This is a genomic window from Arthrobacter sp. NPDC056691 (assembly GCF_042791415.1).
GTDB lineage: Bacteria > Actinomycetota > Actinomycetes > Actinomycetales > Micrococcaceae > Arthrobacter.
In genome coordinates this window covers 170,068-210,726 of sequence record NZ_JBHTXX010000004.1, presented here as the reverse complement: position 1 = coordinate 210,726, position 40,659 = coordinate 170,068, and the positions used below count along the sequence as shown (strand labels likewise).

Here is a 40,659-nt window from a genome sequence, read left to right as displayed (position 1 = left end):
GAGACAGACCTTGCTGGTAGCGGGGGCATCGCGTTTAAGCTTCGGTTCAAGCCGTGGCTTAGGTGTTGGGGCGCTTCCCGTGGTTCGCGCCGCCACGCTTACGGTCACGACGCTTACGTGCACGCTTGCTCATAGCTGGCCTCCTTAATTTCGTTACCCAAAAGAGTTGCCCTCCAGTCTCCCATATCAGCGGACAGGCCGCGAACCGGGGACGATGCGGGGCGCAGGGAGACGCCGCGGTGCCCCCGGTCCGGCCCTACAGTGAGTTGCGGATCGAGACCCGGGCCTGCTCCAGGACCGTCCGCACCGTTTCCAGGGCCACGGGCGTCATGGGCCGGGCGCTGGTGTGAAGGCGCAGTTCGGTGCGCATGTCGTCGCGGAACGCCTGCAGCAGCATCTCAGCTTCCTTGAGCATCCGCTGCCCCTCGGCGGTGAAGCGGCCCTGGCCGGCCAGGTCCGCCGATCTGGCGGCGGAGCGTGCCGCTTCGGCCGTGGCCGCCAGGTCCGCCCGCAGCCCGCGCATGTTGCTGCGGATATCGGCACGTAGGTCATCGGCCAGCCGCCGGACGGACGCTGCAATGTCGTTCTCGACGGTCTCCAGCTCCTCGCGCCGGCTGTCCAGTTCAGCCAGGCCCGCAGCGGTGATGCGGTAGTTGGTGCGGCGACCCTGCGATTCCGTGGCCACCAGGCCTTCCTCCTCCAGCTTGCCCAGGCGAGGATAGATGGTTCCGGCACTGGGGGAATAGGTGCCGCCGAACCGGTCGCTGAGCGCCTTGATGAGTTCATACCCGTGCTTGGGCCCATTCTCCAGGAGCGCCAGCAGGTAGAGCCGGAGCGCGCCGTGGGCAAAGACGGGAGGCATCAGAGCGCCTGTTCCGCGGTGGCCGGTGCCTGGCCGTGGAAGATGGACGTCTTCCCGGATACCGAGTTGGTCCGGACCAGCATGAGCTTGGCGTCCGGGCCTGAGATGGTCTGCACCTTGCCGCCGGGATGGCCGTACTTCCGGTCGTCGATGACCACCGGCCCGCTGGCCGACTGGGCCACGATGTCCACGCCGACGTCGTGCGGCACGCGGACGGTCAGGTCCCCGGACACCGAGTTCGCACCGAAGTCATGGGTGAAGCCGTGCAGGTCAAAGCTCATGTCCCCACTGACCGTGTTGGCCCGGATATTGCTGAACTGGCCGGACGCCGTGACCTCGCCGGACACACTCTTTGCGGTGAGGACGCCGCTGTGGTTCCGGGCGATCACCTCGCCGCTGACGGTGTTGACGTGCAGTTCACCGGAAGTCCCGTCGGCCAGCAGGGAGCCGGTCACGGTGCTGAGCCGGGTCCGTCCGTGGACACCCGAAACCAGGCCGTCCCCGCTGACGGTGCCCGCCTCAACCTCGACGCCCGCCGGGACGGCGATGCTGATGACCACGGAGTTGTTGCTGCTGTTGTTGACCGAGTCCATCAGGTTCTTGAACCAGCCCTGTGGACCGTGCAACTGGTGGCGGATTTCGAGGCGCCCGCCCGTCACTGAGATCGCCAGCGGATCCCCGACAACCTCCGACACCCCAAGCCGCACCACGGCCTCGTCGTGCGTGACGATGTCCAGCCTGCCGCGGACAATGCCCACCTTAAGGTGGGAGACGCCGTCGACATCCATGGTCTGCGGGCCGGTGACGGTCCAGGAGTTCTCTTCCATGATCCCCTCCACTTGCGATATATCGTGACTGTGCAAGCCACGCTAGTCCCTTAGTGCCGGAAGATCAAGATATATCGCGAGTGGGTTTCCTACTCGGGCGAATCCATCCCGAGCCACTGGAACCAGCCACGGTGCAGCACCAGCCAGGCCATCAGCCCGTAGCCCGCCTGTCCCGGGGTGCCCCCGTTGGCCGCGAGGTCCTGGCGCCATTGTTCGTGGTTTAGCAGCGGCGAAAACGTGTCGACGTAGAGGTGCTTGCGCCGGGTGGTGACGTCGGCGAAGGCGGTGTTGAGCTCGCCGAGGCGGCGGTTCTGGACCGGATCCAGGGTGGGAGGCGGCCCCACGACGAAGACCTCCAGCCGCTTCTGGGTGGCTGAATCCAGGATGTTGGCGAGGTTCAGCCGGCTCCGGGCAGTGGACAGCCCGAACTCGATGTCCCGGCCGGACAGCCCGATGACCAGCCGGTTCTCGTGGTTGTCGCTGAACCTCCGGCCGGCCTCCTCGAGCCAGCGGGCAGACAGGCCCTCGGTGCCCTCCTGGGGACACGGAAGGGAAAAGCTCTCCACCGTCACGCCGTCCTGGGGAGTGCGGGCGAGCACCCTGCCCAGCCACCCCAGTGCCCGGGGGTCGCCGAGCCCGGCCAGCAGTTCATCTCCAACAGCTGCAATCCGCAGCTTCCTGTCTTCCACTACTACCTCTTCACTTGTTGGGAGGGCGTGTCCCGGATACGGACCGTTTGCATGCCAACACTAAAGGTCCATTAACTCACGCCGATTAAACAGAACTGCCCGGCTGGAACGGTATGTCACCGTCCGGCCGGGCAGCTGTTCTGCTACTTGCGTGCGAATGCCTGCTTCAGCAGTGCATCCTGCTCCGCAGCGTGGCGCTTCATGGAGCCGGCCGCGGTGGACGCCGAAGCCGGGCGTGACACCAGGCGCAACTTCCGGTCCAGGGCGGTAGGCAGGTGCAGCCCCATGAACGGCCACGGACCCTGGTTGGCGGGCTCGTCCTGCGCCCACACAACTTCTGCGTTCGGGTACTTGGCCAGCTCGGCCTCGATCTCCGCCTGCGGCAGCGGGTAGAGCTGCTCCACGCGGACGATCGCCGTCGTCTTGTCGCCGGTCTTCTGCCGGGTGGACAGAAGATCGTAGTACAGGCGTCCGGAGACGAGGAGAACGCGTTCGACGGCGTCCGCCGGCAGCTGCTCATGGTCACCGATCACCGGGCGGAAACCGCCGGTGGTGAAGTCCTCCACGGACGAGGCAGCGGCCTTGAGGCGCAGCAGCTGCTTCGGCGTGAAGATGATGAGCGGCTTGCGTGGCCGGCTGTAGGCCTGGCGGCGCAGCAGGTGGAAGTGCGAGGCCGCCGTCGTCGGGTTGGCGACGACGATGTTTTCCTCGGCGCACAGCTGCAGGAAGCGTTCGATGCGGGCCGAGGAGTGGTCCGGGCCCTGTCCTTCGTAGCCGTGCGGAAGCATCAGCACGAGCGACGAGCGCTGGCCCCACTTCTGTTCGGCGGACGAGATGAACTCATCGATGATGGTCTGCGCGCCGTTGACGAAATCGCCGAACTGTGCTTCCCACAGGACCAGGGCGTCGGGGCGCTCCACGGAGTAGCCGTATTCGAAGCCCATGGCCGCGTATTCGGACAGCAGGGAGTCGTAGATCCAGAGCTTGGCCTGGTTGTCCGACAGGTTGCCCAGCGGCAGCCACTCGTTGCCGTTGGCCCGGTCGTGGAACACGGCGTGGCGCTGGACGAAGGTTCCGCGGCGCGAGTCCTGGCCGGCGAGCCGGACGGGCACGCCTTCCATGATCAGGGAGCCGAACGCGGCGATCTCGCCGAAGCCCCAGTCGATGCCGCCTTCGCGGGACATCTGTTCACGCTTCTCCAGCAGCTGCTTGAGCTTGGCGTGCACGGTGAAGCCTTCGGGGATCTCCACGTGCGCCTTGCCGATGCGGGCAAGCGTATCGGCCGAGATGGCCGTCGACGCCGGGGCGTTCGTTCCGATGTCCGACTGCTGTGCCTGGGGACGCTCGATGTCCGATACCGCTGCCGAGTCGGCCGTGATGATCGGAATGGGCGAAGTCTGGGCGGCGTGGGTCTCGGCGAACACGCGCTCGAGGCGTTCCTGGTAGTCGCGGAGCAGCTGCTCGGCCTCTTCCTCGGTGATGTCGCCGCGGCCAATGAGCGACTCGGTGTAGAGCTTGCGTACCGAGCGCTTGGCTTCGATGAGGTTATACATCAGCGGCTGCGTCATCGAGGGGTCATCGCCCTCGTTGTGTCCACGGCGGCGGTAGCAGACCATGTCGATGACAACGTCCTTGTGGAACCGCTGGCGGAACTCGTAGGCGAGCTGGCCGATGCGGACGACTGCCTCGGGGTCATCGCCGTTCACGTGGAACACCGGAGCCTGGATCATCTTGGCGACGTCCGTGGAGTACGTGGACGAGCGCGACGAGGACGGTGCGGTGGTGAAGCCGACCTGGTTGTTGACCACGATGTGGATGGTTCCGCCGGTGCGGTAGCCGCGCAGCTGGGACAGGTTGAGCGTTTCCGCCACAACACCCTGGCCGGCGAAGGCTGCGTCACCGTGAACCATGATGGGCAGCACAGGGAACGACTGTCCCTGGTCCAGGCGGTCCTGCTTGGCGCGGACGATGCCTTCCAGGACCGAGTCAACGGCCTCAAGGTGGGACGGGTTGGCGGCGAGGTAGACCTTCGTCTCCTTGCCGTTGTCCGACGTGAACGTGCCCTCGGTGCCGAGGTGGTACTTGACGTCGCCGGAACCCTGGACGGAGCGCGGATCCTGGGTGCCTTCGAACTCGCGGAACACCTGGGCGTAGGTCTTTCCGGCGATGTTGGTCAGCACGTTCAGGCGGCCGCGGTGGGCCATGCCGATGGCAACCTCGTCCAGTGCGTCGTCGGCAGCGTCCGAGATGATGGCATCCAGCAGCGGAATCAGCGATTCGCCGCCCTCAAGCGAGAACCGCTTCTGGCCCACGAACTTGGTCTGCAGGAAGGTCTCGAAAGCCTCTGCGGCGTTCAGCTTGGAGACGATCCGCAGCTGTTCGTCGCGGCTCGGCTTGGAGTACGGGTGCTCCAGCTGGTCCTGGAACCACTTGCGCTCGGCCGGGTCCTGGATGTGCATGTACTCGATGCCGGTGGTGCGGCAGTAGGCGTCCCGGAGCACGCCAAGGATGTCGCGGAACTTGAGCATCGGCTTGCCGCCGAAGCCGCCCGTGGGCCACTCGCGGTCCAGGTCCCAGAGGGTCAGGCCGTAGGTGAGGACGTCGAGGTCGGGGTGCTTGCGCTGGACGTACTCGAGGGGATCGGTGTCCGCCATGAGGTGGCCGCGAACGCGGTAGGAGTGGATCAGTTGCTGGATCCGGGCGACCTTGTTGATCTGGTCGGACGGGTCCACCTGCAGGTCCGGGCTCCAGCGAACAGGCTCGTAAGGGATGCGCAGGGCTTCGAAGATCTCGTCGTAGAAGTCCTGCGCGCCGAGGAGCAGCGAGTGGACGAGCTTGAGGAATTCGCCGCTGCCTGCACCCTGGATGACGCGGTGGTCATAGGTGGAGGTCAGGGTGAGGATCTTGCTGATGGCGTTCTGCGCGATGATCTTCTCGCTCGCGCCCTGCCATTCGGCCGGGTAGTCGAGGGCGCCGACGCCGATGATGGCCGCCTGGCCCTTCGACAGACGGGGCACCGAGTGCACGGTGCCGATGCCGCCCGGGTTGGTCAGCGAGACGGTGGTTCCCGCGTGGTCGTCCGCCGTCAGCTTGCCGTTGCGGGCACGCTTGATGAGGTCTTCATAGGTGTGCCAGAACTCCGCAAAGTTCATCGTTTCGGCCTTCTTGATGTTGGGAACCATCAGAAGGCGGGTGCCGTCGGGCTTAGGCATGTCAATGGCGATGCCGAAGTTCACGTGTGCCGGCTGGACCGCAACGGGCTTGCCGTCGACCTCGTCGTAGTACACGTTCATGGACGGGAACTGGGACAGCGCCCGGACAACGGCGTAGCCGATGAGGTGGGTGAAGGAGACCTTGCCGCCGCGTGCGCGGGCCAGGTTGGAGTTGATGACAACGCGGTTGTCGATCAGGAGCTTGGCCGGAACCGCCCTCACGCTGGTGGCAGTGGGCACCTCGAGGCTCGTGACCATGTTCGACGCAATGGCCTTGGCCGGCCCGCGAAGGATGGACACGACGTCTTCCTCGGGGGCGGTGGGAGCTTTGACGTTCTTCGGCAGCTGCGCCGGGATGGGCTGGGCGCCGGTGCCCGCCTCGGTCTTCTTGGCGCCGTCGCGGGCCACCGTTGCCGGGGCCTTCTTGGCGGGTGCAGGCTGGGCGGGGGCTGCTGCCGGCGCCGGTGCCGGAGCTGCCGCAGGCGCCTGGGCCGCGGGAGTAGCGGATGCCGGTGCCGTCGCGGGCGCCGGGGGAGTGACAACGGGTATTTCGCGGGTAGCCGGATTGGCCGCCGGGGCCGTCACCGACGGCACGCCGTTGGAAGATGGACCGTTGCCGCTGTCGAATGATTCGAACAGGGGCCACCATTTGGCATCGACCGTGTTCTTGTCCTGCTGGTAACGCTCGTACAGTTCGTCAACGAGCCACTCGTTTCCACCAAATTCCTCTGGCAGACGGTGGCTAGGCTGCTCTGGCACTTGAAATACGCCTCTTCCATGAGTTTGATTTCCCTCTGGTCGCCTAAGGTGCCACGGCACAACAATCGAACCAGTTTCTGTGTCCTATGAACCCAGACCTTTGCCAGTCTAGTGACCGTTCCGGCTTAACTGCCAATAAGGGTGACCCAAATCATGTACCGTCCGATTTATGGCGAAATGGCCATCCAAACGGGCCCCGGACAGCGTCCTTTCCACCGCCCGCGGACACCGCGTCCGGACCGCGGGATGAGCCGCTCCTGTCCTCTCTGGGGGCTCATTGCTCCTGTAGACTGCAATCCTTATGGACAGTAAATACAGGTGCCATGGACGGTAGATCCGGGTGCCGGCCAGGGGGCTTACTCCCATGACGGAGTGGCTCCTTGTTGCTGCCGGCCTGATGCTCATCCTCGGAACCGGCTTCTTCGTTGCCGTCGAATTTTCCCTTATTGCGCTGGACCAGCCCACAGTGCAGCGTGCCGTTGACGACGGCGACGCAGCTGCGGTACCGCTGCTCAAGTGCCTGAAATCCCTGTCCACGCAGCTTTCCAGCTGCCAGCTCGGCATCACCATGACCACGCTTTTGACGGGTTACGTCATGGAGCCGTCCGTGGGGGCGCTGCTCGAGGTGCCCATTGCCGTCGTCGGCATCCCGGAGCCGGTGGCCGGTTCCGTTTCCCTCGTGGTCGCCATGGTGGTCGCGACCGGGCTGTCCATGCTCCTGGGCGAGCTCGTTCCCAAAAACATGGCCATTGCCCTCGCGTTCCGCATGGGCCGCACCCTGGCACGGCCCCAGCTGGTCTTTACCGCGATTTTCAAGCCTGCCATCGTGGTCCTGAACGGTTTTTCCAACAAGGTGCTGAATGTCTTCGGGCTGGAGGCCAAGGAGGAGATTTCCGGCGCCCGCACGCCCGCAGAGCTTGCATCCCTGGTACGCAGGTCCGCGGCCATGGGCACGCTCGATCCGGGGACCGCGAACTTTATTGCCCGCACGCTGAACTTCTCCGGCCGCAGCGCAGCTGATGTGATGACTCCGCGCATCCGCGTCGAAACCATCGACGCCGACCAGCCGGTGTCGGACATCATCGATGCGGCCCGCCGCAGCGGATATTCGCGCTTCCCCGTCATCGGTGAATCAGCGGACGACATCCGCGGGCTGGTGCACGTCAAGAAGGCGATTGCGGTCCCGCCGAACCGCCGGCGAAAGCTTGAGGCGGGTGCCATCATGACGGACGTCCTCAGGGTGCCCGAAACCATCCACCTCGATGCCCTGCTCGCCGAACTGCGGGAGGGCAACCTGCAGCTTGCTGTGGTGCTGGACGAGTACGGCGGAACTGCCGGCATAGCCACGCTGGAGGACCTGGTCGAGGAAATCGTGGGCGAAGTGGCCGACGAGCACGACAAAGTCCGGCCCGGGCTGCTGCAAAGCGCCTCCGGTGACTGGTATTTTCCGGGTCTGATGCGGCCGGACGAACTCTCGGAACAGATTCCGGGCCTCACCGTTCCCGACGAGGCCGCGTACGAGACGGTGGGCGGGTACGTCATGAGCGAGCTCGGGCGGATACCCCAGGTGGGGGACATTGTGGAAGCCGGCGGCGGAACGCTCAGCGTCACCAGGATGGACGGCCGGCGCATCGACCGGATCTGCTTCAGGCCGCACCGTGAACCGCAGGACCCGCCCGCCGCTGACCAGGCCGGCAGGAGCACAGTGGTCAAACATGGGCCGGCCAATCACGGCAAGCCGGGGAACGGGAAATCAGGGAACGGCAAGCCGGGGAACGGCGGCCGGCCATGAGCGACTGGGCGGGACTGCTCTGGCTGGTGCTGCTGCTCCTGGGCAATGCCTTTTTCGTGGCCGCGGAATTCGCCGTCATGTCAGCACGCCGGAGCCAGATCGAGCCCCTCGCGGACCAGGGTGTACTGCGCGCACAGACCACCCTTCGGGCCATGGAGAACGTCTCGCTGATGCTGGCGTGCGCGCAACTGGGCATCACAGTGTGCTCGCTGCTGATCCTTCTGGTCGCGGAGCCGGCCATCCACCACCTGTTGGCCGTACCCCTGGCCGGGCTGGGCGTGCCCGCCGAAATTGCCGACGTCTCGGCGTTTGCCGTGGCCCTGATGCTGGTGACGTTCCTGCATGTGACGTTTGGCGAGATGGTGCCCAAGAACATTTCCGTGTCCGTTGCCGACAAGGCGGCGCTGCTCCTGGCTCCGCCGCTGATGTTCATTGCAAGGATCGTGAACCCGGTCATCGCGGCACTGAACTGGTCCGCGAACCACATCCTGCGGCTGATGCGCATCGAGCCCAAGGACGAGGTCAGCTCTACGTTCACGCTGGAGGAGGTGCAATCCATCGTGCAGGAGTCCACGCGGCACGGCCTGGTGGACGACGACGCCGGCCTGATCACCGGCGCCCTCGAATTCTCGGAGTACACCGCCGGCAGTGTCATGGTTCCACTGGAGCGGCTGGTCATGCTGAGGTCGTCAACCTCCCCGCTGGAGTTTGAAAAGGCTGTCAGCCGGACCGGTTTCTCCCGCTTCCCGATGCTGGACGATGACAACCTGCTGGCTGGCTACCTCCACATCAAGGATGTGCTTGCCATCCCGGAATCCGGTTATGAGCTGCCCATCGCGGAGAGCCGCATCCGGTCACTGGCCAATCTCTCGCGCGACGACGAGATAGAAAAGGCGATGTCCGTGATGCAGCGCTCCGGCTCCCACCTGGCGCGCGTCATCGGGCCGGGCGGCCAGACCGAGGGCGTGCTGTTCCTGGAGGATGTGATCGAGCAGCTTGTGGGGGAAATCCGGGATGCCACCCAGGCCAAGGGCATCCGGCGGCTGGGCAGGCCCGACGGCGAATAGCCGCCCCGGGTGTACCGGCGGCGCACCGCCGTCGTGAATTCTAAATAGGAATCATTCCTATTTAGCGATACACTCGACTAGGGGTTGCCCCTCCCCGCAACCCGATCTGTCCAGAACCGAGGTATTTTCCGTGCCCAGCAACGCCCGCACCGTCCTGACCGCCGCCCTGGCCGGATTCGGCCTGCTCCTGACCGGCTGCGGATCGCCGGCGTCTGAGTCGGCAGGCACAGCAGCTGATGGCCGCATCGCCGTTGTCACATCCACGAACGTCTACGGGGACATCGTTGAGGTCGTCGGCGGGGACAAGGTCAACGTCGCGGCCATCATCTCCCGTCCCAGCCAGGATCCGCACTCCTACGAAGCCAACGCCCAGGACCGGCTGAAGGTGTCCAAGGCCAAGCTGGTGGTGGAAAACGGTGGCGGCTATGACGACTTCATCCACACCCTGGCGGACGACAGCAACGTGCCGCACGAGAACATCATCAGTGCCGTGGAGGTGTCGGGATTGGCGCCGGAATCGGCAGCCACCGCCTCCGCCCACGCCCAGGACGGGCACTCCCATGACCACGGCGACTTCAACGAACACGTCTGGTACAGCTTTGACGCCATGACACACCTTGCGGATGCCGTGGCAGCCCGGCTTGGCGCGCTCGACGCCGCCTCGGCCGACCAGTTCAAGGCCAACGCCGCCGGGTTCAAGTCCGGTCTCGCGAAACTGGAGAGTAAGATTTCCGCAATGAAGACCTCGCACGGCGGTGCCGGCGTCGCCGTGACCGAACCGGTGCCCCTCTACCTGCTCGAAGCTGCAGGACTGGTGAACCGCACCCCTGCCGAGTACACGGCCGCCGTCGAGGAAGGCGCCGACGTTCCGCCTGCCGTCCTGAGGGCAGCCACCTCGACGGCCGCCGCCAAGGACACACGCTTCCTCGCCTACAACGAGCAGACGGAAGGCCCGCAGACCCAGGCTGTCAAAAACGCCGCCAGCGCTTCGGGAACGCCGGTGGTGAACTTCACTGAAACGCTTCCGGACGGCAAGACCTACCTGGAATGGATGGCGGACAACGTGGACAACATCAGCAACGCACTGAAGAGCCAGCGTTGAACCCAGTCATCAGCCTGAAGCAGGCATCGCTGAAGTTCGGCCGGCGCGCGCTCTGGGAAGGCCTGGACCTGGACATCAATCCGGGGGAGTTCTTCGCGGTGCTGGGTCCCAACGGCAGCGGCAAGACCAGCTTCCTCAAGGTCCTTCTGGGGCTTCAGGAGCTGCACTCCGGCCAGGCCAACCTCGGCGGACACCCGGTGGAGCGGGGCAGCCACATGATCGGCTATGTCCCGCAGCAGAAGCCCTTCCTGCCGGACACCCCCATGCGCGCCCGTGACCTGGTGGGACTGGGCGTCGACGGGCATCGCTGGGGAATCCGGCTCGGCACCGCCAAAGCCAACCGCAGGATTGACGAACTGCTGGAGCTCGTCGGGGCAAGCGACTATGCGAAAGTGCCCGTCGGGCAATTATCCGGCGGTGAGCAGCAGCGCCTGCGTGTGGCGCAGGCCCTGGCCACTGACCCGAAGGTGCTGCTGTGCGACGAACCGCTCCTGTCCTTGGACCTGCACCACCAGCAGGCCGTTAGCGCGCTCATCAACAAGCAATGCCATGACCGGAAGAGCGCCGTGGTGTTCGTGACCCATGAGATCAACCCCATCATCGACTACGTGGACCGGATCCTGTACCTGGCCGGCGGCAGGTTCAGCGTGGGAACGCCGCACGAGGTGATGACCACCGAAGTCCTTTCCGATCTTTACGACAGCAACGTGGAAGTGATCCATGCCAACGGCCGGATCGTCGTCGTCGGTCTGCCCGACGCCACCACCCACCATCATGACGACGCGCACGCCGCTGCCGGGGAGGGTTCCTGATGGATCTCGCATCTTTCCTGCAAACGGTGTTCAACTTCGAGAACTATGGCGAGCTGCTGGTGCTGGTGCAGAACTCGCTGTGGGCCGGCGCGGTGCTGGGACTCCTCGGCGGCCTGGTGGGGACCTTTGTCATGAAGCGCGACCTGGCGTTCGCGGTCCACGGAATTTCCGAACTGTCGTTCGCCGGCGCCGCCTTCGCGCTCCTCATTGGCACCGACGTGGTGTTCGGCTCCCTGGTGGGGTCCGTGGCGGCTGCGCTGCTGCTCGGGCTCATGGGTGTTAGGGCGCGGGACAAGAACTCCATCATCGGCGTCATCATGCCCTTCGGCTTGGGCCTTGGGATTCTTTTCCTGTCGCTCTATGAGGGCAGGGCCGCCAACAAGTTCGGACTCCTGACCGGGCAGATTGTGTCGGTGGACACTGTTCAGCTGCAGGTCCTGGCCGGGACCGCGGTGGCCGTGATGGCGGCGCTGTGCTTCATCTGGCGCCCGCTGAGTTTCGCCAGCGTTGATCCGGAGCTGGCCGAGGCCCGCGGCGTTCCCGTGCGGTCGCTGGCCCTGGTGTTCATGGTGCTCCTGGGTGTCAGCGTGGCGCTTTCCATCCAGATTGTGGGCGCGCTGCTGGTTCTTGCCCTGCTGATCACGCCGGCGGCTGCGGCCCTGCGGGTGACGTCCTCGCCGCGACTCGTGGTGCTGCTGAGCGTGGTGTTCGCCGTTTCGGCGACCGTGGGGGGAATACTGCTGGCCCTCGGCGGGCGCATCCCCATCAGCCCCTACGTCACCACGCTGTCGTTCCTGATTTACGTCGTGTGCCGGGTCATCGGCAGCGTCCGCGCCAAGCGCGGCCTCAACGGCAGGGTCATGCGGACCGTCTAACTACCTGTATCCGTGGCGTTACTGCGCGGCGGCCTTGCGTGCGGAGCAGTCAGGGCAGAGCCCATAGATCTCAACGGTGTGGGCCACTTCCGTGAAGCCGTGCTCCTGCGCGGTCCGCGCGGCCCAGCTTTCGACGGCGGGCGCCTCCACTTCCACAGCCTTGCCGCAGTTGCGGCACAGGAGATGGTGGTGGTGCACCGTCACGGCGCAGCGGCGGTAGACGGCCTCGCCGTCGCCGTTGCGGAGCACGTCCACGAGTTCCTCGTCGGCCAGCGACTGCAGGATCCGGTAGGCGGTGGCCAGGGAGACCGACACGCCTTTGTTCTGGAGGATCCGGTACAGCTCCTGGGTACTCACGAAGTCATTGAGCTCGTCCAAGGCGGCGCTGACAGCGATCCGCTGCTTGGTGACGCGCTGCTCTTTCCCTCCAACCGCCGTCAAAGGTGCCTGTGGTCTGCCGTCAGCGCTGGCGCGTTGTGGCATGGATGAACTCGCTTTTCTTTCGGGTAATGACAAGCTTTAACGTTACCAGCCGGAGCCGCGTGGACACTGATCGGGCCCGTCCCTAGGCTGGCTTCATGAAGCTGACAAAATTCACGCATGCCTGTGTCCGGCTCGAAAAGGACGGCCGGGTGCTGGTCCTGGATCCGGGGACATTCTCCGAAACCGCCGAGGCGCTGGACGGCGCACACGCCGTCCTCATCACGCACGAGCACGCCGACCACATCGATGTTCCCGCCGTGGCTGCTGCGCTCGGGGACAACGGAGGGCTGGAGCTCTTCGCGCCGGAGGGCGTGGCGCAGAACGTGCGCAAGGAAGCGCCGGACGCCGCGGACCGGGTGCATGCCGTGGAGCCCGGGACGGCTTTTGACGCTGCAGGGTTTGCGGTCCGCAGCTTCGGCGGCCAGCACGCGCTGATTCACCCCCAGATTCCGGTGGTCGCCAACATCGGCTACCTCGTGGACGAGAACGTGTACCACCCGGGCGACTCGTTCATCATCCCGGACGGCATCAGCGTGCGCACGCTCCTGGTCCCGGTCCACGCCCCGTGGAACAAGGTCGGCGAGGTGGTGGACTTTGTGATCGGCGTCCGCGCCGAGCGGGCCTTCAACATCCATGACGGGTTGCTGAACGACACCGGTCTGGGGCTGGTGGAGGGCCACGTCAAACGGATCGGGGCAAAGTACGGCACCGAGTACGCTCACCTCTCCAGCCGGGAATCGGTGGACCTTTAGGGCTGCCAGACGCCCGTCTCGAAGAACGCTTTCAGCGTGTCCTCGTGTGGCTGCGGATCCAGTCCCTGGGCCGCCAGCCACGCAGGGCTGTAGTGGCTGCCGGCGTACCGGTCACCGCCGTCGCACATCAGGGACACCACGCTGCCGCGTTCCCCGTTCGACACCATCTGGGCCACGAGCTGCCAGACGCCCCAGAGGTTAGTGCCCGTGGACGGCCCGGCGTGCAGCCCCGCCAGCGTGTGCAGGTGCCGCATGGCTGCGACCGACGCGGCGTCGGGTACCTGGATCATGTGATCGATGACCGAGGGGACGAAGCTTGGCTCCATGCGGGGCCGCCCGATCCCTTCGATCCGGGAAGGCATGCCGGTGCTGAAATCCGCAATGCCGCTCCGCCAGCCGGGGTAGAAGGCGGAGTTCTCCGGGTCTACAACCGCCAGGGACGTGGCGTGGCGGTTGTAGCGGAGGTAGCGGCCGATCGTGGCGCTGGTTCCGCCGGTGCCGGCTCCCACCACGATCCAGCGGGGGACCGGATGCTCCTCCAGCGCCAGTTGCTCAAAGATGGACTCGGCAATGTTGTTGTTGCCACGCCAGTCCGTGGCGCGCTCGGCGTAGGTGAACTGGTCCATGTAGTGGCCGCCGCTCGTGGCGGCAACCTCGGCGGCGGCCGCGTACACCTCTGAGGCATGGTCCACCAGGAGGCAGGCGCCGCCGAACTGTTCGATCAGGGCAATCTTTTCCGGGCTGGTGGTGCGGGTCATCACGGCGATGAACGGCACGCCCAGGAGTTGTGCGAAGTAGGCCTCTGAAACCGCGGTGCTGCCGCTGGAGGCCTCCACGATGGTGGTGCCCTCGCGGATCCAGCCGTTCACCAGCCCGAACAGGAAGAGGGAACGGGCCAGCCGGTGTTTCAGGCTGCCGGAGCGGTGCGTGGATTCGTCCTTGAGGTACAGCTGGACGCCCCAGTGTTCCGGCAGCGGCACCGAATAAAGGTGGGTGTCTGCCGACCGGTTGTTTTCCGCGTTGATCTTGCGGACAGCTTCGTCCGCCCATGCCCGGTCCCGGGTCGCTCCTCGGTTCACCTAATCCACCTGTTCACCGAATCAGCCTACCGGCGAGCGTGGCCGGGCGGGGCTAAAGTGGGTGACGTCCCGCCGTCGGCGGCTTTCCGGCAACCCCAAGGAGACAGATGGACACCCTCATTGACGTGGCCGGGCTGAACGCCCGGAAGGCCTCCGGTCAGCGGACTGTGGTGCTGGATGTCCGCTGGGCGCTCGGGGATCCGGAGGGCCGCAGCCATTACCTCCAAGAGCACATCCCCGGTGCCGTGTACGTCGACCTGCCCACGCAGCTGGCGGACTCCGCCGACCCTGTCCGCGGACGCCACCCGTTGCCGTCACAGGCCCGCTTCCAGGATGCCGCTCGGTCGTGGGGCATTTGCGACGGCGACGTCGTGGTTGCCTATGACGATGCCGGCAACACCTCCGCCGCCCGGCTGTGGTGGATGCTCCGGGACGCCGGCGTCCGCACCGTTTACCTGCTCGACGGCGGCCTGGCCGCCTGGCGTGCGGCAGGGTTGCCGTTGGAGGGTGGCCCGGTGGAGCCGGACACGGGAGACGTGACGCTTGCCAGCGGTGGCATGGCAGTGACCGACGCCGACGGGGCCGCGGACTGGGCCGCCCGTGGCGTGCTGCTGGATGCGCGCGCCGGAGAACGGTACCGCGGGGACGTTGAACCGGTGGATCCCCGGGCCGGCCACATTCCCGGCGCCGTCAGCGCTCCCACCACCGGGAACCTCGACGACGACGGCCGATTCCTGCCGCCGGCGGAGCTGCGGCGCCGCTTTGCACGCCTGGGGGTGGACGCAACGACGCCCACCGCTGTCTACTGCGGCAGCGGCGTGACAGCCTCGCATGAGATAGCCGCCCTGGAAATCGCCGGTTTCAGCGCCGCGCTGTTCCCCGGCTCCTTCTCCCAATGGTGCAACGACGCCTCCCGTCACGTGATTACGGGTGCCGATCCCGGAGCGTGATCGCGGGAGGCGCTGCGGGCTGGCCCGTGAAACGCTGCGGCAATTGGAAGTCACCCGGGAGCCGCGGTAGCGTCGCCATATGACTCCTGGACGACCCGTACCCCCGCCGCTGAACCTGCGGATCCCGCTGGAAGAGACCGCCGTCGAAGCGCTGGAAGGACGTCTCGCCGCTGCCCGTGGCGCATCATCGGCGACGAGCGGACTGGTTGCGCTGACCGTTGCCCGCCGGGCACCCAAGGCCGACGACGTCGAGATTGCCATCGAGTTCTGCGGGCTATGCCACTCGGACGTTCACGCCACCCGGGGGGAGTGGGGCAACCAGAACTATCCCCTCGTACCTGGCCACGAGATCGTGGGCAGGGTCAGCCGCGTTGGCTCGGACGTGAAGGACCTTCAGCCGGGAGACCGGGTGGGTGTGGGCTGCATGGTGGACTCCTGCCGCGAATGCGGGAGCTGCCTCGAAGGGCTGGAGCAGTACTGTGAACGCGGCATGACCGGGACATACGGTGCCAAGGACGCCAGGAACGGGGACGCTGTCACCCAGGGCGGTTACGCATCCTCCGTGGTGGTGGACCGGCGATACGTCCTGCGGGTGCCGGAAAACCTCGACCCGGCGGCGGCTGCCCCGCTGCTCTGTGCGGGGATCACCACGTTCTCGCCGCTGCGCCACTTCGGTGTGCGGGAAGGCCACGTGGTCGGCGTCGTGGGCCTGGGCGGCCTCGGCCACATGGCCGTCAAACTGGCCAAGGCGATGGGCGCCGAGGTCAAGGTCTTCACTACTTCTGAGTCCAAGGTTTCGGCTGCGCTTGAGTTGGGTGCCGACGCAGTAGTACTTTCCCGGGACGAGACAGCGATGGCCGCTGAGAACCGGAGCGTCGACGTCATTATCGATACGGTGGCAGCACCGCACGACCTCAACCCGTTTTTGCGGACCCTGCGCCGGGACGGCGCCCTTTTCCAGCTGGGGCTGCCCTCCGATGCCATGCCGCCGGTTAACCCCGGGGCACTGATCAGGAGGCGGATTTCGTACGCCGGGTCCCTGATTGGTGGTATCGCTGAGACGCAGGAGATGCTCGACTTCTGCGCCGAGCACGGGGTCGTCTCGGACATCGAACTTGTTGGCGCTGAGCAACTTAACGCGGCCTATGACCGGATGGTCGCAGGTGATGTGAAGTACCGTTTTGTCCTGGATACATCCACGCTGCAGGAACCGTCGGAAAGGGCTGACGCATGAGCACGCTGTTCACCAAGATTCTCAACGGGGAGATCCCTGGCCGGTTTGTCTGGCGCGAGCAGGACGTCGCGGCGTTCCTGACCATGGGACCGCTTGCTGACGGGCACACGCTGGTGGTTCCGACCGAGGAAGTGGACCGCTGGACGGACGCCTCGCCCGAGACGCTGGCCAGGGTCATGGAAGTGGCGCGGCGCATCGGCGCGGTGCAGGTGGACACTTTCGGGGCAGCCCGGGCAGGACTCATCGTGGCTGGTTACGAGATCAACCACATGCACGTGCACGTGTGGCCTTCCAACAGCATGGCGGAATTCAATTTCGCCACAGCCGAGCACAACCCGGACCCGGCCAGGCTGGACGCCAACGCAGAGAAGCTGCGGGCAGGCCTTCGCGATGCCGGCTACGGGGAGTTCGTGCCGGAGGCCTAGGCAGAATCTGGTCCGGCCCTCCGGAAAACCCCTAACTGGCCCACTCTCCATCGGGCCCAGGCGACAAGGTATGCCCCGGCCCTGCCCCGCCAGTTACGGCCCTGCCCCGCCAGTGACGGCCCTGCCCCGCCAGTTACGGCGCCGGGCCGGACTCTTCGTGCCGGTGAGTTTCGCTGTCGCGGGGTCCGGGCAAGTCTGGTTCACTCAGTCCCGACCGTGGCAATCCGGTTCCGGACAACCTGGTCCCCGGGAGTGGCGGTGCGGTGGAGCGGTAGCTGTGGCCGGTTGGGGTGGTGATTTCGAAGGTATGCCGGGGGCCCGGTCTGGGGTTTGCTTTCCAGCCGGGGAGTTCTTTGGTGTGGTTGCAGGCTTCGCAGAGTCCGGCGCCGTTGGCGAGGGATGTTGGGCCGTTGTTGTGCCAGGGGATGATGTGGTCGTGGTGGCGGATGGGTGCGTCGCAGTAGGGTGTGCGGCAGGTGTTGTCGCGGATTTGGATGAAGCGGCGCAGTGGTGCCGGGAAGAGCCGGCGCCGGGAGTCCATCGCCACCAGATCGCCGGTCTCCGGGGCAGTGTAGAGCCGGCGGAGCCAGATCAAGAGCTCCTTCGCGGCGTCCTGCTGGCCCGCGTCTTCCTGGGCGATAGTTGAGCCGGAAGCGGGGCGCCGGGCCTCGTGCCCGGGTCCTTGGGCCGCCGTTTGTCCCTCTCCCTGTTCTTTATGCTGTGCGTGTTCTTCTTGTCCCGGGTTGATGAGGTCCCGTGCCCAGGGGGCGGGCACTACACCGTAGCCAGCAAGCCCTGCGGGTTCGCTGTCGCCCTGGAGGAGGGTGCGGTCGGTCATGACGAGGCTGATGTCGATGCCGGTGATGCCGCCGGGGGTGCCGGTGGTCCATTCGACGAGGGTGTCGGCCTTGATCTGCCCGAGGCTGCGGGGGTCGCCGGCGGATTTAAGGGTGTCGGCGTGCCGGGTCAGGGCCGCATACACGGCGACGCCCTGGTGGGCGGGCAGCAGGGCTGTCAGGTAGGTCATGCAGTTCGGGGCGGGGCGCAGGCTCACGCCCCGTTCCGAGGCGGCGTGGCTGGCGCGTTGGGTGACCGAGCGGGAGTCCCGCCGGGTGGCGGCGGCCCGGGTTGCGGCGACAACGGCCCGGGTCCCGGCGCCGTTGAAGGTCCCGGTATCGGCGGCGAGCTCCTCGTCCACGGCGGCCCGGTCTTCCACGGTGAGGCAGGCTGTTTCCTTCACGACATACATGGCGCGTTCTTCGTTCAGCTGCCCGGTGTCCAGGGCGGCCAGGCTGTGCGGCATCTCGGTGACCAGGGCCTTGGCCATGCCAAGCAGCCGGCCGCCGCGGTGCGGGGACTCGCAGCGGGCAAGTGCGATCTGTTCGGCCGCGCCCATGGTCTGTTCTTTGGGGCGTGGCTTGCCCAGGTCCCCGGCCGAGAGTGGGCTGTGGCTGGCCTGCCCCGGATCGGCCAGCGCGGCGTTGCCGGCAATGGCCAGCGCCCCGGGTGCGGCTTGTTCCTCGCGGTGCCTGACCTCGAAAGTGACGGCAAGCCGGGCCTGCTGACCAGTAGCCCAGCATTTGAATTTTTCCAGCGCCTTGGTCTGGTCGATCAGGCCGGGACCGTCGGCGGTGAGGTCGGCCTTCAGAAGGGCAGTTGCCGCCGCGAGCCTGGCGTCGAGACTCAGCCGGGGCGCATCAGCGACGGAGGGCGCACCGCCGGCGAACACCGCGTTGTAAAACAGTGCCTCGGGAAACGGGTCCTCCGGAAAAGACTCCGGATACACGGCGTCGAGGCCATCGTCGTAGGGAGCCCCGTCCTCCAGGAACCCGTCAGCCCGGAATCCGTCGTCCGCGAACTCATCGAACGGAAAAGCCTCGTCACTGAACCAACCGTCTGGAATCGCGACGAGGGGGAGGGCCGTGTCTGTAAAAAGGGTCCCGGGAACCGCGGCAGCACGCAGGTCGTCGCCGTGCGGCGCCACTGCTGTCAGTGCCCAATTCCCGGTGCCTTCCATGAACACAGTCTGCCAACAGGCACTGACATTAAAGGGCTCATCGGACGCCCGGGGAGGGTGGATCCAAAAAAGTTTTTTGGATCCACCCGAGGACGAAAAACTGCGTAACAGATCAGGGCGTTCCCAGCGGTGGGAACGCCCTGATCTGGTACCCAGTTGGGCGCCCGAAGCCAACCCAACATTCGGCTGGAAGCAAGCCCGCCGACTAGAAAGCCCGAGCCGCGGCAGCGCCGCCGTCGTACGGGGTCATCTCGTATGACCGAAGGCAATCCAGGTAGCAGCTCAGGGCGTTCCCAACGGTGAGAACGCCCTGATCTGGTACCCAGTTGGGCACCCAGCCCCGGGGGACCTAGTGGCCGACGCCAGTGCTCACTCCCGGGCGCTGACCGGTGCAGTGATGTCCGCTGCCGGGAGGCTCCGTGGATCCGTGCCGGTCGGGGCCAGCCCGAAGACGCAACCGGGCCGGTTAAGGACCAGGAACCAACGAACGACGCTACGCCGCGAGCACCTTGTTAAGCGCCGTGCGGATCCGCTTCTCGGACACGGAATAGGCCGTGCCGAGTTCGACGGCGAACAGGCTCACCCGAAGCTCCTCGATCATCCACCGCACCTGCGTCAGTTCGGCGCCCGCGCGGCGGCCGGGCAGCAGGGCCGACACGGCGTCGTCGTAATCATCCTCCAGCTGCTGGACGGCGGACATGTGGAGCCCATCGCGCTGGACGTTGCCGGGCAGCTTCTCCAGACGCTTTTCAATAGCGTTGAGGTAGCGGGGGAGCTGGATCAGCTGGGCATAACCGGTCTTGGCCACGAAGCCCGGGAACACCAGCTGTTCCAGCTGGCTGCGGACATCGTTGAGGGCGCTGATGAGCGCCAGGCTCGTGGTGCCCTTGAGCTGCTTTTGGATCCGCCGAGTGCTGGCAAGGATGCGCTCCACGACGGCGGTAACACTGAAGACCGTGTCTATCAGCTCTGCCCGGACATGCTCGTACAGGGCGTCGAAGGCTGCCTGGTCCCACGGGAGTTCTGCCGGGGTCAGCTTGTCCACGGCAGCCAGGACGCAGTCTGCGATCAGAGCCGAGACGGACCCGTGCGGGTTTTGGCTGAACGTCAGCTTCTCGGTGTTGTTCAGGTGTTCCAGGACGTAGCGGTCCGGGGCCGGCACCCGCAGTGCGAGGAGCCGGATGACACCGCCCCGCATCGCCTCCTGCTGCTCCGAGGCTGTCTGGAAAACACGCAGGCCAACGGACTTCCCTTCGTCCACCAGCGCGGGGAAACCGGTGACGGTGTGACCCTTGACGGTGACGCTGGCCTGGCGCTGAAGGGTGCCGAACCGCCACTCGGTCATGCCGGACTGTTCCGTGAACCCGGCCTGCGCCTGCGGCCGACCATCCTGAGCGGCAGCCTGCTGCTGGCTCTTCTTCGGCGCCCGCGGGCCGGCTGTGGCGGGAGTGGCGCCCAGCGACTCAGCGATGGCCCGGCGGGTTGCCGGGGCCAGACGCTCCTGCAGCGCTTCCAGGTCCTTGCCCTCGTCCAGGACCTTGCCCCGGCTGTCCACCACCGTGAAACTCACGCGCAGGTGCGGCGGAACCGCATCCCAGTTCCAGGACCCGGCCGGAACGATCTGGCCTTTCAGTCGGCGCAGGACCAGCTCCAGCGAGCTCTCCAGTTCGTCCTCAGCGGGATCGAAATCGGCTTCCAGTGCCGCCACCGCCTGCCGGGCGACGTCCGGGGCCGGGACGAAGCTCTTGCGGACCTGCTTCGGGAGCGACTTGATCAGCGCGGTGACAAGTTCCACACGCTGGCCGGGGATCAGCCAGCGGAAGGGTGCGTCGTCGAGCTGGTTCAGGAACAGGACAGGAACTTCCGCCGTGACGCCGTCGGACGGGTTGGGCGTCGAGCCGGGTGCCACCGGATGGAATTCATAGCTCAGGGGCAGTTCGAAGCCCTTGTGCAGCCATGTCTTCGGGTAGGCGGACTCGTCCAGCGCGTTGGCGTCCTCGCTCAGAAGCAGGGCCTGATCGAAGTCCAGAAGCGCCGGATCCTGCTGCCGGGCGTCCTTCCACCACTTGTCGAAGTGCCGTTCCGAGACAACATCCTTGCCGACGCGAGCGTCGTAGAACTCGAAGAGAGTCTCGTCGTCCACCAGCAGGTCGCGGCGGCGCATCCGGGCTTCGAGTTCCTCCACTTCCTGCAGCAGGGCCCGGTTGCGGTGGAAGAACTTGTGGTGCGTCTTCCATTCGCCCTGGACGAGCGCATGCCTGATGAACAGCTCACGGGCCAGGACGTGATCGACCTTGCCGAAGTTGATCCGGCGCTGCGCGATGATGGGCACTCCGTAGAGCGTGACCTTTTCGTAGGCCATCACGGCGCCCATCTTGGTGGACCAGTGGGGTTCGCTGTAACTGCGTTTGATCAGGTGCGGCGCCACCTGCTCCGCCCACGCCGGCTCGAACTTGGAAGCGACGCGGGCCCACAGCCGGCTGGTCTCCACGAGCTCGGCAGCCATGACAAACGTGGGCGACTTCTTGAACAGCGCCGAGCCCGGGAAGATGGCAAAGCGTGTGCCCCGGGCGCCCGCGTATTCCCGCTTGCGCTCGTCGAGGATGCCGATGTGGCTGAGCAGGCCGGAGAGCAGGCTGATGTGGATGCCCTCGTGGTTGCCCACGGCGTCGGCCTGGCGCCTGTTGTCCAGGCTGATGCCCAGCGGCCGGGCCAGCTGCCGGAGCTGCGTGAACAGGTCCTGCCACTCACGGACGCGCAGGTAGTTGATGAATTCGTTGCGGCACAGCCGGCGGAACTGGGTGGACGACAGCTCCTGCTGCTTCTCGTGGATGTAGTTCCAGAGGTTCAGGTAGCCGGTGAAGTCGGAATTGTCATCGCGGAAGCGGGCGTGCTTCTCCGCCGCGAGCTGCTGCTTGTCCGTTGGACGTTCGCGGGGATCCTGAATGGTGAGAGCCGCCGCCAGGATCATGACTTCGCGGACACAGCCGCGCTGGCCGGCCTCCACGATCATGCGGCCCAGCCGCGGATCCACCGGAAGCTGGGCAAGCTTCTGTCCGACGGCGGTCAGGCCGCCGCCGTTGCGCCCGGCTGTCCGGCCGTTTTCGGCATTGGCCGACTGGGGACTGGCTGCCTGCGGCGCACCCGTGGCCGCCTGCGGCGCGCTCAGGGCGCCGAGCTCCCGAAGGAGGGTCACGCCGTCGTTAATGGCCCGCGAGTCCGGCGGCTCCACGAACGGAAAGTTTTCGATGTCCTTGGGCCCCCGTGCGACTCCCATGGCGGTCATCTGCAGGATGACCGCCGCCAGGTTGGTCCGCAGGATTTCCGGATCGGTGTAGAGCGGCCGGGACTCGAAGTCCTCCTCGGAATACAGCCGGATGGCGATGCCGTCCGACACGCGGCCACAGCGTCCGGAACGCTGGTTGGCAGATGCCTGGGACACCCGCTCGATGGGCAGCCGCTGCACCTTGGTGCGGTGCGAATAGCGCGAGATGCGCGCGGTGCCAGTGTCGACGACGTACTTGATGCCCGGCACGGTCAGGGAGGTCTCGGCCACGTTGGTGGCCAGCACGATCCTTCGCTTGCTGCCCGGATTGAAGACCCGGTGCTGTTCCTGCAGGCTCAGCCGTGCGAACAGTGGCAGGACCTCGGTGCCGGAGAGCCTCCGGTTGGACTGGATCCTTGCCTGGAGGGCGTCCGCGGCGTCCCGGATCTCGCGTTCGCCGGAGAAGAAGATGAGGATGTCGCCCGGCGCTTCAAGGGCGAGCTCGTCGACGGCGTCGCACACCGCGTCCAGGGGGTCCCGGTCCTCCTCGAGTTCGTCGTCGGAGGAACTGTCCTCGTCATCTCCGGTGGACGGGCCGCCGGCTGGCTGGGAGAGCGGGCGGTAGCGGATCTCCACCGGGAAGGTGCGCCCGGATACCTCAACGATCGGCGCAGGTTCCTGGTCCGAGCCGAAATGCTTTGCGAAGCGCTCGGGATCGATGGTGGCGGAGGTGATGATCACCTTCAGGTCGGGCCGCTGCGGCAGGATCCGCTTGAGGTAGCCGAGGATGAAGTCGATGTTCAGGCTGCGTTCGTGGGCCTCATCGATGATGATCGCGTTGTATTTGCGGAGCAGCTTGTCCCGCTGGATTTCGGCCAGCAGGATGCCGTCGGTCATCAGTTTGACCTTGGTGGACTTACTCACCTCGCCGGTGAAGCGGACCTGGAAGCCCACTTCCTGCCCGATGTCGACCCCGAGCTCGGAGGCGATGCGCTCGGCCACCGTACGGGCTGCGAGGCGCCTCGGCTGGGTGTGGCCGATCAGGCCGTTGTCACCCAGGCCCAGCTCCAGGCACATCTTCGGGATCTGCGTGGTCTTACCGGAACCGGTCTCGCCGGCAATGATCGTCACCTGGTTGGCGGCAATCGCGGCCATCAGGTCCTCGCGGCGCTCGGAAACCGGCAGCTCGGCGGGGTAGGAGATGTGAAAAGTCATGGCTCCCACAAGTCTACTGCCGCGTAAAAGGACCCGGCGTGCGCCGGGTCCTTGGTATGGATGGACGGTGATTCTCGGTGGGTGGTGAGTGAGCTAGAAGATGCGCATCGTGTAGTTGCTGCTGGGAAGGTCCAGTGCGGACCAATCCCGGACAGAGTATTCGGGAGGAGTGTGGCCGCGGCCATCCCGGAGGATGGCGCCGACAGTGGCTGCAGCTGCAATGAGGACCAGGACAAGGAGGGCGATTCCGAAGATTTCCATGTCTCCATGGTTCTCCCGCGGGCCCGAAGAAAAAAGTGGCAGAAATGCCTAAAAAGTACAAATTTCTGCCATACTGGAAACATGCTCAAAACAGTGGCAATCATCGCGGTTCCCAACTTCTCGATCTTCGAGTTCGGTACCGCTTTTGAGGTGTTTGGCATCGACCGTTCGGACCGGGGAACAGGCGTGCCGCGGTTCGACTTCCGTGTGTGCACTCCGGTGCCCGGCGAAGTTCCGCTCAAGTCCGGACTCACCATGAACGTCAGCCTTGGCCTGGAAGCTGCCGCCGATGCTGACCTGGTGATCATGGCGCCCTACGGCCGGGAAGAAGACGTTCCGGAATCCGTCCTCAATGCCCTTCGGGCAGCCCACGCCCGCGGTGCCTGGGTGATGTCGATCTGCTCCGGCGCATTTGCGCTGGCGCGGGCCGGGCTCCTGGATGGACGCCGGTGCACCACGCACTGGCACTATTCGGGAGAGTTGGCAGCCCAGTACCCCAAAGTCCTGGTTGACGAGAACGTCCTTTATGTCGAGGACAGCAGGATCATCACCAGCGCCGGAACGGCCGCGGGCATTGACGCCTGCCTGCATCTGGTAAGGACCGAATTCGGGGCCGCCGTGGCGGCCGCCATCGCCAGGGACATGGTGGTCCCGCCGCACCGCGACGGCGGCCAGGCGCAGTTCATCGACCGGCCCATGGCCGAGTGCGGCTCCCAGCCGATGGAGGAGCTCCTCCGGTGGATGGTGGCGAACCTGGACGAGGAACATCCTGTCCAGGAGCTTGCCGCCCGGGTGCACATGTCGCCGCGCACCTTTGCCCGGCGGTTCCGTGCTGAAACAGGCGCCACCCCGGCTGCGTGGCTCAATTCCCAGCGGGTCCTGCGCGCCCAGGAGCTGCTGGAGTCTACGGAGCTGAATATCGACGAGGTGGCGCGGCAGTCAGGGTTCGGGCACCCCGTGCTGCTCCGGCACCACTTTGCCAAGGTGCTGGACACGAGCCCGCAGTCCTACCGCCGGGCCTTCCGCGGCCAGATGGCCCCGGCCGGTTAGGAGCAGCCCGGTTAGGAGCCAGCCGGGATCAGAACCGGCTAGGACCGGAAGCCGGCCGTACCGCTGCCGGGCGGCGATTCCTCAGCGGCGGCCCGGGCCGACTCCACGAGCACCCGCCAGGGGCCGGTGACTGCCGTCTCCGGCAGGGTGGCGCGGCGCTGGCCGGCGCGGATGGAGTACATGAACCGGTCCGGCTGCCCGTCCGCCGCCTGCCGGGGGTCATCGACGGCGTCCCACGGGCAGGCTTCGACCAGGGGCTGCCAGCGGCTTTTGTCACTCGTCGTGACGGCGAGCACCGTCCAGACGCGCGTGACTGCGGCTATCCCGCCGCTGCGCTCGACTGTGATCTTCATGGCGAGGTTCCCGGGTTTCCGCGGCTGCCGGGAAGCGGAGTGTCACAGTCCCGGCGTCGGTTAGAGCTTTACCTTCACAGTCTCCCACGCCCCGTGCACGGCGTCATGCTCTGCGGACTCCTCGCCGAACAGTTCCTTTGCCGTCGCCGCGGTGGCTTTGGCGAAGGCTGTGAAGGTGGTGGTCGGGCTCAGCGAGCCGCCTGTCAGGGTCCCGTACCAGATCTGGCCCGGCGCATCCCAGGCGTTCCCGCCGAGAGCCTGGGCGACGAGGCAGAACGCCCGGTTCGGAATGCCGGAATTGATGTGGACACCGCCGTTGTCTGCCCGCGTGCGGACGTAGGAATCCATGGAGTCCGGCTGCGGGTCTTTGCCGAGGACGTCGTCGTCGTACGCTGTTCCCGGTGCCTTCATGGAGCGCAGGGCGGACCCTTGAACCTGCGGCGTGAACAGGCCCTCGCCTATCAGCCAGGAGGCTTCGGCGGTGGTCTGCTTGCGGAAGTACTGCTCCACGAGCGCGCCGAAGACGTCGGAGACGGACTCGTTGATGGCTCCCGCCTGGTTTCGGTAGGCCAGTCCGGCAGAAAACTGCGTCACGCCATGGGCCAGTTCGTGGCCGATCACACTGAGCGAGCGCGTAAAGCGCTCGAAGACCTCGCCGTCGCCGTCGCCAAACACCATCTGCTGGCCGTCCCAAAACGCGTTGTCGTACATCCTGCCGAAGTGGACGCTGGCCTTCAGCGGCATGCCGAGACCGTCGATGGAGTTCCGTTCGAAGGCGTCCGCGTACAGGCTGTGCGTGTGGCCCAGTCCGTCATAGGCCTCGTCGACGGCGGGATCGCCGGTGGGGGCATCGCCCTCCTTCCGGACAACCTGCCCGGGCAGCGACTCGCCGGACTTCGCGTCGAAGACGGACCTGTTGACCGGAGAGGGCTGCAGCTGCCTGATGCCGGCAGGAGCCGACGGCGCTGCGGTCCGGGCGGCGTGCACGGCGCCCACGTGGAGCAGGGCTTCCCTGGCGGCGCGGGCGACTGCCGAGAACCGGGGGGACCTCTGGGCGGCCAGGCGGCGAAGGATGTACGGCGGGACTATTGAACAGACCATGCAGCTCACACTACGAACGGGCTCTGACATTCTGCGTCAGGCGCACTGGAGATGCAGAAAACCCCCGCCGCTTTGAATAAGCGGCGGGGGTTTCTTCTGTGCCCTCGATAGGATTCGAACCTACGGCCTTCTGCTCCGGAGGCAGACGCTCTATCCCCTGAGCTACGAGGGCATCCAGGGATCCCGCCGTTCCCGGCCGGACGTCCTAGAGCTTAGCAGGAAGGTGGGCCGGAAAGGAAAACGGGATCTCCCACTAGTATCCCGCGAACGAATCCACGTGGATACGGCGGGCGCCGGCATGCCGGGCGGCACGCCGCAGCGATCCAACGCTCGCCGGTGAGCCCGAGATGAATACTCTTCGCTGGCCGATGTCCGGCACGAGCCGTGTCAGCGCGTGACCGTCCAGCCGTGCTCCCGGGGCAAGCAGCGCACCCGCGTCCTCGATGAAGTCCGGCGGCACCGAGCCGTCGGCGAGGCGGGCGACGATGCGGGCGCCGGAATCCTGCAATTCGGCTGCGTAGGCGAGTTCCGAAGCATTGCGGGCAAGGTAGAGAAGCACGGTGTCGCGCTCGCGGGCCACACCGCCGGACAGGAGCGCCAAATAAGGCGTGATCCCAATGCCGGCGGCAATGAGCAGCACGGGGTCCTGCCCCTTCGGCAGAACGAAATCGCCCGCCACTGTGGTGGCTGTGAGCTCCTCGCCGGGCTTGAGGGACAGCAGCCTGCGCTTCGCCGCGGAGACGGGGTCAGCGGTGCCGACGCCGATCTTCACATGCTTTGCCTCGGGCGGGCTGGTCAGGCTGAAGACGCGGCGCCTGCCCCGTCTGTCCGGCTTGGTGTGCGGAAGATCGAGTTCCAGGTACTGTCCTGGCGCGTGGCGGAGCGGGCGCTGGGGGCGGAAGACGAATTCCGTCGTCGTCGGCGTAAGCCTGCGGGAGTGGCTGAACAGCAGCCGCACGCTTCCGCGCTGGCCGGCCAGGAACGCCAGCAGGTTGCCGATCAGCAGTGCCAGCTCGGGGGAGTTCGCCACAAAACCGAAGTTGTACGGGGTGGCCAGCAGGATTCCGACGACGGCGGCCATCGCCAGCTGCTGCCAGCGCCGGGGTGGCAGGGTGAGCGGCTCGGTGAGCATGAACCCGGCAAAGAACAGCACGGGTCCCTGGGCCAGGGTTTGCCACACGGCACTTCCGGGATCGACGCCGGAAGGCACTTGCACCGCGGCCACGACGGCGGTGGCCACCAGGATGAAGACAGCGGCCATGAGCGTTTTCCTGGTGCGGTAGAGCACCAGCAGGACGCCAGGGACCAAGAGCCACAGCATGGCCGGCGTGCCCGCCCACCAGGTGGCGATGTTGAGGCCAGTCAGCCCAGTGACGAATGCCCCGGCGGCCGCGGGGTTGAAGACATGCCTGCCACGCCAGGCGAGGGCGTACTTGGAGGCTGACGCCAGGACGCAGGCCAGCGCCACCCCGGCCAGGTCCATCGGTGCAAACGCCGGGCCGAGCTGGGTGGGCCAGAACAGGAAGTAGAGGAGGAGGCCCGTTATCAGCGAGGATTCCGAATGCGGCTGGACGCGGAACAGCGCGGCCAGGCCAAGGTTGGAAACGTACGTCAACCCCAGGCAGAGGGCCAGGTGGACGAGCATGTTGGGAATGCCGAACGTCAGCCAGCCGAGGGCGTCGAGGAGGAGGCTGTAGGCCGCCAGCACGGCCAGCACCAACAGCACCAGCCTGTACATCGTGAACCGGCCCAGATAGGCGTCCAGGGCGGTGCCTGGCGAGGCCTGCTGCCGGGAGGTGGTTGAACTCATGTGAACAGCGCTCCTTCGAATTCCGCGGAGTATTCCGCGCTGCCGTTGGAAAATACCTTGAGCCAGGAAAAACGGAAGTTCCGGTCCAGGTCCTCAGCCGGAACCAGGAACAGGGCGGTGGCGAGGGCGTCCGCCTCCATGGCGGTCTCCGCCCGCGCCCAGGTGGCCACGACCGTCCTGACCGGCGCCCCGGTGGTGCCGTCCAGGACGTGATGGAGCCCGTCTCCCCAGGCCCGCCGGTTGGACGCCGAAGCACAGAGAGCGCCGGATCCCAGCGGCACAGTTCCTATGGCCTTGGTGGTGTCATAAGGGTGCTCCAGAGCCACCTGAACCGGCTCCGGGCCGCCGTTCAGGAGATCCCCGCTGGCGTCAATGAAGAAGTCCTTGACCCTGTGGCTCCGTAGCTGCCCGGCCAGGAGGTCCACGAGCTGGCCCTTGCCGGCCGCGCCGATGTCCAGCATCACCGGGGCAGTGGTGCGCAGTGACGTTCCCTGCCATTCCAGGACGGCGTCCCACGCCGGTGGAGGCGCAGCTTCTCCGTGGGGCTGCAGTGAATAGTGCGGATCGTAGCCCAGCCGCTCAAGGCTTTCACCGATGAGGGGCGTCATGGCCCCGCCACTGAGTGTGTAGAGCTGCCGGTAGAGTGCGGCCAGGCCGGCCGCTTCGGGCGGCAGCTGGTACTGCCCGGGCGCCCGGGACATCAGGGTCACCAGGGAGTCCTCCCGGAACCTGGACCACGTGGCGTCGTAGCGCTCCACTTCGTCCAGCAAGGAGCTGCGCAGCCCCGGGGGCAGCGGGTCAGGGGTGGAGATTTCCCAGCCGGTCCCGATGCCGTCAAACCGGAAGTCCTGCCAGCCCCCGTGCGGCATGACAGCCGCCTACAGGGCCTGCGCCTTGATCGCTTCGACCGCCTGGTTGAAGCCGCCGCTGGTCAGGGAGGAGCCCGCCACTTTGGAGACGTTGATCTCATCAAGGCTTTTGCCCACCACCTGGTCGGCAATGCCGCTGGCGAACTGGCCCTGGAATTTCCGGGTGTTGGGATTGGAGGGGTGCTCGGTGATCTCCACCGCGGACACCGTGCCGTTGGCCAGTGTCAGCTGAACGCCCACGGTCTCGGTGCCGTTGGGGGACTTGTAGTTGCCGTCCGCGCTGTAGGTCCCGTCCTTGTAGCCGGCCGCGGAGCCGGATGGGGAAACGGAAGCCGTTGCAGTTCCCGACGCCGACGCGGATGCCGCCGCCGAGGGGTCAGTCTCCTGCGCGGCGGGCTGCTGGGCCGAAGGCGCGCAGCCGGCCACCGTTCCGGCGAGGGACAGGCCGGCCATGCCGGCGAAAACAGTTTTGCGGATTGAAGGCTTCACGGGGTCTCTTTTCGTGGTGCGGGCACGCCAGGGACAGCGTTGAGTTCAGTGTTGATGTTTCAACAATTTAGTGGGTGAGTAAAGGTTAAGGGCACATGCTGTGAATTTCCCTACTATTTGCTGTGACGCCGAGGGCGTGTGCCGGCGCCCCCGGATTCCGCGCCGCGACGGGCTCCCCGGTAGGCTAGGAGTGTGACTCCCGAAGAACTCTCCCTCGCAATATCCGCCTGCCTGAAAGACGCCGTGGCCGCCGGCGACATTGCCCTTGCGGAGGCGGCTATACCGGACTCCGTCCTGGTGGAGCGTCCGAAGAACCGGGAGCACGGCGACTGGGCAACCAACATCGCCCTGCAGCTGGCCAAGAAGGCCGGCACCAACCCCCGCGAATTTGCCACGCTGCTCAGCGCCCGGCTCAAGGACATCAGCGGCGTCGACGGCGTGGAAATCGCCGGTCCCGGCTTCCTCAACATCACAGTTGATGCCGCAGCCGCCGGCGCGCTGGCCAAGGCCATCGTCGAAGCGGGCAGGGAGTACGGCACCAACACCGCGCTCGCCGGCCACACCGTGAACATGGAGTTTGTTTCCGCCAACCCCACCGGCCCGCTGCACATCGGCCACACGCGCTGGGCAGCCCTGGGCGACTCGATCGCCAGGGTGCTTCGCGCCTCCGGCGCCGATGTCACCGCCGAGTACTACATCAACGACGCCGGCTCCCAGATGAACGTCTTTGCCAATTCGGTACTCTCGCGCCTGCACGGCCGCGACGTACCCGAGGGCGGCTACCCGGGCGAATACATCCGCGACCTCGGCCACGAGGTGCTGACGCAGCACCCGGACATCCGCGAACTGACGGACGCGGCGGCCCTGCCCGTTATCCGCGCCGCGGCCTACGAGGCACAGCTCAAGGACATCAAGGACACTCTGGCGGACTTTGGGGTCTCCTTCGACGTGTTCTTCTCCGAGCAGGAACTTCACGACGCCGGCGCGATCGAAAGTGCCGTTGCCCGCCTTCGCGAGCAGGGCCACGTGTTCGACGACGGCGGTGCCGTCTGGCTCCGCACCACCGACTTCGGTGATGACAAAGACCGCGTCATGATCCGTGCGAACGGCGAACCGACGTACTTCGCCGCCGATGCCGCGTACTACCTTTCCAAGAAGGACCGCGGCTACACGGAAAAGATCTACCTCCTGGGCGCCGACCACCACGGCTACATCAACCGGCTCAAGGCCATTGCCGCCGCGGCCGGGGACGACCCCGAGGTCAACATCGAGGTCCTCATCGGCCAGCTGGTGTCCGTCAACGGGGCCAAGCTCTCCAAGCGCGCCGGCAACATCATTGAGCTCAAGGACCTCATCTCCTGGCTGGGAACGGACGCGGTCCGCTATTCGCTGGCGCGGTTCCCTGCCGACTCCCCGCTCACGCTGGACCCCGAGCTGCTCAAGAAGCACTCCAACGAGAACCCCGTGTTCTACGTGCAGTACGCCCACGCCCGGTCCCGCGGCGCGGCGCGGAACGCTGTGGCAGCAGGCGTGGACCGGAGCGCGTTCGACGCCTCCCTGCTGGACCACGCCACGGAGAACGAACTGCTGTCCTACCTGGGCAGCTACCCGTCCATCGTGGGCAAGGCCGCGGAGCTGCGCGAGCCGCACCGCGTGGCCCGCCACATGGAACTCATTGCCGGCGCCTACCACCGCTGGTACGACGCCTGCCGCATTGCCCCCATGGGCGACGACGCCGTGACGGACACCAACCGCACCAGGCTGTGGCTCAATGACGCCACCAGCCAGGTACTCGCCAACGGGCTGGAACTGCTGGGCGTTTCGGCGCCGGAACGGATGTGATTGGCTTGCAGGAAACCACCAACAGCACGGCAAACACCAGCGCAGCGTCCAACAACTCCGCCTCGCCGCTGGCCCCCGAGTGGCTCGCCGTCCCCGCGGACCTCAACGCCCTGCACACCCCGGTGTGGGCGGGCGGGGTGGAGCGGAACGCCGTCGGCGAGCTTGCCATTGACGGCATCCCGGTCAGCGCCCTCAAGGAGCAGTTCGGCACGCCTCTTTTCGTCATGAGCGAATCGGACTTCCGCGCCCGCGCCCGCGCCTTCAAGGACGCGTTCGACGACGCCTTCGCTGACATCTGCGGGGGAGTGGACGTCTACTACGCCGGCAAGTCCTTCCTCTGCACCGCAGTCGCGAAATGGGTCGCCGAGGAGGGGCTGCGGCTGGACACCTGTTCCGGCGGCGAACTTGCGGTCGCGGCGCGGGCCGGCATCGACGGCGCCAACCTGTCGCTGCACGGCAACAACAAGTCCGACGCCGAGATCAACCGGGCGCTGGACATGAACCTTGGCCGCATCGTGGTGGACAGCCTGGACGAGCTGGAGCGCGTGGCCAAGATCGCCGCCGGCCGCGGGGAGACCGCCAAAGTCATGCTGCGGCTGACGCCCGGTGTGCACGCCCACACGCACGAGTTCATCGCCACCGCCCACGAGGACCAGAAATTCGGCCTCTCCATGGCCGGGGATTCGACTGACGAAGCAGGCCTGTCCGCTGCCGAGGAAGCCGTGGCTGCGGCCGCGTCGTACAGCAGTGTGGAGCTGCTGGGGCTGCACTGCCACATCGGTTCGCAGATCTTCGAGCCGGACGGCTTTGCGCTGGCTGCCCAAAAGCTGCTGACCTTCCTGGCCGCGGTCCAAGCCAAATACTCCATCACCCTGCCCGAGCTTGACCTCGGCGGCGGCTACGGCATCGCCTATACCCCGGTGGACACGCCCCGCCCGGCAGCCGACATCGCGCAGGCGATGGCCGCCGTCGTGCGTTCCAAGTGCACGGAACTGGGGATTACAGCGCCCCGGATTTCCATCGAACCCGGCCGCGCCATCGTGGGCAGCAGCACCTTCACGCTCTACGAGGTGGGCACGCTCAAAACCGTGCGGGTGGACGCCCCGGCCGCCGGCAACGGCGCAGCCGGTGATAATGCTGCGAAGAACGTTACGCACCCGCGCCGCTATGTGTCAGTGGACGGCGGCATGAGCGACAACGCCCGTCCGGTGCTGTACGACGCGGATTATTCGGCCATTCTCGCCTCGCGCACCTCCGCGGCGGCCCCGCAGCTGTCCCGCGTAGTGGGCAAACATTGCGAGAGCGGCGACATAGTTGTTAGAGATGTATATCTGCCCGAGGACGTGGCAGCCGGTGATCTGCTCGCTGTACCGGGGACCGGCGCCTACTGCTGGGCCCTGTCAAGCAACTACAACTATCTGGCCCGGCCGGGCGTTGTCGCTGTGCGCGACGGATCTCCCCGGCTGATTGTCCGCGGGGAAACCGAAGAAGATCTGCTGAACCGCGACATGGGAGCCTGAATGACCGAATTGCGAACCCTGAAAGTGGCCCTGCTGGGCTGTGGCAACGTCGGGGCTCAGGTGGCGCGGATTCTGATTGACGACGCCGGCACCCTGGCGCCGCGCACCGGCGCCCGACTGGAACTGGCCGGCATCGCGGTGCGGAACCTCGATGCCGAGCGCGAGGTGGACCTCCCGCGCGAGCTGTTCACCACCGACGGTGAAACGCTGGTCAAGGACGCCGACCTTGTGATCGAGCTGATGGGCGGCATCGAGCCGGCCCGCTCGCTGATCCTGTCCGCCATCCAGAACGGCGCCAGCGTGGTCACGGGCAACAAGGCCCTGCTGGCCGCCGACGGTCCGGCCCTCTACGAGGAGGCGGACAAGGCCGGCGTCGAACTGTCCTACGAAGCGGCCGTGGCCGGCGCCATTCCCATCCTGCGCCCCATCCGCGACAGCCTGTCCGGCGACCGCATCACCCGCGTGCTGGGCATCGTCAACGGCACCACCAACTTCATCCTGGACCAGATGGACTCCACCGGTGCGCAGTTCGCCGACGCCCTCGCCGAGGCCCAGCGGCTCGGCTATGCCGAAGCCGACCCGACGGCCGACGTCGAGGGCCACGACGCCGCCGCCAAGGCCGCCATCCTGGCGTCCCTGTCCTTCCACACCCGGTTCGACCTGGAGCACGTCTACTGCGAGGGCATCACCCGCGTCAGCGCCGCCGACATTGCCGCCGCGAAGGAAGCCGGGTTTGTCATCAAGCTGCTGGCCATCGCCGAGAAAATCGGCAACGGCGACGGCAGCGAGGGTGTTTCCGTGCGCGTCCATCCGACGCTCCTGCCGCGCGAACACCCGCTCGCGGCCGTCCGCGGTGCGTTCAACGCTGTCTTCGTCGAGGCGGAAAACGCCGGTGAGCTGATGTTCTACGGCCAGGGCGCCGGCGGAACCCCGACGGCGTCTGCCGTGCTGGGCGACCTCGTCTCGGCCGCCCGCCGCATTGTCCTGGGCGGACCCGGACGCATCGAGTCCACCACCGGCCACGTCCCGGCGCTGCCCATCGACGCCGCGACCACCAGCTACTACATCGGCCTGGACGTTGCGGACCAGCCCGGCGTGCTGGCGAAGATCGCCCAGCTGTTCGCCGAGCACGGCGTCTCCATCGAAATCATGCGCCAGACCATCCACCGCGATGCCGACTCCAACGTGGAATCGGCCGAGCTGCGGATCGTCACCCACCGCGCAAGCGAAGCTGCACTGGCAGCGACCGTCGAAGCCGTGAAGGGCCTTGACGTGATCAATTCCGTTACATCCGTACTTCGGGTAGAAGGAGCTTAAGTGGCTCACCAATGGCGCGGTGTCATCCGCGAATACGCTGACCGTCTGCCCGTAACCGCGGCCACCAGGGTCATCACCCTTGGCGAGGGCGGCACGCCCCTGGTCTACGCCCAGAAGCTGTCCGAACTGACGGGCTCGGACGTCTACCTCAAGGTTGAGGGCATGAACCCCACCGGTTCCTTCAAGGACCGCGGCATGACCATGGCCATGACCGCGGCCGTGGAGGCCGGGGCCAAGGCCGTGGTGTGCGCCTCCACCGGAAACACGTCGGCCTCGGCTGCGGCATACGCCACCGCCGCCGGCCTGACGTGTGCCGTGCTGGTGCCCGAAGGCAAGATCTCCATGGGCAAGCTGAGCCAGGCCATTGCGCACGGTGCCACGCTCCTGCAGGTTGACGGCAACTTCGACAACTGCCTGGACATTGCCCGCAAGCTGGGCGAGTCCTACCCGGTCTTCTTGGTCAACTCCGTGAACCCGGCCCGCATCCAGGGCCAGAAGACCGGCGCCTTCGAGATCGTCGACGTCCTGGGCGACGCCCCGGACATCCACGTGCTCCCGGTCGGCAACGCCGGCAACATCACGGCCTACTGGAAGGGCTACAAGGAGTACTCCGCCCCGTTCGAGTCCGAAACGGCCGGCACGCTCGCTCCCGTCGCCACCAAGACCCCGGCCATGTGGGGCTTCCAGGCCGCGGGCGCCGCTCCGTTCGTGGCAGGCCACCCCATCACGGAACCGGACACCATCGCCACCGCCATCCGGATCGGCAACCCCGCCTCCTGGGACGGCGCCATCGCCGCCCGTGACGAGTCCGGCGGATTCATCGATTCCGTGACGGACGAGGAAATCCTGGCCGCCCACCGCTGGCTGTCCGCCAAAGAGGGTGTCTTCGTGGAGCCCGGTTCCGCCGCGGGCGTCGCAGGCCTGCTCAAGAAGCACGCCGCAGGTGAGGTGCCTTCCGGCAAGACCATCGCCATCACCGTCACCGGCCACGGTCTCAAGGACCCGCAGTGGGCTCTCAGGACCGAGGACGGCAGCGATGTCCAGCCGGTCAAGGTGCCGAACGACGTCGTGACCGTCGCTGCAGAACTGGGACTGGAAGACAAATAACAGTGGAAACCATGCTGCCGCAGACCGCCCAGCTGCCCGCCATCCAGGCCGGGCAGCAGGTGACGGTCCGGGTTCCGGCCACCAGCGCCAACCTCGGCCCCGGCTATGACAGCCTCGGGCTGGCACTGACCCTGCACGACACCCTCACCGTCGAGAGCCTGGACAGCGACGAGCTGGTCTTCGAACTCAGCGGTGAGGGTGCGGAGTCCCTTCCGCGGGACGCCAGCCACCTGGTGGTCCGGGCGATGAATGCCGCTTTCGGGCGACTGGGCTACCGCCACACCGGCCTGAAGATCACCGCCGAAAATGTCGTTCCGCACGGCCGCGGCCTGGGCTCGTCCGCGTCCGCAGTGGTGGCAGCCGTGACAGCCGCCAACGCGCTGCTGCCGGCGGGGGTGCAGCAGGACAAGAACTGGATCCTGCAGCTGACCAGCGAGATGGAAGGCCACCCGGACAACGTCGCTCCGGCGATCTACGGCGGACTGGCGCTGTCATGGCAGGACAGTGACCAGTACAGCAGCACGTGCGCCACGGTCAACGCTGCCGTGATCCCCATCGTGGCAGTTCCGGACTACGAGCTCTCTACGGAGGCCGCGCGCGCCCTGTTGCCTGCCTCCATTGGCCATCACGCGGCCGCGATGAACTCCGGCCGCGCAGCGCTTCTGATCCATGCCCTTACGCAGAAGCCTGAATTCCTGCTCGCAGGCACCGAGGATTTCCTGCACCAGAGCTACCGTGCGGAGGCCATGCGGCCCAGCGCCGGCCTGATCAAGGCCCTGCGCGGAGCCGGCCACGCGGCCGTAGTATCCGGCGCCGGACCCACAGTTCTGGTCCTGACCAACGGCGAGGCCGAGGCCGCCGCCGTTCTGGAATTCATCGCCGCGTTTTCCGAGGCAAACACGCCGGACATCAAGTGGCGTGCGATGAAGCTGGCAGTCGACGTCGAAGGTGCTAAAGTGGGAGTGCACCGGCGGTAAAACCGCATGCAGTCTCCGCAGTCCCCACCGCATTCACTGAGTCATAACCGCATTCTTTGATGCAGCCGGACGGCGACTCTGCAGTCGAGAGGGCCCTGCAGCCAAGAGACCGTGCAGTCAACGACTCCGAGAATGGCCTTAATCGGTCATCGGGTCAGAATCTGCTTCGATCTGCTGCTGCTTCGATCTCTTATTGCGAAATATTTTCCGGTGCCACCTGCTTGGCCTGGTCAGGAACCTACAGATGGATTTCTGTTCCCTGAACCGCCAGTCCGCCGCCCCGCCAGCTTTGCGGAGCGTTTGAAGGTGATCAGTATCCGGCCCTGCTGGCCGAACTCCAACCGGCAAGGCCGACATCCCGGCTGCAGATCTGAACTGCAGCCCAGATCCAATCATCGCGTCCAGCTCACAGTCTGGACGCCGTCGAGGGGGAAGGATCCTTCGTGACCGAAACCACTGAGCTGTCGCCAGCTGTGGACACACCATCTTCTGCTTCCGGATCGTTGACGGAAGCTCCCGCCAAGAGCAGCGGCCTTGCCGGCCTGAAGCTCGCCCAGCTGCAGGCGCTTGCCAGCCAGCTCGGTATCTCCGGCGGATCCCGCATGCGCAAGGGCGACCTGGTGACGGCCATTTCCGCGCACCGTGCAGGCACGTCCGCCACCGTCACCAAGGCACCGGCACGGACCGCCGCCAAGGCTGCTGCAACCAGCCCGGCTGCCCCCGCTGCCGAAACCGCCGCAGCAGCCCCGGCCGCAGAAGCAGCCGAGGCTCCGGCGCAGGAAACCCGTGCACGTGGCCGTGGCCGCAGCCGCCGGGCAGTGAGCGATGGCATTGTCGCCGCAACTGCGGCGGAAACGGCCGCTGAGGCTCCGGCGGCCGCGCCGGCAGAAGCACCGGCCGCTGCCGAGGCTCCCGCCGCCGCTCCGGCCGAGGGTGGTGCCGAGGCAGAAGGCGCGGAACGCCGCCAGCCGCGCACCCGCAACCGCCGCCGTGGCGAAGCTGCCGCAGCGGCACCCGCTGAGGCACCCGCCGCTCCCGCCGAAGCTGCCCCGGAGGCACGCGGCACGGAATCACGCGGCACGGAAGCACGCGGAGCTGAGACCCGCGGTGCTGAGACCCGCGAACAGGCCCCCGAAGGCGAAGCCGGACAGCGCGAACGCCGCGACACCCGCGGCCGTGGTGGCCGCGACGCCGGCGAAGCCGGCGGACGCGACACCCGCCGTGACGACACCCGCCGTGACGACAACCGCGACGCCGACGACGACGGCGGCAGCCGCCGCAACCGGCGGAACCGCCGCGACCGGAACGACCGCAACGAGCGTTCGGACAGCCGCGACAACTCCTCGCGCAACGACCGCTTCCGTGACCGCAACGACCGACGCCGGGGACGCAGCCAGGGGCCCGACGTCGACGACGTCGAGGTCACCGACGACGACGTGCTGCTGCCGGTGGCGGGCATCCTGGATGTCCTGGAAAACTACGCGTTCATCCGTACGTCCGGTTACCTCCCGGGCCCGAACGACGTGTACGTCTCCCTGGCCCAGGTCAAGAAGTACAACCTGCGCAAGGGCGACGCCGTTGTTGGCGCCATCCGCGCTCCGCGCGACGGCGAGGACCGCGGCCAGCAGTCCGCCCGCCAGAAGTTCAACGCGCTGGTCCGCGTCACCTCGGTGAACGGCAAGACCGCCGAGGACCTCAAGGACCGCGTGGAGTTCGCCAAGCTCGTCCCGCTGTACCCGTCCGAGCGCCTGCGCCTCGAGACCGACCCCAAGAAGATCGGCCCCCGAGTCATCGACCTGGTCGCCCCGATCGGCAAGGGCCAGCGTGGCCTGATCGTCTCCCCGCCCAAGGCCGGCAAGACGCTTATCCTGCAGTCCATCGCCAACGCGATCACCACCAACAACCCTGAGGTCCACCTCATGATGGTGCTGGTTGACGAACGTCCCGAAGAAGTCACGGACATGCAGCGCACCGTGAAGGGCGAGGTCATTGCCTCCACCTTCGACCGTCCCGCCGACGACCACACCACCGTGGCCGAGCTCTCCATCGAACGCGCCAAGCGCCTCGTGGAAATGGGAATGGACGTCGTGGTGCTCCTTGACTCCATGACCCGTCTGGGCCGCGCCTACAACCTGGCAGCCCCGGCCTCCGGCCGCATCCTGTCCGGTGGTGTGGACTCCGCAGCGCTGTACCCGCCGAAGCGTTTCTTCGGTGCTGCCCGCAACATCGAAAACGGCGGCTCGCTGACCATCCTGGCAACCGCCCTCGTGGAGACCGGATCCAAGATGGACGAGGTCATCTTCGAAGAGTTCAAGGGCACCGGCAACATGGAGCTCCGCCTGTCCCGCCAGCTGGCTGACAAGCGCATCTTCCCCGCCGTGGACGTCAACGCCTCCGGCACCCGCCGCGAAGAAAACCTGCTCTCGGCCGAAGAGGTCAAGATCATGTGGAAGCTGCGCCGCGTCCTCTCCGGCCTCGAGACCCAGCAGAGCCTGGAACTCCTGACCAACAAGATCCGAGAGACCGGAAGCAACGTCGAGTTCCTCATGCAGGTCCAGAAGACGACGCTTGGTGCGAAGTCGGATAACGACAAGTAGCTGAGCTAGGGGTGGGGCCGTCGCGTAGTTTTCGCGGGCCCCACCCTTTGTCGTTCGGTTTTTGCCGCCCCCGCCCCTCCGCGTGGTGGCCATGTCCTGACGGACTTGGCCACCACGCTCCGGCAGGCCCGATGCCACTCCCGGGGCGGCAAAAAGCCGAACGCCATGCTGTCCCCTCACCTAACGCCGCCGCATCACTAGACTTGTAAGAGTCGAAAGAGGTTTTGAAAATGTTTGAGTCCGTACAGGGCCTGTTGGATGAGCATGATTCCATCCAGGCGCAGTTGGGGGATCCGGCTGTTTATGCTGACCAGAAGCTGGCGCGGAAGCTGGGGCGGCGGTCGGCGCAGCTGAACGGCATCGTGGACGCGTACCACAAGTGGCACGCGCTGCAGGATGACCTCACCGCTGCCAGGGAGATGGCTGCCGAGGACCCTGACTTTGCTGCCGAGGTGCCCGAACTCGAGGAAGCCCTGGAGACCGCTGCGGCGCGGTTGACGCGGCTGCTGATTCCCCGTGACCCGGACGATGCGCGCAACGTGATCCTTGAGGTCAAGGGCGGTGAAGGCGGCGACGAGGCTGCCCTGTTCGCCGGCGATCTGCTGCGCATGTACACCCGCTACGCGGAATCGCGGGGCTGGAAGACTGAGATCATCTCCTCCACCGAGTCCGACCTCGGCGGCTACAAGGACGTCCAGGTGGCCGTCAAGGGCAGCTCCAACGATCCCGCCGAGGGCGTCTACGCGCGGCTCAAGTTCGAGGGCGGTGTGCACCGCGTCCAGCGTGTGCCCGTGACCGAATCGCAGGGCCGCATCCACACATCGGCCGCAGGTGTTCTTGTCCTGCCCGAGGTTGACGAGCCCGAAGAGCTCGAGATCAACCAGAACGACCTCAAAATCGACGTGTACCGGTCCTCGGGCCCCGGCGGCCAGTCCGTCAACACCACCGACTCCGCCGTCCGCATCACGCACCTTCCCACCGGAATCGTCGTGGCCATGCAGAACGAGAAGTCCCAGCTGCAGAACCGGGAAGCCGGCATGCGCGTCCTCCGTGCCCGCATCCTGGCCCACCAGCAGGAGCAGATCGACGCCGCCAACTCCGAGCAGCGGAAGTCGCAGATCCGCACCATGGACCGGTCCGAGCGGATCCGCACGTACAACTACCCGGAAAACCGGATCGCCGACCACCGCACGGGCTACAAGGCCTACAACCTTGACCAGGTCATGAACGGGGACCTCGAGCCGGTCATCCAGTCCGCCATCGAGATGGACGAGCAGGCGCGGCTGGACGCCATCGGCGACTAGGAATCCCGGGATCACATGACGTCCGAGCAAACCCCGGCGGCGCCAGAGCACAGTCCGCCTGCCCAGTCCCTGGCGGACGCCGTCCGGGAGGCGACAGAGCGCCTTACCGAGGCTGGCGTACCCAGCCCCCGCGTGGACGCCGAATTGTTGGCCGACCATTTGCTGGGCGTCGGGCTGGGCCGGCTGCGGGCCATGATGCTCGGTGATGCCCCCGCTCCGCCAGGCTACGCCGAACTTGTTGCCGAGCGCGCCACCCGGATTCCGCTCCAGCACATCACCGGCGTGGCGCACTTCCGCTACCTCCAGCTCGCGGTTGGACCCGGTGTCTTCATTCCCCGCCCGGAAACCGAGTCCGTGGTGCAGCTGGTCATCGACCGGCTGCGCGCACTGGAACGCACAGGCGTTGTCCGCCCCAAGGTAGTGGACCTGGGCACCGGATCCGGTGCCATCGCCGGATCAATCGCGCACGAGGTGCCCGAGGCCGAGGTTTTTGCGGTCGAGTTCAGCGAGTTCGCGCACGCCTGGGCCGCGAAGAACCTCCGGCCGCTGGGGGTCACCCTGCTGCTGGGGGACCTGCGGAACGCTCTGCCGGAGCTCAACGGAACGTTCGACGTCGTGGTTTCCAACCCGCCGTACATCCCCGCC

At 66.5% G+C, this 40,659-nt stretch carries 33 protein-coding genes and 1 tRNA gene (1 of these 34 only partly in view); 18 read left to right on the top strand and 16 right to left on the bottom strand.

Going from position 1 to position 40,659, the window contains the following annotated elements:
• Window positions 1–58 precede the first annotated feature (58 nt).
• The 5 genes from ACFRAU_RS06010 to ACFRAU_RS05990 form a co-directional block, all read right to left on the bottom strand.
• Complete coding sequence (locus ACFRAU_RS06010; RefSeq protein WP_369299106.1) at window positions 59–133, bottom strand: 50S ribosomal protein bL37; 75 nt, start codon at window positions 131–133, stop codon at window positions 59–61.
• 123 nt (window positions 134–256) lie between these two features.
• On the bottom strand, window positions 257–862 hold the full coding sequence (locus tag ACFRAU_RS06005) for a PadR family transcriptional regulator (protein ID WP_377999188.1): 606 nt from the start codon (window positions 860–862) through the stop codon (window positions 257–259).
• Window positions 862–1,689 carry a DUF4097 family beta strand repeat-containing protein gene (locus ACFRAU_RS06000; protein WP_377999187.1) on the bottom strand — a complete coding sequence of 276 codons (828 nt, stop codon included), beginning with the start codon at window positions 1,687–1,689 and terminating at the stop codon, window positions 862–864. The genes ACFRAU_RS06005 and ACFRAU_RS06000 overlap by 1 nt, the downstream gene beginning before the upstream one ends.
• An 89-nt stretch (window positions 1,690–1,778) precedes the next feature.
• Entirely contained in the window at window positions 1,779–2,378 is a 600-nt protein-coding gene (locus ACFRAU_RS05995) for a GDSL-type esterase/lipase family protein (RefSeq protein WP_377993955.1), read from the bottom strand.
• A 143-nt stretch (window positions 2,379–2,521) separates the two neighbouring features.
• On the bottom strand, window positions 2,522–6,349 hold the full coding sequence (locus tag ACFRAU_RS05990; RefSeq protein ID WP_377999186.1) for a multifunctional oxoglutarate decarboxylase/oxoglutarate dehydrogenase thiamine pyrophosphate-binding subunit/dihydrolipoyllysine-residue succinyltransferase subunit: 3,828 nt from the start codon (window positions 6,347–6,349) through the stop codon (window positions 2,522–2,524).
• Window positions 6,350–6,713: 364 nt separating this feature from the next.
• On the opposite strand from ACFRAU_RS05990, the gene ACFRAU_RS05985 reads away from it, so the two are divergent.
• From ACFRAU_RS05985 to ACFRAU_RS05965, 5 genes are all read left to right on the top strand, one after another.
• A complete protein-coding gene (locus ACFRAU_RS05985; protein ID WP_377999185.1) occupies window positions 6,714–8,141 on the top strand; it encodes a hemolysin family protein in 1,428 nt (475 codons plus the stop codon).
• Window positions 8,138–9,208: a hemolysin family protein gene (locus tag ACFRAU_RS05980; RefSeq protein WP_377993958.1), complete on the top strand. Its 1,071-nt coding sequence runs from the start codon at window positions 8,138–8,140 to the stop codon at window positions 9,206–9,208. Before ACFRAU_RS05985 ends, ACFRAU_RS05980 begins: the two co-directional genes overlap by 4 nt.
• A gap of 130 nt (window positions 9,209–9,338) precedes the next feature.
• Entirely contained in the window at window positions 9,339–10,310 is a 972-nt protein-coding gene (locus ACFRAU_RS05975) for a metal ABC transporter solute-binding protein, Zn/Mn family (RefSeq protein ID WP_377999184.1), read from the top strand.
• Window positions 10,307–11,122: a metal ABC transporter ATP-binding protein gene (locus ACFRAU_RS05970; protein ID WP_377993960.1), complete on the top strand. Its 816-nt coding sequence runs from the start codon at window positions 10,307–10,309 to the stop codon at window positions 11,120–11,122. Before ACFRAU_RS05975 ends, ACFRAU_RS05970 begins: the two co-directional genes overlap by 4 nt.
• The gene (locus ACFRAU_RS05965) at window positions 11,122–11,997 is read left to right on the top strand and encodes a metal ABC transporter permease (protein ID WP_377993961.1); all 876 of its coding nucleotides are present in this window, start codon (window positions 11,122–11,124) and stop codon (window positions 11,995–11,997) included. The genes ACFRAU_RS05970 and ACFRAU_RS05965 overlap by 1 nt, the downstream gene beginning before the upstream one ends.
• A gap of 18 nt (window positions 11,998–12,015) precedes the next feature.
• Here the strand turns inward: ACFRAU_RS05965 and ACFRAU_RS05960 are convergent, their stop codons facing one another.
• Window positions 12,016–12,480: a Fur family transcriptional regulator gene (locus ACFRAU_RS05960; RefSeq protein ID WP_377993962.1), complete on the bottom strand. Its 465-nt coding sequence runs from the start codon at window positions 12,478–12,480 to the stop codon at window positions 12,016–12,018.
• A 95-nt stretch (window positions 12,481–12,575) separates the two neighbouring features.
• Between ACFRAU_RS05960 and ACFRAU_RS05955 the strand changes: the two genes are divergently transcribed.
• On the top strand, window positions 12,576–13,232 hold the full coding sequence (locus ACFRAU_RS05955) for an MBL fold metallo-hydrolase (protein ID WP_377999183.1): 657 nt from the start codon (window positions 12,576–12,578) through the stop codon (window positions 13,230–13,232).
• Here the strand turns inward: ACFRAU_RS05955 and ACFRAU_RS05950 are convergent.
• Window positions 13,229–14,311, bottom strand: coding sequence for a PLP-dependent cysteine synthase family protein (locus ACFRAU_RS05950; protein WP_377999182.1), 1,083 nt, complete (start codon window positions 14,309–14,311; stop codon window positions 13,229–13,231). The two genes, ACFRAU_RS05955 and ACFRAU_RS05950, sit on opposite strands and share 4 nt — an antisense overlap.
• 107 nt (window positions 14,312–14,418) lie before the next feature.
• Here ACFRAU_RS05950 and ACFRAU_RS05945 point away from each other — a divergent pair, with 107 nt between their 5' ends.
• From ACFRAU_RS05945 to ACFRAU_RS05935, 3 genes are all read left to right on the top strand, one after another.
• Window positions 14,419–15,261 carry a sulfurtransferase gene (locus ACFRAU_RS05945; RefSeq protein ID WP_377999181.1) on the top strand — a complete coding sequence of 281 codons (843 nt, stop codon included), beginning with the start codon at window positions 14,419–14,421 and terminating at the stop codon, window positions 15,259–15,261.
• 79 nt (window positions 15,262–15,340) lie between these two features.
• A complete protein-coding gene (locus ACFRAU_RS05940; RefSeq protein ID WP_377999180.1) occupies window positions 15,341–16,495 on the top strand; it encodes an NAD(P)-dependent alcohol dehydrogenase in 1,155 nt (384 codons plus the stop codon).
• The gene (locus tag ACFRAU_RS05935; protein ID WP_377993967.1) at window positions 16,492–16,920 is read left to right on the top strand and encodes an HIT family protein; all 429 of its coding nucleotides are present in this window, start codon (window positions 16,492–16,494) and stop codon (window positions 16,918–16,920) included. The genes ACFRAU_RS05940 and ACFRAU_RS05935 overlap by 4 nt, the downstream gene beginning before the upstream one ends.
• Before the next feature lie 133 nt (window positions 16,921–17,053).
• Here the strand turns inward: ACFRAU_RS05935 and ACFRAU_RS05930 are convergent, their stop codons facing one another.
• From ACFRAU_RS05930 to ACFRAU_RS05920, 3 genes are all read right to left on the bottom strand, one after another.
• The gene (locus ACFRAU_RS05930; RefSeq protein WP_377999179.1) at window positions 17,054–18,937 is read right to left on the bottom strand and encodes an HNH endonuclease; all 1,884 of its coding nucleotides are present in this window, start codon (window positions 18,935–18,937) and stop codon (window positions 17,054–17,056) included.
• Between the two features lie 493 nt (window positions 18,938–19,430).
• A complete protein-coding gene (hrpA, locus tag ACFRAU_RS05925; protein ID WP_377999178.1) occupies window positions 19,431–23,417 on the bottom strand; it encodes an ATP-dependent RNA helicase HrpA in 3,987 nt (1,328 codons plus the stop codon).
• Window positions 23,418–23,510: 93 nt separating this feature from the next.
• Window positions 23,511–23,678 carry a hypothetical protein gene (locus tag ACFRAU_RS05920; RefSeq protein ID WP_377995189.1) on the bottom strand — a complete coding sequence of 56 codons (168 nt, stop codon included), beginning with the start codon at window positions 23,676–23,678 and terminating at the stop codon, window positions 23,511–23,513.
• 81 nt (window positions 23,679–23,759) lie between these two features.
• Between ACFRAU_RS05920 and ACFRAU_RS05915 the strand changes: the two genes are divergently transcribed.
• Window positions 23,760–24,728: a GlxA family transcriptional regulator gene (locus ACFRAU_RS05915; protein ID WP_377999177.1), complete on the top strand. Its 969-nt coding sequence runs from the start codon at window positions 23,760–23,762 to the stop codon at window positions 24,726–24,728.
• 38 nt (window positions 24,729–24,766) lie between these two features.
• Here ACFRAU_RS05915 and ACFRAU_RS05910 read toward each other — a convergent pair whose 3' ends face one another.
• The 6 genes from ACFRAU_RS05910 to ACFRAU_RS05885 form a co-directional block, all read right to left on the bottom strand.
• Complete coding sequence (locus tag ACFRAU_RS05910) at window positions 24,767–25,081, bottom strand: protealysin inhibitor emfourin (protein ID WP_377999176.1); 315 nt, start codon at window positions 25,079–25,081, stop codon at window positions 24,767–24,769.
• A 60-nt stretch (window positions 25,082–25,141) separates the two neighbouring features.
• Window positions 25,142–26,182, bottom strand: a complete 1,041-nt coding sequence (locus ACFRAU_RS05905) for a M4 family metallopeptidase (RefSeq protein ID WP_377999175.1) — start codon at window positions 26,180–26,182, stop codon at window positions 25,142–25,144.
• A 99-nt stretch (window positions 26,183–26,281) separates the two neighbouring features.
• A tRNA-Arg gene (locus tag ACFRAU_RS05900) sits at window positions 26,282–26,354 on the bottom strand.
• Between the two features lie 81 nt (window positions 26,355–26,435).
• A complete protein-coding gene (locus ACFRAU_RS05895) occupies window positions 26,436–27,992 on the bottom strand; it encodes a ferredoxin--NADP reductase (RefSeq protein ID WP_377999174.1) in 1,557 nt (518 codons plus the stop codon).
• The gene (locus tag ACFRAU_RS05890; protein WP_377999173.1) at window positions 27,989–28,861 is read right to left on the bottom strand and encodes an FAD:protein FMN transferase; all 873 of its coding nucleotides are present in this window, start codon (window positions 28,859–28,861) and stop codon (window positions 27,989–27,991) included. Before ACFRAU_RS05890 ends, ACFRAU_RS05895 begins: the two co-directional genes overlap by 4 nt.
• Before the next feature lie 9 nt (window positions 28,862–28,870).
• Window positions 28,871–29,350: a hypothetical protein gene (locus ACFRAU_RS05885; RefSeq protein WP_377999172.1), complete on the bottom strand. Its 480-nt coding sequence runs from the start codon at window positions 29,348–29,350 to the stop codon at window positions 28,871–28,873.
• A 192-nt stretch (window positions 29,351–29,542) separates the two neighbouring features.
• Between ACFRAU_RS05885 and argS the strand changes: the two genes are divergently transcribed.
• From argS to prmC, 8 genes are all read left to right on the top strand, one after another.
• On the top strand, window positions 29,543–31,192 hold the full coding sequence (argS, locus tag ACFRAU_RS05880; protein ID WP_377995182.1) for an arginine--tRNA ligase: 1,650 nt from the start codon (window positions 29,543–29,545) through the stop codon (window positions 31,190–31,192).
• A gap of 5 nt (window positions 31,193–31,197) precedes the next feature.
• Complete coding sequence (gene lysA, locus ACFRAU_RS05875; protein ID WP_377999171.1) at window positions 31,198–32,712, top strand: diaminopimelate decarboxylase; 1,515 nt, start codon at window positions 31,198–31,200, stop codon at window positions 32,710–32,712.
• Window positions 32,713–34,029, top strand: a complete 1,317-nt coding sequence (locus ACFRAU_RS05870; protein WP_354258545.1) for a homoserine dehydrogenase — start codon at window positions 32,713–32,715, stop codon at window positions 34,027–34,029.
• Entirely contained in the window at window positions 34,030–35,136 is a 1,107-nt protein-coding gene (gene thrC, locus ACFRAU_RS05865) for a threonine synthase (RefSeq protein ID WP_377995181.1), read from the top strand.
• A gap of 11 nt (window positions 35,137–35,147) precedes the next feature.
• Window positions 35,148–36,113, top strand: coding sequence for a homoserine kinase (thrB, locus tag ACFRAU_RS05860; protein WP_377995180.1), 966 nt, complete (start codon window positions 35,148–35,150; stop codon window positions 36,111–36,113).
• 443 nt (window positions 36,114–36,556) lie between these two features.
• The gene (rho, locus tag ACFRAU_RS05855) at window positions 36,557–38,710 is read left to right on the top strand and encodes a transcription termination factor Rho (RefSeq protein WP_377999170.1); all 2,154 of its coding nucleotides are present in this window, start codon (window positions 36,557–36,559) and stop codon (window positions 38,708–38,710) included.
• 230 nt (window positions 38,711–38,940) lie between these two features.
• Window positions 38,941–40,014, top strand: a complete 1,074-nt coding sequence (gene prfA / locus ACFRAU_RS05850) for a peptide chain release factor 1 (protein WP_377995178.1) — start codon at window positions 38,941–38,943, stop codon at window positions 40,012–40,014.
• A gap of 15 nt (window positions 40,015–40,029) precedes the next feature.
• On the top strand, window positions 40,030–40,659 hold the 5' portion of the coding sequence (gene prmC / locus ACFRAU_RS05845) for a peptide chain release factor N(5)-glutamine methyltransferase (protein WP_377999169.1). 285 nt of this gene lie beyond the right edge of the window; 630 of the gene's 915 nt are visible here — the first part of the coding sequence; its start codon is at window positions 40,030–40,032; its stop codon lies off the right edge, out of view.

Excerpts from the sequence above, each read along its gene's own strand:
- ACFRAU_RS06005 (WP_377999188.1), bottom strand. The coding sequence starts at position 862 with ATGCCTCCCGTCTTTGCCCACGGCGCGCTCCGGCTCTACCTGCTGGCG.
- ACFRAU_RS05920 (WP_377995189.1), bottom strand. The coding sequence starts at position 23,678 with ATGGAAATCTTCGGAATCGCCCTCCTTGTCCTGGTCCTCATTGCAGCT.
- ACFRAU_RS05980 (WP_377993958.1), top strand. The coding sequence starts at position 8,138 with ATGAGCGACTGGGCGGGACTGCTCTGGCTGGTGCTGCTGCTCCTGGGC.
- ACFRAU_RS06000 (WP_377999187.1), bottom strand. The coding sequence starts at position 1,689 with ATGGAAGAGAACTCCTGGACCGTCACCGGCCCGCAGACCATGGATGTC.
- ACFRAU_RS05940 (WP_377999180.1), top strand. The coding sequence starts at position 15,341 with ATGACTCCTGGACGACCCGTACCCCCGCCGCTGAACCTGCGGATCCCG.
- ACFRAU_RS05945 (WP_377999181.1), top strand. The coding sequence starts at position 14,419 with ATGGACACCCTCATTGACGTGGCCGGGCTGAACGCCCGGAAGGCCTCC.
- ACFRAU_RS05985 (WP_377999185.1), top strand. The coding sequence starts at position 6,714 with ATGACGGAGTGGCTCCTTGTTGCTGCCGGCCTGATGCTCATCCTCGGA.
- ACFRAU_RS05960 (WP_377993962.1), bottom strand. The coding sequence starts at position 12,480 with ATGCCACAACGCGCCAGCGCTGACGGCAGACCACAGGCACCTTTGACG.
- hrpA (WP_377999178.1), bottom strand. The coding sequence starts at position 23,417 with ATGACTTTTCACATCTCCTACCCCGCCGAGCTGCCGGTTTCCGAGCGC.
- ACFRAU_RS05905 (WP_377999175.1), bottom strand. The coding sequence starts at position 26,182 with ATGGTCTGTTCAATAGTCCCGCCGTACATCCTTCGCCGCCTGGCCGCC.
- ACFRAU_RS05965 (WP_377993961.1), top strand. The coding sequence starts at position 11,122 with ATGGATCTCGCATCTTTCCTGCAAACGGTGTTCAACTTCGAGAACTAT.
- ACFRAU_RS05895 (WP_377999174.1), bottom strand. The coding sequence starts at position 27,992 with ATGAGTTCAACCACCTCCCGGCAGCAGGCCTCGCCAGGCACCGCCCTG.
- ACFRAU_RS05890 (WP_377999173.1), bottom strand. The coding sequence starts at position 28,861 with ATGCCGCACGGGGGCTGGCAGGACTTCCGGTTTGACGGCATCGGGACC.
- ACFRAU_RS05870 (WP_354258545.1), top strand. The coding sequence starts at position 32,713 with ATGACCGAATTGCGAACCCTGAAAGTGGCCCTGCTGGGCTGTGGCAAC.
- ACFRAU_RS05935 (WP_377993967.1), top strand. The coding sequence starts at position 16,492 with ATGAGCACGCTGTTCACCAAGATTCTCAACGGGGAGATCCCTGGCCGG.
- thrB (WP_377995180.1), top strand. The coding sequence starts at position 35,148 with ATGCTGCCGCAGACCGCCCAGCTGCCCGCCATCCAGGCCGGGCAGCAG.
- ACFRAU_RS05955 (WP_377999183.1), top strand. The coding sequence starts at position 12,576 with ATGAAGCTGACAAAATTCACGCATGCCTGTGTCCGGCTCGAAAAGGAC.
- ACFRAU_RS05930 (WP_377999179.1), bottom strand. The coding sequence starts at position 18,937 with ATGGAAGGCACCGGGAATTGGGCACTGACAGCAGTGGCGCCGCACGGC.
- ACFRAU_RS05915 (WP_377999177.1), top strand. The coding sequence starts at position 23,760 with ATGCTCAAAACAGTGGCAATCATCGCGGTTCCCAACTTCTCGATCTTC.
- prfA (WP_377995178.1), top strand. The coding sequence starts at position 38,941 with ATGTTTGAGTCCGTACAGGGCCTGTTGGATGAGCATGATTCCATCCAG.
- ACFRAU_RS05910 (WP_377999176.1), bottom strand. The coding sequence starts at position 25,081 with ATGAAGATCACAGTCGAGCGCAGCGGCGGGATAGCCGCAGTCACGCGC.